Raw genomic sequence first — 56,398 nt, 5'->3', positions numbered from 1 at the left:
GCGGCCAGGCTCGCCCGCGGCGACGTGCTCGACCTGACCGACGTCAGCACCATGGGCGGCGCCGATGCTCACCGTTGACACCAGCCGCCCGGCCGGCCCCGCCGGCCGGATCAGCCGCGTCGAGACCCTCTCGCTGGGCACCGCCTGGCGCGACTTCTCCTACGTGCGCATCCACACCGACGAAGGGCTGAGCGGCATCGGCGAGATCACCCACCCCTACCGGGGCCGGGAGACCTGCTCGCTGACCGAGGCCATGGCCCAGCGCCACCTGATCGGTGCCGATCCCTTCGACGTCGAGGAGATCTGGCTGCGGATGTACCAGGGCGACTTCCTGCGCGGCGGCGACGTCGGCGGCATCGTCGTCTCCGGCGTCGACCAGGCGCTCCACGACATCATGGGCAAGGCGCTGGGCGTGCCCGTCTACCGGCTGACCGGTGGCGCCTGCCGCGACCGGGTGCGGGTCTACGCCAACGGCTGGTACACCGGCGAACGCGACCCGCAGGTGTTCGCGGCCAAGGCCAAGGAGGTCGCCGCCCGCGGCTACACCGGGCTGAAGTTCGACCCGTTCGGCGCCGGGCTGGGCGAGTTGTCCCGGGCCGAGCTGCGGCTCTCGGTGGACATCGTCGCGGCGGTCCGCGAGGCCGTGCCCGACCTCGACCTGTTCGTCGAGGGGCACGCCCGGTTCGCGATGCCGACCGCCGTCCGGCTCGTGCGCGAGCTGGAGCCGTTCGACCTCGGCTGGTTCGAGGAGCCGCTGCCGTGGACGCACATCGAGCGCTACGCCGAGCTGCGCGCCCGCGCCGCCATGCCCATCTCCGGCGGCGAGCACTTCCACAACCGCTACGAGTACGCCCGGCTGTTCGCCACCGGCGCGGTCGACATCATCCAGCCCGACCTGTCGATGGCCGGCGGGTTCACCGAGATCAGGAAGCTGGCCGCGCAGGCCGACGTGCACGCCATGCTCGTCGCCCCGCACAACTCCAACTCCCCGCTGTGCACCACGGCCTCCGTGCACGCCGTGCTCGGCATGCCGAACCTGCTGGTCCTGGAGACGTTCGACGGCATGCTGGAGCCGTACGTCTTCGACGCGCTGAAGGGCGTGCTGCCGGTGGTCGACGGGCACGTCGGCCTGCCGGAGCGGCCCGGCCTCGGCGTCGAGCTGGCCGACGAGGTCTTCGCCGAGCACCCGCCGTCCCACCGGTTCTGGAACATGTTCAAGGAGGGCTGGGAGAAGCGTGATCGTTGACGTCCACTCCCACCTGTTCAGCTGCCCGGACGACGTCGGCGACCCGTTCGCGGCCGAGTCCGCCCGCGCGCACGGCGGTCACGTCGACCTGACCGTGCGCTGGGCGGACTACGCCGCCACCTCGCCCGCCGGCACCCGTACCGTCGTGGTGGGCGGCAAGGCCAGGCGGTCGGGCCTGTGGGTGGACGACGCCGCCGTGGCCGCCTACGCCGGCGAGCACCCCGACCGGCTCATCGGCTACCTGTCGCTCGACCCCACCCAGCCCGGCTGGCGCGACGAGCTGGAACACGGCCACCGCGACCTGGGGCTGCGCGGCATCAAGCTCATGCCGATGTACGCCGGTTTCGACCCGGCCGCGCCCGAGCTGGACGACCTGTACGCCTACGCCGCCCGCCACGGCCTGCCGCTGCTGGTGCACACCGGGACCACGTTCGTCTCGGCCGCGCCCCTGCGCTACGCGCTGCCGGTGCACCTGGACGAGGTCGCCATCAGGCATCCCGAGCTGCGCATGGTCCTGGCCCACCTCGGCCACCCGTACGAGGGCGAGTGCATCGCGGTGATCCGCAAGCACCGCCACGTCTACGCCGACGTCTCCGCCCTGCACTACCGCCCCTTCCAGCTCTGGCACAGCCTGCGCCTGGCCCAGGACTACGGGGTGTGGGGCAAGCTGCTGTTCGGCAGCGACTACCCCTTCACCACGGTGGACGCCTCGGTGGCGGGGCTGCGCGCGGTGGGCGCGGTCCCCGGCATCCCCGGTCTGCCGCCCCTGGACCGGGAGGAGATCGAGAAGCTGATCCACCGCCCGTCGCTCGACCTGCTGGGGCTGTCATGACCGAACTGGCCGTGGTCACCGGGGCCGCCAGGGGCCTCGGCCAGGCCATCGCCGCGCGCCTGACGGCCGACGGCTACCGGGTGATCACCGTCGACCGGCCGGGCGCGGGCTGCGCCTACGACTTCGACCTGGCCGACACCGAGGGCCTGGCCGGGCTGGCCGACGCGGTCCGCCGCGACCACGGGCCGATCCACGTCCTGGTCAACAACGCCGGGGTGGCCCGGCTCGAACACTTCAACGAGATCACCGTGGCCGGCTGGCAGGCCGTCATGCGGGTCAACTGCGACGCGCCGTTCTTCCTGGCGCAGCGGGTGGCCGAGCACATGATCGCCGACGGCGTGCGGGGGCGGATCGTCAACGTCTCCTCCAAGAACGGCCTCATGGCCGAAGCCGGGCTGGCCCACTACAACGCCTCCAAGGGCGCCCTGGAGCTGATCACCCGCTCGCTCGCCGCCGAGCTGGGCGCCCATGGCATCACCGTCAACGCCGTGGCGCCCGGCATGATCGCCACCCCGATCGACGGCGACTTCCCCTTCGACCGCGCGGCCTTCGAGGCGGCGTGGGAGGAGCGCATCCCGCTGCGCGGCGGGTACGGCAGGCCGGACGACGTGGCCGGCGCGGTGGCGTACCTGGCCTCGGAGTCGGCCCGCTACGTCACCGGCTCCACCCTGGTCGTGGACGGCGGCGTGCTGGCCGACCAGATGCCGCGGACGCGGTTCATGACGCCGTACCGGAACTCGTTGCGGCCCGGTTCCTGACCTGCGGCGTCGCCGGGGCTCGGGTCAGCCGCCGGGACCGGGATCAGTCGCCGGGGCTCGGGTCAGCCGCCGTCCAGCGGGTTGGCGGCGATCCGCCCCGCGACGTCGTTGCGGACCGACGCCGCGGCGGCGCTGTCCGGCTTGCGCCTGGCCTGGTCCTCGAAGCAGGCCAGGAACTCGGGGCCGAAGCCCAGCCTGGGATAGCGGGCGAGCAGCTCCGCCCGCGCGTCCGGCGCGAACTCCTCGGGCCGCCGCCCGACCACGTCCCAGCTCGTGGCGACCTGCAGCAGGTGGGACTCCGGGTCGTCGGCGGCGGACACGTCGGCGCGCATGTGCAGCCTGATGATCTCGGCGGCCCGCTCGGCGCGCTCGGCCGGCCAGCCGGCCGCCGTGCCGAACACCCAGGCGAGCTGCCCGCCCGCCTCCTCGAACGGCAGCCGGTGGCTGTCGAAGGGCTCGGTCAGCCCCATGTCGTGGAGCAGCGCCGAGACGTAGTAGAGCTCGTCGTCGAAGGCGATGCCGTGGGCCGCGCCGTACATCGCTCCCCACAGGTAGGCGCGGACGCAGTGGTTGAGCAGCGCGGGCGAGCAGTGACGACCGGCCACCGACAGCGCCGCGGCGGCGGCGGGAGTCTCCGGGAACATGCCTTCAGCCTTTCACCCGGCCACCGGATCTCGTCGGCAGGGGCCGCCACTTGCCTTCTGGATACCATAGGGGGGTATAGTGTCTTCAACGGCAATGAGCCGAAGGAGGGCTGACATGGCTGGACACGGCAGTGGCAAGCAGGACCAAGGGATGCGGTTGCGCCGCATCGAGGGGCAGGTCCGCGGCCTGCAGCGGATGGTCGAGGACGACAAGTACTGCATCGACATCCTCACCCAGGTGTCGGCCGCGACCAGCGCCTTGAAGTCGTTCTCCCTGTCGTTGCTGGAGGACCACCTGGCCCACTGCGTCGCCGAGGCCACCGCGAAGGGCGGCCCGGAGGCCGAGGCCAAGGTCAAGGAAGCCTCCGACGCCATCGCCAGACTTGTTCGTTCCTGACCGGATTGAAGGAGAGACCGATATGAGCACCACCACCTACACCGTCAAGGGCATGACCTGCGGCCACTGCGTCAGTTCGGTCAAGGAGGAGGTCGGCGAGGTCGCCGGGGTGACCGGCGTCGAGGTCGATCTGGCCTCCGGCCTGCTGACCGTCGAGAGTGACAGCCCGATCGACGCGGCGAAGATCGTCGCCGCCGTCGAGGAGGCCGGGTACGAGGTGGCGAACCAGTCGTGAACACCGCAGCCAAGCTCGGCTCCTACGCCCTGGGGCTGGCCGTCGTCTTCGGCGGGGCCCTGGGCGCCGGCAAGGTCGTGGGCCCGGTCGGGGCCGCTCCCGCCGCCGACCACAGCGCCATGACGACCCCCGCGGAGACCGCGCAGAGCGCGGGCCACAACCAGCACACAGCCCAGCAGACGACGACGAAGAAGAACGATACCCCCGGGGGGCTCCAAGTGTCCGAGAACGGCTACACCCTCAACCCGCTCACCACGTCGCTCAAGCCCGGCGAGCCCGCGGACTTCCGTTTCTCCGTGACCGGCCCCGACGGCCGCCCAGTCACCGACTACCAGGTCCAGCACGACAAGAAGCTGCACTTCATCGTGGTCTCCCGCGACCTGGGCAGCTTCCAGCACGTCCATCCGGAGATGTCGGCCGACGGCATCTGGTCGGTCAAGGTCACCTTCCCCGAGGCGGGCGGCTACCGGGCCTTCGCCGACTTCGCGCCGACCGGCGGCGCGGCCCTGACGCTGGGCGCCGACCTGGCCGTGGCGGGCGACTACCAGCCCAAGCCGCTGCCGGAGACCGGCCGCGTCTCCAAGGTCGACGGCTACGAGGTCACCCTCGACGGCGACCTGACGCCCGGCCAGGCCGGCAAGCTCACCCTCAAGGTCAGCAAGGACGGCAAGCCGGTCACCGACCTGCAGCCCTACCTCGGCGCCTTCGGCCACCTGGTCGCCCTGCGCGGTCGTGACCTGGCCTACCTGCACGTCCACCCCGACGGCGAGCCGGGCGACGGCAAGACGCAGCCGGGCCCCGAGATCGTCTTCTACGCCGAGGTGCCGAGCGGCGGCGACTACCGCCTGTTCCTGGACTTCCAGCACGAGGGCGAGGTCCGTACCGCCGACTTCACGCTCGCGGCCGGGCCGCGGCCCGCCACTCCCGCCAGCCCCGACGCGTCGGCGACGCCCGCCGGGCACGGCAACCACAGCCACTGAGAAAAGCCACTGGGAAAGGGGAACGGTGATGACCTCTGTCACCGATGACCGGCAGAACGCGGTCGAACTCTCGATCGGCGGCATGACCTGCGCCTCGTGCGCCAACCGCATCGAGCGCAAGCTCAACAAGATGGACGGCGTGACCGCCACGGTCAACTACGCCACCGAGAAGGCGAAGGTCACCTTCCCCGAAGGCGTCGATCCGCAGCAGCTGATCGCCCAGGTGGAGGCGGCCGGCTACACCGCCGCGCTGCCCGCGCCGCCCCGGACCGAGGGCGAGCCGGGCGAGCGGGAGCCGGAGGACGAGCTGCGTCCGCTGCGCAGCCGGTTGATCACCTCGGTGGTGCTGGCGGTGCCGGTGATCGCGATGGCGATGATCCCGCCGTTGCAGTTCACGAACTGGCAGTGGATGTCGCTGGTGCTCACCGCGCCGGTCGTCGTCTACGCCGGCTGGCCGTTCCACAAGGCCGCCTGGACGAACCTGCGCCACGGCGCGGCCACGATGGACACGCTGATCTCGGTCGGCACCATCGCCGCGCTCGGCTGGTCGCTGTGGGCGCTGTTCTTCGGCACGGCCGGCACCCCGGGCATGACCCACCCCTTCGCGTTCACGATCGAGCGCACCGACGGGTCGGGCAACATCTACCTGGAGGCCGCGGCGGGGGTGACCGCGTTCATCCTGGCCGGCCGCTACTTCGAGGCCCGCTCCAAGCGCCGGGCGGGCGCCGCCCTGCGCGCCCTGCTGGAACTGGGCGCCAAGGACGTCGCGGTGCTGCGCGACGGCGTGGAGACCCGCATCCCCAGCGACCGGCTGGCCGTGGGCGACCGGTTCGTCGTGCGGCCCGGCGAGAAGATCGCGACCGACGGCGTGATCGAGGAGGGCACCTCGGCGGTCGACGCCTCGATGCTGACCGGTGAGTCGGTGCCCGTCGAGGTGCGTCCGGGCGACACGGTCACCGGCGCCACCGTGAACGCGGGCGGCCGGCTGGTCGTCCGCGCCACCCGGGTCGGGGCCGACACGCAGCTCGCCCAGATGGCCAAGCTGGTCGAGGACGCCCAGACGGGCAAGGCGCAGGTGCAGCGGCTGGCCGACCGCGTGTCGGGCATCTTCGTCCCGATCGTGATCGCGCTGGCTCTCGGCACGCTGGGCTTCTGGCTCGGCACCGGCGACGGCGTCGGCGCGGCCTTCACCGCCGCGGTGGCCGTGCTGATCATCGCCTGCCCGTGCGCGCTCGGCCTGGCCACCCCGACGGCGTTGCTGGTCGGCACCGGCCGGGGCGCGCAGCTCGGCATCCTGATCAAGGGCCCCGAAGTGCTGGAGTCCACCCGCCGCATCGACACGGTGGTGCTCGACAAGACGGGCACCGTCACCGAGGGCCGGATGACGCTCACCGGCGTGCACCTGGCCGACGGCGAGGACGAGGCCGAGGTGCTGCGCCTGGCGGGCGCTCTGGAGCACGCCTCCGAGCACCCGATCGCCCAGGCCATCGCCAAGGGCGCCGCCGCCCGCGTCGGCGACCTGCCCACCCCCGAGGACTTCGCGAACGTCGAGGGCCTCGGCGTTCAGGGCGTCGTCGAGGGGCACGCGGTCCTGGTGGGCCGGCCGAGGCTGCTGGAGGAGTGGTCCCAGCATCTGCCATCCGACCTGGAACGCGCTCTGCACGCCGCCCAGGCGGGCGGCCGGACCGCCGTCGCGGTCGGCTGGGACGGCAAGGCCCGCGCGGTGCTGGTGGTCGCCGACGTGATCAAGCCCACCAGCAAGGAGGCCATCCAGCAGCTCCGGGCGCTCGGTCTCACCCCGGTCCTGCTGACCGGCGACAACGAGGCCGTGGCGAGGACGGTGGCCGCCGAGGTCGGCATCGACGAGGTGATCGCCGAGGTGCTGCCCGCCGACAAGGTCGACGTCGTCAAGGAGCTCCAGGGCGAGGGCAAGGTCGTGGCGATGGTCGGCGACGGCGTCAACGACGCGGCCGCGCTCGCCCAGGCCGACCTGGGCCTGGCCATGGGCACCGGCACGGACGCCGCCATCGAGGCGTCCGACCTGACCCTGGTCCGCGGTGACCTGCGGGTGGCCGCCGACGCGATCAGGCTCTCCCGCCGGACGCTCGGCACCATCAAGGGCAACCTGTTCTGGGCCTTCGCCTACAACGTGGCCGCCCTGCCGCTGGCCGCGCTCGGCCTGCTCAACCCGATGATCGCGGGGGCCGCGATGGCCTTCTCCAGCGTGTTCGTGGTCAGCAACAGCCTCCGGCTGCGCCGCTTCAAGTGAGCAACGGCCTCAAGTGAAGAGGGCTCCGGGCACGACGCCCGGAGCCCCTTTCGCGTACCCGGCCCGTGCACAGCCGGAGCACACCCCTGCTCACCCCGCTCGCCGGGCCCGCCGCCGACGCGCTGACGGCGGCCGTCGCCGGTCAGGGGCGGACCGCGCCGAGCAGCCGGGTGCGCCAGTAGTCGTCGAGGTCGACCACCTTGACGACGTCACCGGTCTGGGGCGCGTGGACCATCTTCCCGTTGCCGGCGTACATGCCCATGTGGCCGAGCCCCTTGCTGAAGAGCAGGTCGCCGGGCTGCAACGCGTCGAGCGAGACGCGTCTGCTCGCGCCCCAGGCCCATTGCGTCCAGGTGGTGCGGGGCAGCTCGACGCCCGCGGTGCGCCAGGCGGCCTGGGTGAGGCCGGAGCAGTCGTAGGAGCTCGGGCCCTCGGCGCCGTACTGGTAGGGCTTGCCGACCTGGGCGAAGGCGAACTGCAACGCCAGGCGGGCGTTTCCGGAGGCCGAGCCGGTGTACCTGATGCCGGCGCTGTTCGGATCGCCCGCCCGGAAGGCGCCCAGCCTGCGCAGGAGCTTCGTCTGCGCCTTGACCAGCTTGTCGACCTTCGCCTTCTCCGCCCGCACCTTGTCGCGCGCCGCGTCGGCCTCGGCCAGGACGGTCCGGGCCTCGTCGCGCCGGGCGCGCAGGTCCTTGGTGGTCGCCTGGAACGCCGCCAGTTTCGCCGCTCTGGCCCGGGAGATCTGCTCCAGGGCGGCCATGCCGCTCAGCACCTCGTCGGGGGTGCCGTCGGCGACGAAGCGGCCCCAGGTCGTGAGCGGGCCCGACTGGTAGTCGCTGACCACCGCCGAGACGAGGTCTCTGCGTAACCCGTCCGCCTGGGCGTTCTTGCGCGCGACCTCGGCGTTGAGCGCGTCGTACTTCTGCTTGGCCTTCTTGTGCGCCTCGGTCGCCTGGTTGTACTGCTCGACCACCTCGTCGGCCCGCTCGTTCAGCTTCACCAGCCTGGCCTTGGCCTTGGCGGGCGACGGATCGGCCGAGGCGACGCCCGGGATGGAGACCGCCGCGACCGCCGCAAGTGTCACGGCCACTGCCGCTCGCCCCAGCCTCGTCGCCACGACCACTACGATGCCTCCTCGTACGCCTCCATGCCTGAGGCGGAATAGTACCGAAGGTCGCCCTGCTTGTTGGCATTTCGTCCGTACTATCCGGCGTAACAGGCCGTCATTCCGGCTCGTGGGGGGATACGCACGCCAGGTCCGGCGCGTTCACCGGAACGCCGAAACGCCCGGCTCCGATGGGAGCCGGGCGTCTCTCGGCGACCTCAGCGGGCCGCGCGGTGCTCGGCGGCGCGACGGGCGTCGGCCAGCGGCTTGGACGGGACGATCAGCGTGGGGCGCGCGGTGGCGTGCATGACATGGGTGGACGTGCTGCCCGACAGCAGCGCCCGCAGCCCCTGCCGGCCGCGCGAGCCCAGGACGATCAGCGAGGCGTCGACCTCCTCGGCGGCGTCGACGATGGCGGCGGCGACGACCTCCTCCGGGACCGAGGCGACCCGCGGCTCGGCCCGCAGCCCGAGGGAACGGGCGAGGTCGGCGCCCTCGGCGGCCAGCCGTTCCGAGGCGTCCATGGTCCTGGCGTCGATGTCCCGCAGGTCCTCCAGGGCGGGATGCCCTTCGAGGTGGGCGGCGAGGCTCTCCAGGGGCTGACGGGCGTACAGCACCACCGCGGACGCGCCGGGGAACAGCCGGGCGGCCTCCTCGACGGCGTGGCGGGCGTCGGGTGAACCGTCGTAGGCGATGAGGATGGACATGGGGATCTCCTTCGGAGCTGTGAGCGTCGAGGTCAGCCGCGGGTGGCGGCGGTGGTCTCGGCGGTGTCGGCGGCCTCGGCGGGCGCGGCGCCCCGCGAGCGGAGCGTCAGCGCGGCGATCAGGGCGCCGGCGACCGCGATCCCGGCGGCTCCCACGAAGGCCGAGGAGAAGCCGTCGGTCAGCGCGGGCAGGTTCCCGAGCTGGGCGGCGCCGTTGGCGGCGGCGACGGCCGTCATGGCGGCCAGCCCGAGGGCCGAGCCGACCTGGTAGCTGGTGTTGACGATGCCGGAGGCCAGGCCGCCCTCCTCGGGACGGGCTGAGGAGATGGCGGTGCCGAGCGAGGGGATGAAGGCCAGCGACATGCCGAGCGCGGCCACCAGGCTGGCGGGCAGGACGTCGACCGCGAAGCTGCCCTCGGGGCTGATCAGCGACAGCCAGCCCATCCCGACCGCGAGCAGGACCAGGCCCGCCACCGTGACGGCCTTGGGCCCGAACCGGTTGATGGCGCGCGGCGCCAGGACGATCATGCCGAGCATGATGAGGACGGTCATCGGCACCAGGGCCGCGCCGCTGGGGAAGGCGCTGTAGCCGAGGACCTGCTGCAGGTAGAGGTTGAGGAAGAACCACATCGGGATCCAGGCCCCGCCGAGCAGGAGCTGGGTCAGGTTGGCGGCGGCGAGGTTCGGCGTACGGAAGATCGACAGCCTCATCAGCGGCTCGCGGCGGCGGGCCTGGATGGCGAGGAAGGCGATGAGCAGCGCGATCGCGGCGGCCAGCACGCCCCAGGTCTGGGCGGAGCCCCAGCCGACCTCGGGCGCCCGGACGACGGCGTAGACGGCCGCGCCCAGCCCGGCGGTGACGGTCAGCGCGCCGAGGACGTCGATGGAGCCGCGCTGGGACTGGCCGGCGGGCATCAGCGGGCGGGTGGCGAAGAGCGCGACGAGCGCGATCGGGATGTTGATGTAGAAGACCCAGGGCCAGCTCAGGTACTCGGTGATGACGCCGCCGAGGAACACGCCCGCGGTGCCGCCCGCCGGGGCGGCCGCGCCGTACAGGGCGAGGGCCTTGGTGAGCTCCTTGGGGTCGTGGCCGAACAGCATCATCAGCAGGGTCAGCGCGGACGGGGCGATCAGGGCCGCGCCGACGCCCTGGACGGCACGTCCGGTGAGCTCGACCCACACCTCGGGGGCGATGCCGGCGACGAGCGAGCCGGCGAGCAGGATGAGCCAGCCGGCGCCGAACAGCTTGCGTGCGCCGAACAGGTCCGAGAGCCGGCCGCCGAGCAGCAGGAGCCCGCCGAAGGCGACGACGTAGGCGTTGAAGACCCACGACAGGTTCTCCTGCGAGAAGCCGAGGTCTTCCTGGATGCGGGGGAGGGCCACGCCGATGATCGACGTGTCCATGATGACGATGAACTGGGCCGTGGCGATCAGGGCCAGGGCGGTCCATCGCCGGGGGGATGGTGCGGACATGAGCATTCTCCAGCGCTACGCCGTACCCCGGTGGGGATGCGGGCGGGTCTTTGGGGTTCCTCGAAAATACCGGTAGGGGGTATCTGGCGATGAACATACATACACCGGGGGGGTATCTGTCAAGTCCGCACGCCGGAGACCGTCCGGGCGGCACTGCCTGACGGCGGGCCCACGTGCGCCGGCAATGCCTGAGGACGACCGTGCGACGACAGCATTCCCGCAGCTCCGACGGCCTATGGCGAGGCGTCGGGGGGTGACGCGTCACGGGGCAGGGACGCGCAAGTGACACATGCACGGGGCTGGGTGTGCGGGACGTGCCGGGGCGAGGGCGTGCGGGATGCGTCGGAGGGCGGTGGGATGGGGGTGGGCCGGGCGATGTGCCGGGCGGGGGTATGCGGCACGCGAGGGGGCCGGGTGCGCGGGCCGGGCCGCGCCTCCATGCCTCCCCCTCGCAGCCATATACCCCCCGCATTCCGGCCCCCGCATTCCGGCCCCCGCATTCCGGCCCCCGCATTCCGGCCCCCGCATTCCGGCCCCCGCATTCCGGCCCCCGCATTCCGGCCCCCGCACTCCGGCCCCCGCACTCCGGCCCCCGCACTCCGGCCCCCGCACTCCGGCCCCCGCACTCCGGCCCCCGCACTCCAGCCCACACATCGTGGCCCCCCGTATGCCAGGGGTATGCGGAGCGCGCCAGGGGCTTGGGGGTGCGGGGGCGGGGTATGCGGAACGGGTCGGCGGACCGGGGTGTGCAGAGGAGGGGTATGCGGGGTGCGCCAGGGGGCCGGGGGTATGCGGGACTGGGTATGCGGGCGCGTCAGGGGCAGGGGGTATGCGGGCTTGGCATGCCCGGGCAGATGGGTCTGCGGGTTGACGCGTCGCAGGTGGCGTCGCGTCGGGGGATCGCCACGCGCTTTTGGCGCGGTGTCGGGGGGAGCCAGTGGCGGCGCGGGAAATGCCCGCTCGTGGCTGTGAGGCGGGGTATGCCGGGGTTGCTGTGCCCTCCTGGATCGGCGGTGGATGGGTCCGCGATGGCGCCAGGGAAATGCCCGGTCGGGGCGGTGAGCCGGGCCTCATGTCGGGGTTGCCGCGATCTCCGGGGGCGGCGTCGAAGCTGGCCTGTGTGGGGCCGGCCTGTGCGGTCGGAGAGGGGCCGTCATGGGGGCGGGGCGGGTGTCTGTGAGCGGGCCCGCCTCTCGTCCGGGATCCGTCGGCGATCGCGGACGGCGGGCGGGTCGGCTCGTGTCGTGCCTGGGGTGGTGTCCTGTCAGTGGCCCTGGTGGCCCTGGTGGCCCTGGTGGCCGTGATGGCCCTCGTGTCCCTGATGGCCCCCGTGGTCGTCGTGACCTTGGTGGCCGCCGTGGCCCTGGTGGTACTGGTGGATCACGGCGTGACCCTTGCCGCGGGAGATCAGCCACTTGTTCACCGGCGTCGTCAGCAGGAACGCCACCAGCAGCGACCCGGCCAGCGCCACCCAGAACAGCCAGTTGCCCAGCCCGGCGTCCATGGCGCCCGGCACGGTCACCATCACGGTGTTGTCCAGCACCTCCATCACCGCGATCGAGATGGTGTCGGCCGCCAGTGCCACCTTCAGCGCCGACTTGAAGTCCACCCCGGCACGCAGGACGCCGCGCATGGTCAGCGCGTAGCCGAACACGAAGGCCAGCGCCACCGAGAGGATCACGGTGGCGAGGTTGGACAGGCCGAGCGCGGTGCCGATCACCATGCCGAGCACTTCGCCGATCGCGCATCCGGTCAGGCAGTGCAGGGTCGCCTGGGCGGCCATGGCCCACGTGGCGGCGGGCGGAGCGGCGTGCTGGTGCTCCGACGAGGAGGAGGGAGGGTGATGTCCACTATGGTCCATGGTGATACTCCTTAGGTGGGGTGACCGATTTTAGGGGTATGGGGTATGCCGGTAAAGAGGGAGGTAAGCCTCCTGTCAGCGGCATGGGGGCGAAGAGGCAGGTCCGGGACCAGCTCGGCTCGGATGGCTGGCCTACTATTCTGCATAGTAGACCCGAGCAGTCCGACGCCATCCGGACGCCTCGGGAACAGCCCGGCCGCCGCCCCCGTTCGGGCGGGCATGAGCAGGCGGGAGCACGGCGGCGCGGTGTGGCTGCGCCGGACCGTGCCCTGCCGCTCCACGGAGATCCGGCCCGGCCCCGCGCGCTGACCGCCGGGAACCCCTCCGTACCCGTGGAGCAGGTGATGTCGCTGTTCGTCCAGGCTTTCGTCACGCTGCTGGTCATCTTCGACCCGCTGGCGGCCATCCCGATCTTCCTCACCCCTTACCAGGAGCCAGGACCCGGCGGGCCGCCGCCGTACGGCCAGGGTCTCCGTGCTGGTGGCGGCCGGCATCAAGGACAACGGCATCAAGGACAACGGCATCAAGGACAACGGGCTCAACCTGGTCGCCCGGGGATGGGGCTGCTGGCCGCGGCCATGGCGGTGCAACTGGTCGCGGCGGCCGTGCGGCACTGGGCGCGCTGGGGCGTCGTCTGACCCCGTCCGGCCACCTGGCTACTAGGGGCAGTAGTACGTCAGAGCGACAGCAGCGAGTGGCAGTGGTGGGCCAGGAACGAGCCGACCCCCGGCGCCAGCGCCACCGCCGCCGGCCCGCCGAGCAGCGCGCTGACCGCCAGCAGCCCGGTCAGCCGTTCGCGGCGGCCGAGCGGCTGCTCGGGGCCGAGCAGCCGGCGTACGCGGCTGAGCGCCGTCTCCCCGCCCGCCCCGAGCGTGAACGCGGGCGCGCGCCCGGTGGCCAGGCTGACCAGCGCCGCGGCGATCTGGGCGCGCGGGTGGCGGCGGGCCGCGACGTCGTCGGCGAGCAGCTCGACCAGCCGCGCGATCTCGGTCCTGGCCCGCTCGAACAGCGGCACTCTGGGGAACGCCCGGACCAGGGCCTCGGCCCCGGCCAGCACCAGATGATGACGGCCGCGCAGGTGCGCCCGCTCGTGCGCCAGCACGGCGGCGATCTGCTCCGGCGTCAGGGCCCGCAGCGCGCTCGTGGTGATGACCGTCTGAGCGCGCCGGCCCGGCACGCAGTACGCCAGCCGCTCGTCGTAGTCGATCACCACCACGCCCAGCTCGGCGTCGCGCCGCCCGAGCAGCCGCAACATGGCGGCGTGCCGGCGACGTTCCACGGCGGCCCGCACCAGCACCGTCACGCCGCACCAGAGCACCCTGGACAGCACCGCGCCGGCCGCCAGCATGGCCGCGAACCCCATCCGGGACACACTGGAGCCGTCGCCGAGCATGTCGGCGCACGCCTCGAACAACCCCGCCAGCCCGTGGCCCACGATCTCGGCCGGCACGGCGAAGGCCAGCGCGGCGAGCACCGCCGAGGCGACCACGGACGCCGCCCCCGCCTGCCACAGCGCGATCGCCAGCCGCGGCGCCCGGTCGGACCACTTGGCGGCCCGCTGCCCCAGCACGGGCGGCCAGACGGCCGCCGCCACCGTGTAACAGGCCAGGACGACGGCGGCGATCATGCGGGACGGCCCCGGTGCGGGTAGACCTGAAGGGCCGCCTCCAGCGCCGCGGCCTCCTCGGGGGTGAGCCGTTCGAGGAAGTGCACGAGGGTGGCGGCCTGGTTGCCGCTGCCCGCGAGCGCGCGGCGCATCAGGTCGGCGGTGTACGCCTCCTTGGAGGCGACCGGTTCGTAGACGTAGGCGCGGCCGACGGCCTCGCGCCGGAGCATGCCCTTGGTGTGCAGCTTGTCCATCACGGTCATCACCGTGGTGTAGGCGATGGTCCGCCGCTGCTTGAGGTCTTCGAAGACGTCGCGGACCGAGGCGGGACGCCGCCTGGCCCACATCCAGTCCATGATCGTGGATTCGAGCTCGCCAAGGCCACGCATCATGCCGGTCATGCTACCCGCGGTCGTAGTCAGATCGCCTCGCCCGCGGCGATGGACCGCTTGAGCCTGATCAGGTCCTTCGGCGCGTTGACGGCGACCGCGCCGACCAGCACGCCGTCGCGGGCGAAGGCCACGGCGAAGCGGTCCTCCTCCGGGTCGCCGGCGACGACGCGCGCCTCGTCGGCCAGGTGGGGCAGGCCGGCCGTCTGGATGCGGGCGCCGTGCACGTGGGTGGCGAAGTTGGGCACGTCCGCGAACGGCTGCGCGTCGTCGGGCCCGGCCAGCAGGTTGCGGGCGGCCACCGCGCCCTGCTCGTTGGCGTTGGACCAGTGCTCGACGCGGATCAGGGCGTCGCCGTACAGGCGGTGCGGCCAGCGGGCCACGTCGCCCGCCGCGACGACGTTCACCGAGCCGGTGGCGTACAGCGTCGGCTCGCACAGCACGCCGTCGTCCACGGCCAGGCCGCTGCCGTCCAGCCATTCGGTGTTGGGCGTCACGCCCATGCCGCCCACGACCAGGTCGGCGGACAGCACGCGGCCGTCGCCGAGCCGCACCTGGCCGCCGGTCACCTCGGTGACGCGCACACCGGTGACGAGTTCGACGCCGTTGCGCTCGTGGTGCCCGGCCAGCCAGCGCGCCGCCTGCGCGCCGAGGCCCGCGTGCATGGGGTGCGGGCCGGAGTCGACCAGGGTGACCTTGCGGCCGAGCTGCCTGGCCGTGGTCGCCACCTCGCCGCCGATGAACCCGCCGCCGATGACCAGCACGTGCTCGTGGCCGGAGTCCAGCTCGGCGCGTAGGGCCAGGGCGTCCTCAAGGGTGCGCAGGGTGTGCACGCCGTCGAGCCGCCTGGGACGGGCGCCGCTCGCGACGACCAGGCCGTCGTAGCCGAGCTCGGCGCCGTCGTCGAGGACGACCGTGCGGTTGCCGGCGTCCAGGCGCACCGCCTGCCTGCCGCGCAGCCAGTCGTCGCCGAGCTCTTCGGCGCCGGGGAGCGTGACGTCCTCGTCGCCGCGCAGGACGCTCTTGGACAGCGGCGGCCGGTTGTACGGCAGGTGCGCCTCGGCACCGACCAGCGTGAGCTCGCCGTCGAAGCCCTCCCGGCGCAGGGTCTGGACGGCGCGCAGCCCCGCCAGCGAGGCGCCGACCACGACGATCTTGTCAAGGGTTCTCATGCGAGGCAACGATACCGGGAGGGGGTATAGGTGAGGCAATGTGACGCGCGTCTCACATACCCCTCCGGTGTATGGCTTGCCTTTACGCAAGATCGGGCGTACGTTCTCTTCCGACATACCCGGCCGGGGTATAACGAGAGGAGCGAGGCGATGAGCACGAAGACCTACACGGTGTCCGGAATGACCTGCGGCGGCTGCGCGGGCACCGTCAAGACCGAGATCGGCAAGGTCGCCGGGGTCTCCTCGGTCGACGTCGAGCTGGCCACGGGGCAGGTGACCGTCACCTCGACCGACGCCCTCGACGACACGAAGATCAGGGACGTCGTCGAAGAGGCGGGCTACGAGCTGGTGGCCGGCTGAGCCGTCGAGACCACCGAAGCGGCGCCGGGCCGACCCCGGCGCCGCTTCGGCATGCCCGGCGCTGATCCCGCCGCCGGTTCGGGCTTGGTCGGCGGGAGCGGCGCCGGGCCGGTTCAGGGCCGTTCAGTGCCGATTCAGGGCTCCTGGGTCAGCGCCTGGTTCAGGCCACGGCAGGCGCGGGTGAGCGCGGTCGAGCCGCGTCTGCCCGCGTGGGCCGCCACCTCCGGGATCTCGCCGCGCGCCCCGGCCCACATGGCGACGTCCGTGGCCAGCACGACGGCGTCGGTGTGCGCACGCCGGGCCCGCTCGCCCCCGCGCGGGAGGAAGACGGCCAGGAAGTGGCGCAGGATCGTCCACACCTCGGTGTGCGCGCCCTGCCGGGCGGCCAGCTCCAGTGACGGCAGGGCGAGGTCGGGCCCCACGCCGCCGCGGCGGCTCAGCATGCCCAGCGCACGGCCCGTCTCGGCGGCGGGCAGCGCGCCCTTGGCCGCCAGTTCGAGCAGCGGGGGCACCGCGTCGTCGCCCTCCGCGGTGAGCACGAAGGCCAGGACCAGGGCCGTGGCCGGACCGGACTCCCCTCCGGCCAGCGCCAGGCCGCGCAGGTCGTCGACGCCGGGCGGGACCGAGTAGTCGAGCAGGCAGAGCGCCAGATGAGCCGCCGCGAGCTCCCGGTGGTGGGGCGTCATGCCCGTCCAGAAGTCACGTGACCCGCGCCGGGAGAAGCCTCTCCCGGCGGGCGCGGCCAGCAGGGCGTCGACGCGGGCGAGGCCGGTGGGCTCGGCAGGCGGCCAGCTCACGGCGGCGATCCCGCGCCGGTCGGGGACCTGCTCGTGGGGCGCCGAGCCGAGGTCGGGGGTCCAGGTCACCTCGACCCGCGGCGGCGGGGGCGCGCCGCGCCCGAGCCGGCGGGCCACCGCGGCGGCCGCCTCCGAGCCGATGCCCCGCGCCCGTTCGGCCAGTTCGGGGGCCGGATCGGGCGGCAGCCGCAGCAGGGCCTGTGCCAGGTCGAACGGCAGCGGTTCGCGGCCGGAGCGCGCCCACCCGGCCAGGCGGGTGAGCAGGGTCTCGGGGTCGAGGTGGCCGTCGGCGCGGGTGGGCGTGGCCAGCAGGATCGGGGGCAGGGCTCCGGCCTTCGCGGCGCGCAGCAGCTCGTCGAGGCGGGACAGCAGGAAGGCATAGAGGCCGGCGCGTCCCTCCGGGCGGGGGAGGCGGCACCACTCGGCGGGCGCCGGTCGGGCGCCGGGGTCGTAGAGATCGGTCTCGACGTCGTCCGTCCGCAGCAGCTCCTCCTGCACGTCGTCGGGCAGGTCGTGCAGCGGGAGCATCGTGCGCAGGCCGGGGAGCAGCCGGAAGGCCGTGGCCGCGAGGTTCACCATGCCGTCGTACAGGGCCTGCCCGACGTCGCCGGGCGTGCTCCGGTACGGCGGCCACTCCCGCGGCGGACGCGAGCCGGGCGGCCCCGGATCCTCGCCCGGGTTGACCAGCTCCCTGGCCAGCGCGGTGCACCAGTCGCGCGGCGACTCCCACACCGGCATGTCGTAGAGCACCGGCCGCAGCTCCTCGCCGAACCGCCGGGCCAGCGTCTCGCGCAGGGGGCCGGGATCCGCGTGGGCCTCCCGCACGACCGCCGCCAGCCACGCCTCGACGGCGATCCAGCCTGCCTCCGCCGGCGGGCCGGCCTCCGGGCCGCGGACCGGGAACGGGCCGGGCACGGTGGCCTCGGGCAGCCGGCCGGGGGTGAAGTCGCCGGTCCGGCCCTCGCCGAAGCGCTCGTGGAGCCGCCGCGCCGAGGCCGGGGGCAGCAGTTCGGCCCCCTCCAGGAGCGCTGTGGGGTCGGTGACGTGCCCGGCGTACTTGAGGGTGAGGGCCACCGCGCGATCGCGCACCTCGTGGGAGGCGTGCCCGTACGCGTGGGTCAGCGCCCTGACGTGGTCGTTCACCCGTTCCGGGTGAGGGCCGAGGTCACGGTCGAGCCAGGTCAGGCCCTTCACCGCGAGCCCGGCCTCCGGGCGGAAGGTCATCGACTCGACGGCCTCGGCGACGTCCGCCGGGTCGAGCCGGGCCGCGCGCGCCTGCCGCCAGGCCAGCTCGGCCACCGGGCCCGGCGCGGTGGCCAGCAGCCGCAGGTAGTCGCGCAGCCGTCCGGCCGACTCCGCCGGCGTGGGCGCCACCAGCGTGTGCAGCCGGACGAAGAAGCGCAGGTCACGCGCGTCGCCGCCGAGCAGGAAACGGCGCACGCAGCCCGCGATGACCTGCTCGCGCGGCAGCGCGCGGCCGGTCAGGGCCAGCCAGTGGGACGGCTCGGGGGTGAGCTGCTCGTCGGCCAGCGCCCGGCCCGCGCCGGCCGCCTCGAAGATCCGCGGAAGCAGGTGGGGCGTCAGCGGGTCGTCGGCCACGGTCGCCGCCGACAACCAGGCCGCCACCAGCGGCTCGTGGTCGGGCGGGGGAACCGGGCCGTCGCGCAGCAGCGCCAGCGCCAGCGGCACGACCCGGTCGTCGGGACGGCGGACGCGGCGCGCGAGCCGGACCGCCAGATCGGCCCGCCAGGCCGCCGGGCGGCCGGAGACCGCCCTGACCAGCCGGTGCGGGCTCGGCGCGCCGGACGTTCCCGGGTCGAGGTCGCGCTTCATCAGCCAGGTGGCCGCGCCGGCCGGGCCGGGAACGGTCGCCGCGCCTACCATCATCAGCGCCTCGGAGTGACTGGTGAGCTGGTCGAAGGCGTTCCAGCGGGCGGCCAGCAGTCGCGGGCGCAGCTCGTCGAGCAGGCCCGGCAGCTCGGCGGCGACGGCGGCCCGCTCGGCGCCGGTGAGGTCCGGCAACCGTGCGGCCAGCCGCTCGGTGTCGCGGGCGAGCACGAGGCGCCTGATCTCGGCGCGGACGTCATCGGCGGTCATGACGTGGCTCCGGTGAGCTGGGCGTGCAGGCGGCGGCAGGCGTGGACGAAGCGGGTCGTCCGGCGGCCGCCCGCGAACTCGGCGACGACCGGGATCTCCCCGCGCGCGCCGGTCCAGAGGGCCACGTCGGTGGCGAGGGCGACGAGCCGGGTGTGGCTCACGGTGACGCGCCGCCCCTCGCCGGGCGACATCACGGGCAGCAGGGCCCGCATGACGCGCCACACCTCGTGGTGGCCGCCGGCCTCGGCCAGCCGGGTCAGGGCCGCGACGGCGGAGGTGGTCTCCTGCCAGGTGCGGCGCAGCACCAGCGCGAGCTGACGGCCCATCTCCTCGGCGGGCAGTTCGCCCCTGGCGGCCATGCGCAGGACCAGCGGGATCATGCCGGGCACGCCGCCGGCCAGGAGGAAGGCGAGGATCAGCGACGTGGACTCACCCATCGGCCCCTGGGCGAGCTCCAGGCCGATGATCTCCGCCGGAGCCCGCCAGACGCCCCAGTGGCCCTGCAACAGGTAGGGCAGGAAGTTGACGGCCACGACCTCGCGGTGGGAGGGCAGAACGGCGGGCCACGCCCCCAGAGTGTGGCCGGACTCGCTGCCCGCCCGGTCGGACGGCTCCCGCAGCACCACCTCGTCGATCAGCCGATGGCCGGTCGGGGCCGTCACCCGCAGCACGGGCCGCAGCCTGACCTCGGTGAAGTGCTCCGGGTCGCCGTCGCCGAACTCGACCATGGACGCGTGGACCATGTGCCGCCACCCGTGGCCGCACTCGGGGTCGGCCATGCCGTCACCGGCGAGCCAGCGGGCGGCCGACCGCGCCGCCTCCGACTCGACCTTGGCGGCCCGCTCGGCCGCCGCCGGATGGCGGCCCCGCGGCAGCCGCAGCAGCGCCTGCGCCAGGTCGGCGGGGAGCGGTTCCACCCCGGCGGCGGCGCACGTCTCCAGCCGGCCGACCAGCACGTCGGGGTCGAGGTGGCCGCTCGTCCAGGTCGGGGTGGCCAGCAGCACCGGCGGGAGGGCGTCCGCGCGGAGGGCCGCGGCGAGCTCGGCGTAGCGGTGCAGCAGGAAGTCGTGGAGCGGGGCGACCCGACCGGTGCGGGGCAGGCGGTTGCGCCGCCGCCACTCGTCCTGCTCGGACAGCGCCTCGGGCAGGTACGAACGCCGCCGCGGCGGGACGAACACGACGGTCACCCGCGCGAGCGGCTCGTCCGGGCCCGGCGGGGGCACCGGTTCCCCCAGTCGCATCGCCGCGATCCGGGCCGGGTCCACGCCGAGCGCGGTCATCTCGTCGTAGGCGCGGTCGAGGAGGTGGTACGGCATGGCCTCCACGGAGTCGTCGTACAGGACGCCGGGCCTCTTGCGCACCGGGCGATCATCGGGTTCGTTCAGCCGGATCCGGCCGCCGGCGAAGGGGATCTCCTGGTCGCCCTCGCGGACCAGCGCCTTGGCGGGACCTTCGTCGCTGGTCCAGGTGATGGAGAAGGCCCGCAGCGGGGCGTCGTCGTCGAGGAAGCGGCCGGGCCGGCGGCCGCCGCCCACCATGATCGGCCCGGTCGGCGGCTCCTGGCCGGGCTCCTGCCCGCGGGGGATGACGCGCACTCCCACGGAGTGGGCGGCGCGCTCCCAGAACCTCTCCGGCTGGATCGGCGGGAGCTCCGGCACGCTGCCGGGCGTGACGAGCTCCGCGGCCAGCGCCGCCCGCCATTCGCCGGGATCGAGGCACACGTCCTTGAGCCTCCGGCGGCCGTGTGCCTGCTCGACGTGGGCCTGCGCGACGTGGACCTCCTCGACGTGGACCTGCTCGACGTGTGCCTGCTCGACGTGGGGGGCGAGCCTGCGGCGCAGCTCCGCCCGGTCGTCGGCGACGCCGGTGACGAAGGCCGCCAGCCAGCGCTCCTCGTCGATCCAGGGCTCGTGCCCGCCGGGGAAGATCGACGGCTCGGGGAAGGGCAGCGCCTGCGCGGGCTCGGGCAGCGGCGGGAACTCCTTGGGCTCCAGCAGCTCCTCGACCGGGGTCTTCCCGCCGAACCGCCCGGCCAGCTTCGCGCCCAGGTCGGCGGGCAGGTCGCGGACGGCGTCGAGGATCGCCTCGGCGTGGTCGGTGAGCAGGCCGGCGTGTTTGAGGGTCAGCTCGACCGCGCGGTTGCGCACCTCGAAGGACGTGTGCGCGTACGCCGTGGTCAGCGCGGCGACGAAGTCGGCGGCGGTCTCCGGCGTGGCCCGGATCGCCTGGTCGAGCCAGCGCAGCCCGGTGGCGGCGAGCTTGGCCTCGGCCCGGAAGGTGAGCGCGTCGACCGCCTCGACCAGGTCGGCGTGGTCGAGCGGCATCGCGGCGCGCACCCGCGCGGCGGCCGACTCGGCGACCATGCCCGGCGCGGACGGCAACAACCGCAGGTAGTCGCGCAGGCGGGCAGCCGACTCCGCCGGCGTGGGGTCGAGCAGCGTGTGCAGCCGGACGAAGAACCGCAGGTCCTGCTGCTCGCCGCCGCGCAGGAACCGGCTCACGCAACCGTCGAGGGCCTGCTCCCTGGGGATCTCGCGGGCGACGGCGGCCAGCCAGCGGGAGGGCCGGGGCTGCAGCGACTCCTCCCGCAGGACGCGGCCGGCGCCGTCGGCGTCGAAGATCCGGGGCAGCAGCACGGGGGCCAGCGGGTCGTCGGGCACGGTCGGCTGGAACAGCCAGGCGGCCACCAGCGGGTCGTGGTCGGGCGGCACCGCGCCGGACTGGCGCAGCAGCTCCAGGGCCAGCGGCGCGATGCGGTCGGCGGGACGGCGCACCCGCCGGGCCAGCCGGACCGCGACGTCCCGGCGCCATTCCGGCGGACGGGCGGCCGCCACCCGGCACACCTGGTCGACCCTGATGGACGGCCCCCAGCGGCGGTTGACGGCGCGGCCGGTCATCCACGTCACAGCGGCGGCCGGGCCGGTGATGAGCCCGACGCCGGCCACCAGCAGCGCCCTGGCGATGCCGGTGAACAGCTTCTCGACCTCCCAGGAGGCCATCCCCCCGAAGTCGTCGGGGTACTCGGCGCGCACCTGCTCGGTGCGGACCCGGCGCAGCTCCTTGACCAGGCCGGGCAGCTGCCCGGCCAGCTCGGCGCGCTCCTGCTCGGTCAGCGTGACCAGCCGGTCGGCCAGGCGGCCGGACTCGTTGCGGACGACGAGGTCGCGGATCTCCGTCCAGGTGGTCATCGGGAGACCTCCACGGCGGCGCGGGCGACGATCCGGGCGGCCAGCACGTGCTTGCACGGGCCGCGGGAGCCGCGGTGGTCCCACCACCACTCGCACGTGCAGGAGCCGTCGGCCAGCGAGACCTGACGCGTGCCGCCCGCGGTGCGGACGGTGGCCGACTCGCCGTCGAGCCGCACGGCGCCCGCCTCGACGAGGCTGCGCGCCTTGGCCAGCCGCGGGTTGAGCACGGTCACGTTGTCCTTGTCGTAGGGCAGCTCGCGGTGGAAGTGGGCGGCCTCGGCCAGGTCGTAGCCGACCCGGCCGGCGACGCCGAGCTGCGTCAGCGCGGCCCGCACCCGGTCGGCGGAGATGCCCGCGCGGTCGGCCAGCAGGCCGATCTCGACCTCGGGCTCGAAGTTGAGCAGCATGCCGACCACGTCGGCGTCGTTCTCGGCCTCGTCGGTGGCCAGGTCGTCGAGCACCGCGCCCTCGCCGGAGAAGCCGCGCCAGCGCTCGGGCGACAGGGTGAGCGTGTAGCGCATGCCCGGCAGCTCCAGCTCCCAGGCGCTGGAGGCGGCGTCGGACGGGCCGTACACCCGCAGGGCCTTGGCGAAGCGGAGCAGCGGCAGCAGGGTGGCGAGCCGGTTGGGGCCGGCGAGCTGGACGGATCCGGCGGCCGGGCGGTCGGAGACCTTCAGGTCGCGCCCCACCTGGGCCACCCACACCGTGCCCTTCCTGGGCAGCCCGCGCAGGAAGCGCACCGCCGCCATGCCGGCCAGCTCGCCGCGCTGGTCCATGCCCGAGGCGATGACCTGCACCTCGGCGAACCCGCGCAGCCAGCGCTCGGGCAGCGGCACCTTCTTCTCCACCACCGCGCCGTCCGTCGTGGTCACGACCAGCTCGTCGAGGCCCACTCCCAGGTGCAGCGGGTCGCGCGCGCCGATGCGCGCCAGCGCCTCCCGCAGCGGGGCGTTCACGTCGACGTTGGTGGTGCCCCGGTCGAAGACCTCGCCGTCGAGCGCGCCCTGCAGCAGGTCGAGCCGGGCGTACACGCCGCCGCAGGCGGAGAACGACTCGAAGCGCAGGCGGTCGCCGTTGCACGTCACCACCGGGTCGCGCACCCAGCCGGGTCGCTCCTGCGGTTGGTGGTAGCGGGCCAGCGCCACGTCGGCGACGCCGAGCAGGGCCGCCGCGGCGGGGGCGGCCTGGGTCACCACGCCGCTGAAGAAGCGGGGGGCCACGGCGGGGCCGGACAGGGCACGGCCGCCGGAGGTCGCGAGCCCGAGGCGACCGTCGATGAGCGAGGAGGGCGCGGCGTACGTGTACGCCTGCGTCGCTGAAGTCATGGCCGGGACGATAGATCGCGCCACCGACAAGATCTCCGTGCCGCCTTCCGCCGATCCTGAGGCCAGATCATCTTTAATTCCGGATGGTCTACTCATTTCGGACAAGCCGGTTTATGCTCTGGGCATCCTGAAATGGATCACCCCCCTGGGAGGCGCCCATGAAGAAGATGACCATCCGCCGCAAGAGCACGCAGCGCCTGATGGCCGGGGCCCGCCGGCTCTGGATCGAGTGGTGCTGGTAGGTGCCGAGACGGCGGGCGCTCTCGGGTGCCCGCCCCTGCGGTTCCCGGTGCGGCCGTGAACCGCTACGACTGCCATCGCGGCCACGGGCCCTACGCCGGGGTAGCCGGATTCCTCGCCACGATCGCCGCCGACCGTCCTCGCCTGGCCGCCCGCCATCGGGTCGAGCTGTACGCGATCGCCCCCTGGCTCGACCGCACGGCGCGGCCGGCCGCCGAGGAGGAGCCGATCAGGTTCCACCCCGCCCGCCGCACCGCCTGCCTGGCGTACGGCGCCGCCGAGTTCGCCGCCGCCTGGGCCGGCGCCCTCCGCCGCCCGGTCACCGTCACCTTCGACCACGTCGCGAACGCCGACGAGACCACCGCCGAGCTGCTGGACGTCCTGGTCCCGCGGACCGCCGCCACCCCGCTGCGCCTGGACCCGCGTCCCGACGGTCCCGCTGAGCCGCCGCCGCTCCCCACGGCCCCGGACGCCGTCCGCGCCGCCCTCGGCGACGGCCTGGCCCGCGGCTTCTACCACCACGCGGCCCGCGTCGCCGCCCACGGACGCGCCCTCGTCACCCCGGACGGCGACCTGCGGCAATGGTGGGCCTGCACCACCGGCCTGGCCACCGCGCTGGCGGCGCTGGAGCGCGCCGAGGAGGCGCTCGATCTCTACGACGAGGCCCGCGCCGCCACCGGCGACCCGAAGATCAACATGTCCGCCGCGTACGCCACCGCCATGTTGTACGCCCGCCACCTCCCGGCCGCCCGCCAGGACCCCGCGCAGGCCCGGCACTGGCTGGAACAGGCGCTCGACCTGGCGCAGAGCCTGGACGACCCGCGTCACCAGGTGATCTCCACCGTCTTCTACGAGCAGGGCCTGGCGTTGCTGGACGCCAAGGCGGGCGCGCCCGACCGGGCGCTGCGGCTGGTCGACGACGGGCTGGCCAGGCTGACCGCGGTGCTCGCGCCGGGCGAGCACCCGCAGCACCTGGCCCGCCTGCGGCACAACCGCGCCCAGGTGCACCTGGCGCTCGGCGACCCGGAGCGGGCCCTGGCCGACCTGGACAGCGTGATCGCCCACGACCCGGACAACAGCGAGTACTACGTGGACCGGGCCGCCCTGCACCGGGTGGCCGGTCGCGTGCAAGCCGCGATCAAGGACTACGGCACCGCCATCAGCCTGGGACCGCACCTGCCCGAGGCCTACTACAACCGCGCCGTGCTGCACCTGGAACGCGGCCGCGACGACCGGGCCCGCGAGGACCTGGAGCACGCGCTCGCCATCGACCCCGGCCACCTGGACGCCCGGATCGCCCTGGTCAACGCCCACCTGGAGCGCGGCGCGCTCGACGCCGCCGAACGGGACGCGCTGGCCGGCCTCGAACTGGCCCCCAAGGACCCCGCGCTGCTGTGCACGCTCGGCCTGATCCGCTCCGAGCGCGGCGAACCGGCCGAGGACCTGTTCACCCAGGCTCTGGAGGGCGACGAGACGCTGGTCGAGGCGTGGACCAATCGCGCCGCCGTCCGCTTCGAACGCGGTGAGGTGACCGCCGCCGTGGCCGACCTGGACCGGGCGGTGGCCCTGTCGCCCGCGCCCGAGCCGCGCTACAACCGGGGCACCGCGCTGGCCCGGCTCGGCCGCTGGGAGGAGGCGGCCCGCGACTTCACCGACGCGCTCGCCCAGCCGGGCCTGGACCGGGCGCTCCGCCGCGACCTGCGCGCCGAGCTGGACCGCTGCCGGCGCGCCCGCTCCGGCTGACCTCCGGCGGGGTCAGCCCGCCGATCGATCCGCGGCCGGGTTCATCCCCGGCCGGTCCCGTCGCAGGTGGTGTCCTCGGCGGGCAGGACGCCGTCCACCAGGTACCGGTTGACGGTGGCGTTCACGCAGGCGTCGCCCGCGGCGAGGTAGGCGCCGTGGCGGTAGGCGCCGCGCAGGGTGATCATGCGCGAGCCGGTCAGCGCCCGGTGCATGGACCGCTGGCCGGGGAAGGGGGTGACGGGGTCGCCCTCGGCCCCGACGACCAGCAGCGGGACGTCGTTGCCGAGCGCGGTGGGCGCCTCCACCGGCGCGGCCGGCCAGAAGGAGCAGGGGCCGAGGTTGCGGGTCATCGGCCCGAACAGCGGCTCGTCCGCGCGGTGGGCCTGGATGTCGCGGTAGTAGGACTCCAGGTCGCGGGAGGCGGCCCGGTCCGCGCAGAGGATCGGGGTGCCCGCCCGGTCCTCGGCCGACCCCGACCCGGTGAACAGGCCGTCGAGCGTCTCCTTCAACGACGCCGGGACGGTGACCGCGTCGCCGCGGGCGGCGCGGGCCAGCGTCCGCACCTCCGCGGCGAAGCTCGCGTACGCCTCGGCGCTGTCGTCGTAGAGGCGGATGAACAGCAGGTAGGGGACGTGGTGGGCATCGATCCGGTACCCGCCGACGCGCAGCGGACGACGGGCCGCGGCCCGGTTCACCCGCTCCACGGTGGCCAGGACGTCGGCCTCGGTGGCGCCCAGGCCGTACTCGGAGTCGCGGGCGGCGGCCCAGGAGGCCCAGTGCCTCAGCGCGGCGTCGATCGCCGGGCCGGTCGCGGAGAGCAGGTCGGGGCCGTAGACGTCCGGGTCCACCGCGCTGTCCAGCACGAACCGGTCGGCGCGGCCGCCGAACAGCTGCGCGTAGACGGCGCCCAGGTAGGTGCCGTAGGAGTAGCCGAGGTAGGACAATCTGGGCTCGCCGAGCGCGGCGCGGATGACGTCCATGTCGCGGGCGGTGTTGCGGGTGGAGGCGTGCGGCAGCAGGTCACGGTTGCCCTGGACGCATCCGGCGGCCAGCTCCTTCATGAGGGTGGCGCTCTCGGCGAACGTGCGGCGGGTCGGGCCGGCCGATCGGGTGGGGGTGTCGGTCGTCCACCGGCAGCGGATCGGCGTGCTGCGGCCGACGAAGCGCGGATCCATCCCGATCAGGTCGTAACGGGCCGCGACGGCGGGCATGAGCCTGCCGAGCAGCGGCTGTCGCAGCCCGCTCCCGCCCGGACCGCCGGGATTGATCAGCAGGACGCCTCGGCGCGCGCCGGGATCGGCCGCCTTGATCCGTGAGATCGCCACCGACACGGTCCGCCCCCGGGGCCTGCGGTAGTCCAGCGGAACGGTCACCTCGGCGCATTGGGCGCCCGCCGCGTCCAGAGCCGCGCCGGCGTCGTCGGCCGGACCGGTCGAGCAGCGGTGCCAGGCGAGCGCCTGGCGGTGGAACCTCGCCAGGGCGTCGGTCCCGCTGTCCCGCCTGACGTCCGCCGACGCCTGGCCGGTGACCGCCATCCCCGCCATCCCCGCCATCAGGGTCGCGCTCGCGGCGACGGCTGTGACGATCTTTCGTGCACGCACAGAAAGCCCCCATTTCTGATGATGTCGGCACCGACGCTAGGGGGCCGTGCGATTGACCTTGATCGGCCGAACGGCCGACCTTGATCGGCCGTACGGCCATTCAGACGTCCTGATCCGGACGGCCTGACCCGCAGCAGGTACGCCCCCGACCTACGCGGACATGAGCGGCCGGGGCCTGTTCAGTGGCCGTCGCAGCAGGCGGTGCGGGCTTCGGCGAGATGGGCGGGGTCGTTCCACCAGTGGCCCGCCGTGCTCGGATGGACGGGGACGCGGGCCTTGACCCGCCCGGCGGGCGCGGCCGCCCCCTGGTCGGTGGCGGCGGTGGTGGTGGCGGACGGGTAAGGAGCGAGAAGCTGCTCGACGGTGTGGTGCCTGCCGCCGACGACGACGGCGGTGACGTTGGCCGCGTCCTCGATGCGGGACAGCGGGTCGCCGTCGACGATGGCCAGGTCGGCGTACATGCCCGGGGCGATCCGGCCCAGCGGGAGGCCCAGGTAGGCCCCGGACGTGCTGGTCGCGGCGGTGAGCGTCTCGCGCGGGGTCAGGCCGTACCGGACCATGGCCCGCAGGTTCATGTGCAGGCTGAGCCCGAGGTGGTCGATCGGCGCGTCGGTGCCGGCGGTGACCACCCCGCCGCCGCGGATCATCGCCGTGAGCTGCGCGACCTGGTTGGCGAGGTTCGTCCGGACCACCTGGACCGCCGCCGGGTCGGCCGTCTGCGCCGCGGTGACCGTCGCCCGGAGCGCGGCCGTCCGCCAGTTCGGGTAGAGCCGGCGCACCCGTTCGTCGGTGACCAGCGAGGTGTCCTCCCGGTACAGGGTCGAGGAGGTGAACAGGGTGGGGGTCCTGGCCATCTTCGAGGCGTTGAACATGGAGATGACGTCGGAGTAGGCCGAGCCGACGTTCGTGACGGTGCGCGAGTAGCCGAACCGGTTGGTGGCGCCGACGTGCTCGGTCTGGTCGCCGCCCATGGCGATCGCCGGGTAGTGGTAGTGCGAGCTGACCGGCTTGCCCTGGCGGTGGGCCCAGTCGATGACCTCCCGGTGCCAGACGACCGGCAGCCGCACGTAGCACTTCAGCAGGTCGTAGTCGAGGGCGGCGGCCCGTCGCAGTTCGAGCCGCAGTTGCTCGTGCGAGTACGTCGGGCGCATGAAGTTGTAGTAGACGCGCGCCCCGTCGATGGCCTCGCCGGTGCCCAGGTAGCGCGGCGCGAGCCGGGCGCCGGACTGCACCGACTCCCGTTCCTCGACCATGTGGTACGCGGGCGAGCCCGGCGAGCGGGTGGTGGTGACGCCCAGCGCCAGCCACAGCGGACCCTGCCGCGAGCCGTAGGCGTAGCCCTGCATCTCGCGGTGGTGGTGGATGTCGATCAGGCCGGGCATGACGAACCTGTCGCGGGCGTCGATCAGGTCGCCGGGCCGTCCGTCCCGGTGCGGCTCGATCGCGGCGATGCGCTGGCCCCGTACGACGATGTCGACGTCACGGACGACGCGGCCGGAGACGCCGTCCCACATGCGGCCAGCGTGAATGACGACCTGGTCGGGGCCGGGGTCGTTGCGCCAGGTCAGCCGCACCGGCACCGGCCGGGCGGGCCTCCCGTCGAGGCTCGCCCGCTTGAGACGTCCCTCGTTGAGGTAGAGGAGGGTGGCCGAGTCGCCGGCCCAGACGGGGGCGTCGGAGACCTCGCGGGTGACCTGACGGGCCGCGCCGGTGGGCCGGCCGCTCCGGTCGACGGGCAGCACCCACAGGAGCGACTCCATGGCGAAGGCGAGCATCGTGCCGTCGGGCGACCAGACGGGGCCGTCGTCGCCGCGGGTCTGCAGGGACCGGTGGGGCGCGGGGTCGACGTACGTGCCGGCGCCGGTGGCCCGGTCCACGAGCAGGATCTTGGACAGCCCCTCCCGGTAGCGCCGCGAGTACGGCACCACCGCGGCCAGCGCCAGCGTCCTGCCGTCGGGGGACCAGGTCGGGCGGCCCGGCTCGAAGGTCGCGTCGTAGATCTTCTGGCGGTCGCCGGTGGAGACCTCCACGACCCACAGGGCGCCGTCCTGGTCCAGGTAGGCGATCTCGCTGCCGTCCGGCGACCAGCGGACCGACAGGGCGGCGGAGTCGGTCAGCCGGGTCACCTGCCGGTCGGCGCCGGTGTCCAGCTCGCGGACCCAGACGTTGAGCGTGCCGGTGCGGTCGGTGACGAATGCCAGCCGCCGCCCGTCGGGGGAGAAATCCGGGTCGGCTTTCCACCAGCGGTCCCGGAAAAGCGGTTCCGGGGTGCCGCCGGCGCGCATGAGATAGATGTCGTTGAGCGCGCGGAAGGCGATGAGGGAGCCGTCCGGCGAAACGGCCGGGCTGCCGATTCCGACGACCGGGAATGAGCCCGGCTGGTCGAATACCCGGACCTTTTTCCGGTACTTCGGAGTGGTCGTCGTCAGCGCGGCGGTGAAGCCGACCGTGCCGGCGGTGGGAGAGCCGAGGCGGCGGACCTTGATGGTGCCGGCGGAGGTGTAGTAATAGCGTCCGTCCGGGGCGAACCGGGCGCGGAACGGGAACACCTCCTCGCCGGTGACGAGCGCGCCCGCGGTGCCGGCCAGGTCGTTGGCGCCCGAGTGGAAGTGGTGGTAGGCGAGGTCGGCGCCGTTCGGCAGCCAGGACGGCTGGTGGACGACCTGCCCGGCGGGCACCGTGACCGCGGTGGCGCGCGTGCCGGTGGCGACCTCGACGACGTCGATCCTGGTGTCGGCGACGACGAAGGCGATCTTGCTTCCGTCGGGCGACCAGGCCGGCTCGTACTCCTCGGCGGAGCCGTCGGTCAGGACGCGGCTCGCTCCGGTGGCGACGTCGAGCAGGTGGATGCCGTAGCTGCCGCCCGCGTCGGAGGAGTAGGCGATGGTGCGGCCGTCGGGGCTGTAGCGGGGCTCGCGGTGGTCGTACGGGCCGGTGGTCAGCTTCCTGATCGCGGATCCGTCGGGCCGGATCGTCCACAGGTCGAAGACGCCGTCGCGGTACGACTGGAACACGATCGTCCTGCCGTCGGGGGACCAGTCGGGCTGGGCGATGTCGTACAGGTCGCTGGTGAGCCTGCGGGCGGCGCCGCCGGAGGCCGAGCAGACCCACAGGACGCCGAGCAGGTCGAGGGCGAGCAGGCGGCCGTCGGGCGAGGGCGCGACGGCGAAGTCGGTGCCGGAGGTGACGGCCGTCCGGCCGGCGTCCCGCGCCACACGGGCCCGCGCCGGTGCGGCCGGGGCCAGCGCGGCGGCGAGCGCGGCGCCGCCACCGGCCAGGACGGCCCGCCGGGACGGCCCTGACATCGATCCGGACGGGGCGGCGGAGACGTCGGAGGGAACCGGTGCGTGAGACATCGCGAATTTCCATTCCACTGTTCAGATGGTCGGCGAAAGGCTGAACACGACGACGCGCGATTCATGGTCCCAGACGAATTGCCTAATCGCCTCGGAGTTCATCTGATCGGCCAATGTTGCGTGGCTGGAAAATGCCTTCAGGAAAGTAGATATGTCGGTCAAAAGAATAAGTCAAGAGGGGCGGGCGGGACGGGATCGCCGGCAGAAGTGGGGCCAGCCCCACCCACCCGTACGGCCAACCCCATGTTCCGGCCCGGCGGGTGCTTCCTAAGCTCGCTGCCACAACGACACGGAGGAGACAGATCATGACGAACACCGGCGACATCCCGACCGCGACGACGGCCCTCGGCGACGCCCGTGCCCAGGAGGCCCTCGCCATGGTGAAGAAGTGCGTCACGCTCTTCGGAGCCGTCGGTGTCATCGTCCTCGGCGTGGTCGCGGTGATGGCGTTCACCGGCGGCGAGGCGTCCGGTTTCATGTGGGTCCGGGGGATCGTGCTGGTCGCGATGGCCGCGCTGATCCACCGGATGACCGTCCGCGCCGCGGAGGGGTCGTACAAGGCGTTCGACCGGGTGCGCACCCTGTCCACCGTCATGCCGATCGCGATCATCGGCGTGGACCTGATCCCCGGCCTCTGCCCGGCCTGGTACGCCGTGCTCCAGGGCCTGTCGGCGCTCGCCCTGGCCGGCGTCGCCGTCATCACCCGCGGCGCCGCGCTGCGCGCCGCCTTCCCCGGCCGGAAGTGAGGTGCGGGCCCCGCGGGTCAGGCGGGCGGCTGGAGCATGGGCACCAGGAAACGCCTGGCCACCTCGGCGAGTTGCCCGTCGTCGTCGAGGTCGATGACGGCGCTGGGGATCGCCAGGAAGGAGGTGGAGATGCGCACCATCATCTCCGCCACGAGATCGGCGTCGAGGCCGTCGGACACGTTGCCCGCGCGTTGCTCCCGGCGGAGCTGGCCGGCGACGAACTGCCGCACCGTGGCGAGGGTCTGGCCGCCGTCGGTCATCAGGGACGGCACGAGCAGATCGGGCTCGGTGGCGATGAGGCCGCCGATCAGCGGGTTGCCGCGGATGGCCCGCAACGAGCTGACGAAGCCGAGGACCACCCGGTCGGCCGGGGTGTGCGCCTGCTCGATGTCGATGAGGAACCGGTCGAAGTAGCGGCGGAACTCCCGGCGCACCACGTGCTCGACCAGCGTGTCCTTGGTGTCGAAGCGCCGGTAGACGGTGATGCGTGACACCTTGGCCAGGCGTGCGACGTCCTCCATGGTGGAGCGCCTGATGCCCATCCGGCAGAACTGCTCGTAGGCCGCGTCGAGGATGCGCGTCCGCAGCTCGTCGGGGTCGCCGACGCGTTCGACGGCGTCGACGAAGGCGCGCTCCAGCAACGACTCCGAGCCTGACGGCGCCATGAAGCCGGACAGCACGGATTCCACGATCACCTCCTGGATCGATTCTGCCTCAGGGGCGGGTCTTGTGATGTCCATCACAACGTGCTCTCATGATGATACACAGACTCATGGTTTGTTTCTCAGTATCACCCACTTCTCGGCCCCGGGCGAGAAGGAGGAAGCGGCGTGGGAGAACTCAGCAGGCGTGATTCCGGCGACGGCGCCGACACGCGCTCCCTGTTCGGTGGATCTCCGGCGAACCGATCGAGACTGCCCTGAGCGGGACCCCCCCATCTCGAAGGAGTGCAGAGCATGGCAGAGCTGAGCAGGCGCGAGATACTGATCTCGGGCACCGCCCTGGGAGCCCTCGGCGCGCTGGGGATCACCTCCCCGGCCCAGGCCAAGGCCCTCGCCGACGGCTGGGAGTGGCCGGCCGCCGGCTCGGTCGCGGGCTCCGGCACCGGCGCCGACCCTCGCTGGGTGTGGGACGACGTCGCCGACCCGCTCCTCGCCTCGCTGTTCGACCGCGGGGTCATCCCCGAGGTCAACCGGCTGCTCCACGACTGGAACCGCAACGACCAGCCGCTGCCCGCCGGGCTGCCGGCCGACCTGCGGGCCTTCATCGAGCAGGCGCGTCAGCTCCCGCCCTGGGCCGACCAGGGCAAGCTGGAGGCCGCGTCGCGGTTCCACGCGCTCAAGGGCAACTACATCGTCGTGCTCACCATCGTCGGGGCCGGCATGCTGGCCACCGCCATCCCCAAGGAGGCCCGCGCGGTCTACTACTCCGCGGGCGGCGCCGACCTGAAGGACCGGGTCGCCAAGACGAACGTCCTGGCGTACGCGGTCAGGCCCCAGAACGCCTGGGGGCCCGGCGGGACGGCCGTGGTCGAGGCCGTCAAGACCCGGCTGGTGCACGCGGCCGTGCGGCACCTGCTCAAGTCGTCCCCCCACTGGCCGGGGCCCATCCCGATCAGCCAGGAGGACATGCTGGTCACGTGGCACACCCTGGCGACCTACTCCATGCGCGGGATGCGCGAGTGGAAGGTGCGCATCTCCGCCGCCGAGTCCGCGGCGTACCTGCACTCGTTGCAGCTGCTGGCGCACATGCTCGGCATCAGGGACGAGTTCATCCCCGCCACCTGGGACACCTCCTACGCCCAGTCGGACATCGTCCTGCCCAGGAACATGGGGCCGACGCCGGAGGGTGTGGAGCTGAACGACATCCTGCGTGACATGCTCGCGGAGCTGACCAGCCCGGGGAGCATCGACAAGCCGCTGGTCAACGCGTTCTCCAGGTACCTCACCGGCAACCAGGCGGCCGACTGGAACGGCATCCCGCGCGAGCCGCTGTGGGACCCGGTCGTCAAGACCGCCTGGCCGCTGCTGGTGGCGTTCAGGGAAGGGGTGATCGGGCTGCCGCTGGTGCCGGCCGCGGCCTGGCTGCTCGACGAGATGATCAAGAAGTGGACCACGTTCTACCTGACCAAGGGCGCGCAGACCAAGATCGTGATCCCGACCGGCAACCGCCCCGGCTGACCCGGCGGCTCCGCCCCGGGAACGCGTACCGGACGCGGGCGACACCCGTGGGGCAGGCGCGACCTGCCCCACGGGCCCACTGGGTTCGAGCAGGCTTCGGGCGGCTGCACCTCCCACGGGCGTGCCGGGTTCGATCGGGCTTCGGGTGCTGAACGGGGTCGCGGCCTCGCGCCGGGCGGCGGGCCTTCGATAATCGGGTCGACACGCGGGCTCGCGGTGCACTGTGATGGTCCGGCCGCCCGCCGCAGGCAGCGGGCCCGTCGCTGGAGTCGTCCTTGGCCGTCCCGGGAACCGCGCCCGCCCGCCCCACGATCGACGCCGCCCTGGTCAGGAGGCTGGTCGACACGCAGTTCCCGCAGTGGGCCACGTTGCCGCTGCGGCTGGTCGACCCGGCGGGCTCCGACCACGTGATCTACCGGCTGGGCGACGAATTGTCCGTCCGGCTGCCCCGCCACGCCGACGCCGTCGGGCAGGCCGACAAGGAACACGAGTGGCTGCCCAGGCTCGCGCCATGGCTGCCGCTGGCCGTACCGGTGCCGGTGGAAGTGGGGGAGCCCGGCTTCGGCTACCCGTGGCGGTGGGCGGTGTCCCGCTGGCTGGCGGGCGAGCCGGCCACCGTCGAGGCGCTGGCCGGCTCGTCCGTGGCCGCCGAGGGGCTGGCGGAGTTCCTGGTCGCGCTGCAGCGGTTCGCGCCCGAGTCCGTCCCGTCCCTGAAGACCCGTCCCGACCTCGCGCAGCAGCCGCTGGCGGGCCGGGATCGCGCGACGCGGGCCGCCATCGCGGCGCTCGGCGGCGTGTTCGACCGCGCCGCCATGACCGGGCTGTGGGACGCGGCCATGAGCGCCCCCGGCTGGGACCGCGCGCCGGTCTGGTTCCACGGCGACTTCCACACCGGCAACGTGCTGACCGTCGGCGGCCGCGTCAGCGCGGTCATCGACTTCGGCGGGCTCGGCATCGGCGATCCGGCCGCCGACCTGATGATCGCCTTCACCCTGATGTCGGCCGGCAGCCGGGCCGCCTTCCGCGCCGCGCTCGGCGTGGACGAGGCCACCTGGACCCGGGGCCGCGGCTGGGCCCTGGCCACCGGCCTGAACGCGTACGCCGCCTACGCCGCCGTCAGCCCGAGGGTCGCCGCGCAGACCACCCGGCAGATCACCCAAGCCCTCGCCGGCTAGCCCGGTTCGCCGGAAATACGAACCGGGATGTAAGAAAACCGTCCTTCGGACCACATGTTCTACGAACGACTCATCCGCGACCGAAGGACACGGTTTTGCCCGACCCACCCGAGCGCTTCACGGTGCTCTACGACACCTACCGGCCGCGGGTGTACGCCTACGCGGCCGGCCGCGCCGGGCATCAGCTCGCGGAGGAAGTGGTCAGCGAGACCTCCCTGGTGGTCCGGCGGCGGCTGGACGACATTCCGGCCCACGCCGAGCTGCCGTGGCTCTTCCGCGTCGCCCGCAACGTCCTGCGCGACGACTTCCGGCAGACCGTACGGCGTCAGGCCCTGGAGGCCGAACTGCGGACCTGGGGCGAGGAGGCCGCCCTCGACGCGGGCGAACAGGCCACCGAGCGGGTCGCCGTCCTGCGGGCGCCGGCCTCCTTGTCCGAGGCCGACAAGGAACTGCTGACCCTGACCACCTGGCACGGCCTGTCCACCGCGGAGGCGGCCGAGGTGCTCGGCTGCACCAAGGCCGTCTTCTTCGTCCGGCTGCACCGGGCGCGTCGCCGGCTGCGGTCGGCGATGGAGGCGGGCGGCTCCGCCACGTTCCCGCAGCCCGTCACCGTTCCAGGTCTGGGCCGGGCCGGTCGTCGGATTCGGCGGGATCAGCGGGAAGGGGGCGTCAGCGGTGGGGGCGGAAGGTGCGGCGGAGGTCTGCGACCCACTCGTCGGGGATCTCCCACGGGATGAAGTGCCCGCCGCGATCGTGGCAGGTGATGCCGGCGTGGTTGTACCAGGCGGCCCGGTCGCCGTCGAGGAAGCCGCGGATCCGCTGGTCGCCGGTCGTGACGCCGGGCGGGTTCTCGAAGTCGACGAACGTGATGCCCGTGGGCGCCTCGACGACCGGCCACCGGTCGTGCGACGGCGTCCAGGGGTAGCGGTTGTTGTTGGCGTAGGTGCGGATCGAGCTGTCGATCGTGTTGCCCGCCCAGAAGATCGTCGCGTGGGTGAGCAGGTCGTCCTTGGTGAAGACGTTCTCGACGTCGCCATGGTTGTCGGACCACTTCGTCCAGCGTTCCAGGATCCAGGCCAGCATGCCGGCGGGGGAGTCGGCCAGGCCGTGGCCGAGCGTGGACGGCGCGAGCATGTGCGCCGCCAGATGCACCGCGAACCGCCGGTCCAGCTCGACGAACCGGGCGTGCACGTCGGCGGGCAGGCCGTCCGGGATGGGCATGCCGCCGCTCAGGTCCCAGGCGCGGTCGCCGTTGAAGAAGGTGAGCTTCTGCCCCGAGCCGATGTGGATGGCGTACAGCTCGTCGGCGTACTTGTGGCCGAGCTGCCCGGTGACCAGCGCCCCGACGTCGCATCCGGCGGCGGCGTACCGGTCATGGCCGAGGACGCCGGTCATCAGCTCGTGCCACACGTCGGCGATCTTCCAGAAGTTCATGTCCGGCCGGCCGTCCAGCGGGGCCGAGAACCCGAAACCCGGCAGTGAGGGCACGATCACGTCGAACGCCTCCGCCGGATCCCCGCCATGGGCGCCGGGGTCGGCGAGCGGGTCGATGACCTTCGACCAGTGCCAGAACGTCCAGGGCCAGCCGTGGCTGAGGATCAGCGGCACGGGGGCGGGGCCGACGCCGGGCTTACGCATGAAGTGCACCGGCACGCCGCCGACGTCCACCCGGTAGTGCTCGTAGGCGTTGATCGCCCGTTCCGCCGCCCGCCAGTCGAAGCCGTCGGCCCAGTAGGCGACCAGCTCGCGCAGGTACGCGCCGCGCACGCCGTAGAAGCCGTCGTCGTTCCCGGCGGACGGCGCCCATCGGGTCATGGTGAGCCTGCGGCGCAGGTCGTCGAGCACCTCGTCCGGTACGTGCAGCGGCTCGGGGCGCAACGGGAAGGGAGTCGAGCGAGTCAAGGGAACCGTCCTCCTAGTCTTCGACACGCGCGGCGATCTCGGTCAGGCGGCCGAGGACGCCCGCGTACCGGGCCAGCTCCGCGCGCTCGTCCTCGCTCAGGCGCGCCACCAGGCGGGCGACCCGCGCCACCCGGTCGGCGCGCCGGGAGCGGACGATGTCCCTGCCCTCCTCGGTGAGGCTCAGCAGGACGGCGCGGCCGTCGCGCGGGTCGGGGCGGCGCGAGACCAGCCCGTCCCGTTCGAGCCTGGCGACCAGGCTGGTGAGCGCGGGCTGCTTGAGCTGTTCCGTCGCCGTCAGGTCGGTGAGCCGCATCGGACCCTTGCCCGCCAGCGTGTGCAGCACGGACAGGGTCGAGAAGCTGAGCCGCCTCACCGAGGGCAGCCGGATGAAGTACGCGTTGAAGTCCTCGATCGCGCCGACGAGCGCGTCGAGGTCGAGGGCGGGGCCGGGGTCCGCCGGAGAGGATGCCACGCGCCCATTTATATCGAAGTTCGATGCAAATGAGCTACATTCGGTGAGCTACACCATTAATGACGACGGAGGCGCCGCGACCGACAGGTCGATCTCCGGGTCGAAGAGCACCTTGGCCAGATGCTCGACGCCGTGGCACACGGCCCCGATGGCCACGCACTCGTCGCCGAGCACGGAGGCCCGCAGCTCGGGCGTGCGCAGGCACATCGTCTCCAGCTCGATCCGCAGCGGCTCCATGAGCACGTCGGCCGAGCGCGAGAACCCCCCGCCGAGCACCACCAGGTCGGGATCCACGGTGAGGGCCATCGCGGTGGTGGCCAGCGCGAGCACCTTGACGTAGCGCAGGACGGCCCGGCGCGCCTCCACGTCACCCTGCCTGGCGGCCTCGAACACCGCCCCCGCGACCGCCTCCGGCGGCGTGCCGGGCTCGACCGACGGGACGGCCTGCAGCAGCTCGCCCACGTGACCGAGGTTGAACAGCGGATGCACGCCGATCTCCCCGGCGGCGCCGCCGCTGCCGCGCAGGGGGACCCCGTCGAGCACGACGGCGGCGCCGGCCCGGCGTCCGACGTGCAGGAAGATCAGGTTCCGCGCGTCGCGGGCGATGCCCCTGCGGCACTCGGCCAGCGCGGCGAGCCTGCTGTCGTTCTCCACCAGGACGGGGCAGCGCAGCCGGTCGCCGAGATGGTCGGCCAGCGGCACGTCCGACCAGTCCTGGATGGCCCGCGAGAGCACGACGCGCCCCTGCAGGTCGACGTAGCCCGTGCTGCCCGCGACCGCGAGCCAGACGTCGGCGGCGGCGGTGCCCGAGCCGGTCAGGCAGCCGTCGATGGCCCGGTCGACGGCGGCCAGCCGCTCGCCGCGCGGCTGCTCGGGAGTGACCGGCTCGCGGGTGGTGTGCAGGACGTTGCCGTCGAGGTCGGCCACGACCGCGAGCACCTTGTGCGCCCCTATGTCGAGGCCGAGCACCCGGCCCGTCTCCGCGTGGAACCGGTAGCGGCGCGCGGGCCTGCCCTTCTCGCCGCCGCTCGGATCCATCTGGACCACCCAGCCCAGCTCCATCAGGTCCTTGACCACCACCTTGATGGTGGCCCTGGCCAGGTCGGCGCGCTCGGCGAGCTGGGTCAGCGTCGCCGGCCCGCCGGCGCGCAGGGCCGAGAGCGCGGCGAGCGCGTTGAGCCGCCGGAGCCGCTGGAGATCGCCGCCGGTCACGGAGAGCGTCACTGATGACCCTTCTTGACGAATCTTAATGGTGAGCTCCATCATAAATCCTGATCGAGGCGCTCACCCAGAAAAAAGAGGCCAGATCACGGGCATGGCCGCGGGCGGCTCGCGGCGACCGGAAGCCGAGCGCCATGCTACGACCCGCCGCCCGCCCTGTCACCGACCGACGATCCCGCCCCCGAACCCCCCAGGGACCTGTCTTGCTGCTGCCACGACCCGTCCATGTGACCCCAGACGGCGGGGAACCCTTCGCCCTCACCGCGACCACAGTGATCGCCGCCCCTCCCGGCCTGTCGCGGGTGGAGGGCTGGCTGCGGGCCGCGTTGTCGCCCGCGACCGGCCTGCCGCTGCCCGCCGGAGCGCCGGGTCCGGGGGCGATCGAGCTCGCCCTGGCCGCCGGGCTCGGCCCGGAGGGTTACCGCCTGACCGTACGTCCCGACGGGGTGCGCGTCGAGGCGGGCGACGCGGCCGGGGCGTTCTACGGCGCGCAGACCCTGCGCCAGCTCCTCCCGCCCGCGGCCTTCCGCCGGGGCGCGGTCGGCGAGCAGGACTGGCTGCTCGCCCCGGTCACCGTCGCCGACCGGCCGCGCTTCCGGTGGCGCGGCTGCCTGATCGACGTGGCCAGGCACTTCCTGCCGAAGCCCGACCTGCTGCGGTACATCGACCTGCTGGCCGCCCACAAGCTCAACGTGCTGCATCTGCACCTCACCGACGACCAGGGCTGGCGGCTGGAGGTCAAGGGGTATCCGAAGCTCACCGAGGTCGGCGCCTGGCGCAGGGAGAGCCCGCTCGGCGACCGCCGGCACGGCGTGTTCGACGGCCGCCCGCACGGCGGCTTCTACACCCAGGACGACCTGCGCGAGATCGTCTCGTACGCGGCCGACCGGTTCGTCACCGTGGTGCCGGAGATCGAGCTGCCCGGCCACTCGCAGGCGGCCATCGCGGCCTATCCGGAGCTGGGCAACCTCGACGAACGGCTGGAGGTCGCCACCGGGTGGGGCGTCTCGCCCAACGTGCTCAACGTCGAGGACGCCACGCTCGCCTTCTACCGGGACGTGCTCGACCAGGTCATGGAGATCTTCCCCGGCGAGTACGTCTGCGTGGGCGGCGACGAGTGCCCCAAGGAGCAGTGGCGGCAGAGCCCGTCGGCCCAGCGCCGCATCGCCGAGCTCGGCCTGCGCGACGAGGAGGAGCTGCAGAGCTGGTTCATCGGCCAGTTCTCCGACCACCTGGCGGCGCGCGGCCGTCGCCTGCTCGGCTGGGACGAGATCATCGAGGGCGGCCTGCCGCCCGGGGCGACCGTGGCGTCCTGGCGCGGGACGTACGGCGCGGTCGCGGCGGCGCGGGCCGGGCACGACGTGGTCACCTGCCCCTTCACCGAGCTCTACCTGGACTTCCGGCAGTCCGACCGGCCCGACGAGCCGGTCCCGATCGGCAACGTGATCTCGCTGCGCGACGTCCACGGCTTCGAGCCGGTGCCGCCGGAGCTGACCGAGGCCGAGGCCGCCCGGGTCCTCGGCGCGCAGGCCAACCTCTGGACCGAGCACATCGACTCGCCCCGCGGGCTCGACTACATGGCCTTCCCGCGACTGTCGGCCTTCGCCGAGGTCGTGTGGAGCCCCGCCGGAGGCGACTTCGACGACTTCCTGGCGCGGCTGCGCCACCACGAGCGCCGGCTCGCCGCGCTGGGCGTGGAGTACCGCAAGGAGACCGGCCCCGAGCCGTGGCAGACCCGGCCGGACGTCCGCGGCCGGCCCAAGGAGCGGGCGGAGACCGAGGCCGAGGTGGCGGCCTGGACCCGCGGCCTGCGGCGGAACCTCAGCGAAGGGAAGCGAGCATGATCAAGCGTCTGTCCGTCGTCCTCGTCGGCCTGTTCTGCTTACTCGGCCTGGTCACCCCGGCCCAGGCGGCGGCCCCGGAGCTGTCGGCGTACTTCAGCAGGCCGAGCGTGGACGGCACGCTCGCCGGCCCCCTGCCCGCGAAGGTGCTGGAGCTGATCGGGCTGGCCGCCCCGGACTCCACGCTGCGCGTGGCGACCTTCGTGCTGGAGATCAAGGCCGTCAAGGACGCCCTGGTGGCGCCGCACGACCGGCGGGTCGACGTACGGGTGGTGTCCGAGGGATCGGGGCACAACGCGCTCCTGGACGAGCTGGCCGCGGCCGGCGTGCCCGTCACGCTCTGCGACAGGGGCTGCAACGGGCCGGACACCGACATCAGCCACCACAAGTTCCTCGTCTTCAGCCGGCTCACGGACGGCAGGACCGATGTGGTCGTGCAGAGCTCGCAGAACCTCGCCCCCGACACCGGCCTGCACCAGAACATGCTGATCAGCTCGGGCGACGCCGCGCTGGCCGACGGCTACCGGCAGGTGTTCGACACGCTGGCCTCCCAGGTGCGCACCTCCTGGCGGGCGCCGTTCACCGCCACCAGCGGCAAGGTCACGGTCTGGATGGAGCCCCGCGACACCGCCTACGACCAGAGCGCCTACGGCAGCGCCGACCTGGTCGCGGCCATGATCCGGGACGTGGGCTGCCCCGGCTCGATCCGCGTGGTGCAGTCGCAGTTCGCCACGGACCGGCCGCTGGTCATCGCCGAGCTCAAGGCCAAGAAGCAGCAGGGCTGCGACGTCCAGGTGCTCGTGGCCGAGGGCAACCAGACGACCGCGACCGCCGCCGAGCTCGCCAAGGGCGGGATCGTGGTGCACACCTTCCGGCCCGGCGGCTGCCACTACCCGATCGGCGACACCTGCGCGCAGGACAGCATCCACTCCAAGATCATCCTGGTGGACGGGCCGTCGGCGGCGGCGGGCGGCGCGCGGCGCAGCTACGTCTACACCGGCTCCCACAACCTCAACGGCGGCTCCCTGACCGCCTCGGACGACTCCTTCGTCCGCGTCGACGACCCGGCCGTCTACGCGGCGTACGACGCCGACTTCGCCGCCATGAAGGACGAGGTCGTCAAGATCGTCCCCAGGGCCTTCCCCGGGGCCGGACTCCAGATGACCGCCAACGGCCCCGACGACCAGCGCGCGCCCAGGGCCGCCGCCATGCGTTCCGGCTACACGGCCGTGGCCTGGGAGGACGACCGCGACCGCGCCTCGGTGGAGGGCGCCGAGGTCTACGCGCGCATCTACCGCGACGGGCAGCCGGTGACCGGCCCCGTCAAGGTCTCGATGGGCGGCGTCGGCTGCGCCACCGGCTGGAACCACGTGCAGCCGTCGGCCGGCGTCGACGACGCGGGCAACGCCTACGTCGCCTGGGCCGAGGACGGCGACTGCCGGGGCGAGCACAACATCGCGGTGCGCAGGCTGTCGCCGTCGGGCACGCTGAGCGCGACGATCTGGGCCAACGACCCGCAGTGGAGCGGCGACCAGACCCGGCCGAGGATCGCGGTCCGCGGCGCCGGCGGGTTCACGGTGGCCTGGGAGGACGGGCCGACCGGGACCGTCCGCGCGGCCGGCTACGCCTCGCTGACCGTCCGTACCTTCGCGCCGCTCCAGGTGGGCACGGGCGACCGGCCCGATGTGGCCGTCGACGGCGCGGGCACCGCGACCGTGGTCTGGCAGCAGGCGCCCGACGTGTACGGCAGGCGGATCTCGGCGACCGGCGCGACCGTCGCCGCCGCCACCCGGATCAACACCAACGCCGCGACCCAGCACCTGGCCCCCGCCGTGGCGACGACCCCCGGCGGCGACAGCGTCGTGGCCTGGAGCGACAACGTGGCGGTCACCGGCGGCGACGTGACGACCGTCTGGCGGGTGCGGACGCGCGGCCTGACGCCCACCCTGGGGCAGAGGTTCGCGGAGATCCCCGTCGCGTTCGGCAGGTACGCGCCGAACACGCCCTCCGACGGCGGCAAGGAGTACCCGCCGCTCTGCGGAAAGACGGACCAGACCTACCGGTGCGCCGTCCAGGGGTCGCCGTCCGTGGCCGTCGACGACACCGGGCGGTTCGTGGTCGGCTGGACCGAGTCCGACCTGTGGAACGCCGGCCGCTCCCACGAGGTGTACGCCCGCGGGTTCAACGCCGACGGGACGACGACCGGCCGCTTCCCCTGCGAGCGCATGAACCCGAACACCGCCGGCGACCAGTCGGGCACCGCCGTCGCCGCCGACGGCAGCGGGTTCCACCTCTTCTACGTCGAGGACTTCGACGCCAACGGATACGGCGACGTCGTGGCCAGGACCGGCTTCACCAACACCGGACTCTGAGCCCGCCGCCCGCCGCGATCGAGACCCTGATCACCATCCCCCGACGCCTTCTAGAGAAAAGGAACTGCCCGTGCGCCTGCGTATGGCACTCGCCGCCGCCCTGGCGATGACACTGGCCGGTTGTGGCTCCGGCTCCGACACCGCCGCCACCAAGCCAGGAAAAGTCACGATCAGCTACGCGATCTGGGAGAAGAACGACCAGCCCAGCACCCAGAAGATCATCGACGCCTTCCAGAAGCAGCACCCCGACGTCACCGTCAAGCTTGAGATCACCCCGTGGGACCAGTACTGGACCAAGCTCCAGACCGCGGCCACCGGCGGCGCGGCCCCCGACGTCTTCTGGATGAACAGCCTCAACGTGCGCATGTACGCCAAGGGCGGCGTCATCGCCCCCTTCGAGAACGCCGACGTCAGCGCCTTCCCGCAGGCCATCGTGGACGGCTACCGCTACGACGGCAAGCTGTACGGCATGCCGCGCGACGTCGGCGTCCCCGTGCTCTGGTACGACAAGGAGCTGTTCGACAAGGGCGGCGTCGCGTACCCGACCGCCGACTGGACCTGGGACGACCTCAAGGCCGCCGCCAAGAAGCTGACCGACCCGGCCAAGAAGCAGTACGGCCTGCTGGCCCCCCTGTGGGACCAGGGCGGCTTCTACCCCACGATGATCCAGGCCGGCGGCCACGTCATCTCCGCCGACGGCAAGAAGTCGGGCTTCGACGAGCCCGGCTCCATCCAGGGCCTGGAGTTCTGGACCGACATGATCAACAAGGACAAGGTGGCCCCGCCCGCCCAGGCGACCACCGACACCAGCCCCGTGCAGCTGTTCATGACCGGCAAGTACGCCATGTACTACGGCGGCTCGTGGCTGGCCAGCACGTTCAAGACCAACACCGAGCGCGGCGGCAAGGTCGACGTGGCGCCCCTGCCCAAGGGGCCGGCGCAGGAGGCCGTCATCCTGCTCGGCCTGGCCAACTCCGTCTCGGCCAAGAGCGAGCACCCGGCCGAGGCCGCGCAGTTCGCCACGTTCCTGTCCTCCGACGAGGCCGAGAAGATCCTCAGTGACTCCGGCGGCGCCTCGGTCTCCTCCCGGGCCGGCACCCAGGACGGCTGGTTCGCCGCCTTCCCGGACTACCACCTGAAGGAGACCTTCGACGCCTCGATCCCGAACGGCGTGCCGTACCCCGTCTCGCTCAACACCGCCAAGTGGCAGGACGTGCAGAACAAGCTCCTGGCCGAGGCGTGGGCGGGCAAGCGGCCGACCGCGGAGGCAGCCAAGGAGATCGCCGCGCAGATGAACGAGATCCTGGCCAAGGAGTAGCCGATGGTGCTGACCGAGGAACGGGCCGCCGCCGTCAAGGCGGCGGCCCCGCCGGGGCGGCGGTCGCGACGCGACTGGCTGTGGGGTTACGGGCTGATCGCGCCCATGACCCTCGGGCTGGCCGTGTTCTACCTGTGGCCGATCGTCCAGACGCTCTACCTCAGCTTCACCGAGTCGGGCGTGTTCGGCGGGCAGACGTGGGTGGGCCTGGACAACTTCATCGCCCTCCTCGGCGACGAGGAGATGGCCGGCGCGCTGCGCAACACGCTGCTCTACTCCGTGCTCGTGCTGGTCGGGGTGCCGCTGTCGATCGTGATCGCGGCGCTGCTGAACGTGCCGGGGCTGCGTGGGCTGGGCTTCTACCGCACGCTGTACTTCCTGCCGGTGGTCACCATGCCCGCGGCCGTCGGCCTGACCTGGCGCTACCTGTACAACGGCGACTTCGGACCGATCAACTACCTGCTCGGCCTGGTCGGGATCGACGGGCCGTACTGGGTGTCCGACCCCGAGTTCGCGATCTACGCGGTCGCGGTGGTCGGGATCTGGACCTCGCTCGGGTACAACGCGGTGTTGTTCCTGGCCGGGTTGCAGGGCATCCCCAAGCACTACTACGAGGCCGCCTCGATCGACGGCGCGGGCCGGGTGCGGCAGTTCTTCCGCATCACGCTGCCGCTGCTCACGCCCACCACGTTCTTCGTCGTGGTGATCACGCTGATCAACACGCTGCAGGTCTTCGACCTGGTCTACCTCATGATCGACACCAAGAGCCCGGCGCTGGCGGGCAGCCGCACGATCGTCTACCTCTTCTACGAGCAGGGCTTCGTGCAGAACAGCCGCGGCTACGCCGCCGCGATCGCGGTCGTGCTGCTGGCGCTGATCCTCATGCTGACCGCCGTCCAGTTCCGGCTGCAGAGGCGGTGGGTCCACTATGAGTAGGCGCTGGATCGTGCACGCGGTCCTGCTCATCGGCGGTCTGATCATGGTCATGCCGTTCGTCTGGCAGCTCGTGGTCTCGCTGCAGACCATGACCGAGTCGATGCGGGTGCCGCCCACGGCGGTCCCCTCCTGGCAGTGGCACAACTTCGCCGACGTGTTCCGGACCGTGCCGCTCGGGCGGCAGTTCCTCAACACGGTGGTCGTGACGGCCGCGGTGACGGCCGGGCAGCTGCTGCTGTGCTCGCTGGCGGCCTTCGCCTTCGCGCGGCTGGACTTCCCCGGGCGCGGGCCGGTCTTCATGTTGTTCCTGGCCGTGCTGATGGTGCCGGGGGAGCTGTTCCTGCTGCCCCGGTACGAGATCATGCAGGGCCTCGGCTGGCTCAACACCCTCCAGGCGCTCATCGCCCCCGGCGTCTTCGGCGCCTTCGGCACGTTCCTGCTGCGGCAGTTCTTCAAGACCCTGCCCAGGGAGCTGGACGAGGCGGCGCGGCTGGACGGCGCCAACCCGCTGCAGATCTACTGGTGGATCATGTTGCCGCTGGTCCGGCCCGGCCTGCTGGCGCTCGGGCTGCTGACCGTCATGTGGTCCTGGAGCAGCCTGCTGTGGCCGCTGGTGGTCAACACCGACCCGGAGATGATGACGCTCTCCGCCGGGCTGGCCTCGCTGCGCGGCCAGTACCTGACGAACTACCCCATCCTCTTCGCCGGGTCCGTCGTGGCCTCGCTGCCGGTGATCGTTCTCTTCGTGGTCATGCAACGGCAGCTGATCGCCGGGATCGCGTTCACCGGCTCGAAGGGCTGATCCGCAAGTCTTTTCTCCCGCTATATCCCCTTGTTTAGGAGTCTGCGTGTCTTCGTTCCGTAAGTGGATCATTGTCGCCTTAGGCGTCACTCTGGCCTCGTCCGCCTCACCGGCACTGGCCGCGCCCAAGCCTGTGGACGTGCAGTTGCTGTCGCTCACCGACTTCCACGGCTACATCACCCCGCAGAGCAACGCCGCCGACGGCACGATCAAGGATCCGCAGGGGAACACGCTGGTGGTGGGCGGCGCGCCGTACCTGGCCGCGCATCTCGACCGGCTCCGGCAGGGGCACGAGAACACGGTCACCTTCTCCAGCGGCGACAACTTCAGCGGCTGGCCCACCGAGGTGTCCTACCACGCCGACGAGCCCACGATCGAGTTCCTGGACAAGATCAAGGTGGAGTTCACCACGGTCGGGAACCACGAGCTGGACCGGTCCCTGGAGTTCCTGCGCGACCACATGGGCAAGGGGGAGTGCTTCGGCGAGGTCGGGCTCGACAGCTGCTTCACCGACTCCGACGGGCAGCCCTTCCAGGGCGCCGACTTCGACATCTCCACGGCCAACATCACCATGAAGGGCGACACCCGCCCGGTGCTCCCGCCGTACGTGATCAAGCGGTTCCAGGGCATCCCCGTCGGGTTCATCAACCTGACCACGCCCACCACCGTGGACGGCTCCACCTCCTACCAGCCGTCGCTGGACAACCTGCCGCTGGTGGAGACGGCCAACAAGTACGCCGAGATCCTCAAGCGCCGCGGCGTCAAGGCCATCGTCGCCAACGTGCACGAGGGCGGCAAGGCCGGCGAGGACTACAGCGGCTGCGGGGACCAGAAGGCCGGCCCCATCTGGGACTTCGCCAAGAACGCCTCGCCCGACATCGACGCCATCGTCACGGGCCACTGGCACTGGTACTTCAACTGCTCGATCCCCGACCTCGCGGGCAACCCCCGCCCGGTCGTCGAGGCCGCCAACCACGGCCGCCTCATCAGCGAGATCAACCTCAAGCTCGACCGCCGCACCCGCGACGTCATCAGGACCGCGACCACCGCGGCCAACCACCCGGTGACCCGCGACATCACGCCCGACCCCGCCATGGTGAAGCTGGTCGACCACTGGAACGCCATGCAGAAGGAGACCTACGCCAAGCCGTACGGGACCATCACCGGCGACCTCACCAGGACCCGCGACGTGACCGGGCAGAGCACGCTCGGCAACACCGTGGCCGACGTGGAGTACTTCGACTCCCAGCAGACCGAGGGCGGCAAGGCCGACCTGGCCATGGTGGCCGTGGCGCCGACCAAGGGCTCGAACTCGCTGCGCGGCGACCTGAGGTTCGCCAAGGGCGCCAACGCCGCCGACGCCGACGGCAAGGTGCTCATGGGCGAGTCGTGGGCCGCCTGGGGCTACGCCAACCCGGTGGTCACGGTGTCGGTCAAGGGCTCGCAGCTTGAGCAGGCCCTGGAGCAGCAGTGGCAGACGCAGGCCGACGGCACCGTGAAGTTCGCCCCGCTGGCCGTGTCGAAGAACGTGCGCTTCTCCTACTCCCCGAACCGGCCCGTGGGCGACCGGATCAACCCCGCCGACGTGGTCATCAACGGCCAGCCGCTCGACACCGGCCGGACCTACCGGCTCGCGGCGCCGGCGTACACGCTGCTCGGCGCCGACGGCTACACCGCCTTCGCCGGGTACACCGACGCGGTGCGCGGCAGCCGCGACTACGAGGCCATGCGGGCCTACCTGCGACAGGGCCCGCTGACCCCGCCCGCCTTGGACCGCGCGGTGGCCCTGCCGTAGTGCTCCGGGCGCGGGGGGCCACGGGGCCCTCCGCGCCCCGGAGTCGCGTCATGCTCCGATCATCGGTATATATCGTCGGCATGACTTCCAGGGCGATGCAGGAGCCGAGCACCGCGCCCTGCACGAGGAGGAGATGGCCGTGGTGGCCGCGGGGCCGGCGCTGCGGTCGCCGGTCGGGCGCCGCGCGCTGGTGGTGGTGCTGGGCGTGACGGCCTGGATGGCCAGGGTCGCCGGAAAAGCCCCGACGCCGTCTCGCGTGGGACAAACCGGTCAGTGAATGACTGGTAACGTCTGCGCGATGACGATTTCTCATGACGTGGCAGGCGACGGACCGGCCCTGCTCCTCCTGCACGCGGGGGTCTGCGACCGGCGCATGTGGGACCCCCAGTGGGAGGCCCTGATCGCCGCCGGCTTCCGGGTGGTCCGGTGCGACCTGCGCGGCTTCGGGCAGAGCCCGCTGCCCACCGAGCCGTACAGCAACTCCGGCGACGTGCTGAGCCTCCTCGACAGCCTGGGCATCGACCGGTTCTTCCTGGTCGGCTGCTCCTACGGCGGGAAGGTGGCGCTGGAGGTCGCCGCGAGCAGCCCCGAGCGGGTGGAGGCGCTGATCCTGCTCTCCGCCGCCCTGCCGTGGCGGGAGCCGAGCGCCGAGCTGCGCGCGGTCGGCGAGCGCGAGGACGCGCTGGTCGAGGCCGGCGACCTGGCGGGCGCCGCGCAGCTGATGGTCGACCGCTGGCTGGGCCCCGACGCCGACGAGAAGGCCGGGCGGGCCGTGCACGAGATGCAGCTGCGCGCCTACGAGCTCCAGCTCGCCGAGGGGGTCGTCGGCCCGGTCAAGGTCCAGGTGGACCCGGCGGCCGTGACGATGCCGTGCCTGGCCGTGTCGGGCGCGCACGACGTCGCCGACTTCCGGCACACCGAGACCGACCTGCCCGCCGCCCGCAACGTCGAGCTGCCCTGGGCGGCCCACCTGGCGAGCATGGAACGGCCGGCCGAGGTCACCGAGCTGATCGTCGGGTTCCTGCGCGAGCAGACCCGCGCCTGACGCGCCAGGTCACGAGGAGGAGCAGTGAGCCCGCACGTCGACCGCGAACTCGTCCAGGCCGCCACGGAGGTCGCCCGCACTCGGTGCCGGGGTGACAACCACACCATGGCGGCCGCCGCACGCGCCCGCGACGGCCGGATCGTCACGGCGGTGAACGCCTACCACTTCACCGGCGGGCCCTGCGCCGAGCTGGTCCTCATCGGCACGGCGGCCGCCCAGGGCGCGTACGAGCTGGACACGATCGTCGCGGTGGGGGACCGGGAGCGCGGGGTCGTCCCGCCGTGCGGCCGTTGCCGTCAGGTGCTGCTGGACTACTTCCCGGCCCTCCAGGTCATCGTGGGCGACGGCGACCGTCTCCGTATGGTCCCCGTCACCGACCTGCTGCCCGAGACCTACGTCTGGGCCGACCACCAGCTGCCTCCCGGCGCCCCTGCCTGACCTCTCGCGCATGCCGCGCCGGGAGGGCAGGCGGGGGCGGAAGGGCAGGCCGGGGTGCCGGCGCGGTCAGATGAGGCCCAGCGCGAGCATGGCGTCGGCGACCCGGCGGAAGCCGTCGATGTTGGCGCCGGCCACGTAGTTGCCCGGCATGCCGTACTCGTCGGCGGTCTGCAGGCAGCGGCCGTGGATGTCCTGCATGATCTCCTGGAGGCGGCGCTCGGAGAACTCGAACGTCCAGGAGTCGCGGCTGGCGTTCTGCTGCATCTCCAGCGCGCTGGTGGCCACCCCGCCCGCGTTGGCGGCCTTGCCCGGCCCGAACGCGACGCCCGCCTCCAGGAACACCTTGATGCCCTCCGGCGTGGTCGGCATGTTGGCCCCCTCGCCGACCGCGACCAAGCCGTTGTCCACCAGGAACGCGGCGTCCCGGCCGGTGATCTCGTTCTGCGTGGCGGACGGCATCGCCACCTCGCAGGGCACCTCCCACACGCTGCGGTCCGGGACGAAGACGGCCTGCTCGCCCCGGCGCTCGGCGTACGTCTCCAGACGGCCCCGCTCGACCTGCTTGACCTGCTTGAGCAGGTCGAGGTCGATGCCCTTCTCGTCGAGCACGTAGCCGGAGGAGTCGGAGCAGGCCACCACGACGCCGCCGAGCTGCTCGATCTTCTCGATCGTGTAGACGGCCACGTTGCCGGAGCCCGACACGACGACCCGCTTGCCGTCGAACGACGTGCCGCGAGCCTTGAGCATCTCCTCGACGAAGAACGTGCAGCCGTAGCCGGTGGCCTCGGTGCGTACCTGGGCGCCGCCGTAGACCAGGCCCTTGCCGGTGATCACGCCGGATTCGTAGCGGTTGGTGATGCGCTTGTACTGGCCGAACAGGTAGCCGATCTCGCGCCCGCCGACGCCGATGTCACCGGCCGGGACGTCGGTGTACTCGCCGATGTGCCGGTAGAGCTCGGTCATGAAGCTCTGGCAGAAGTTCATCACCTCGCGGTCGGAGCGGCCCTTGGGGTCGAAGTCCGAGCCGCCCTTGCCGCCGCCGATGGGCAGGCCGGTCAGGCCGTTCTTGAAGATCTGCTCGAACCCGAGGAACTTCACGATGCCCAGGTAGACCGACGGGTGGAAGCGCAGCCCGCCCTTGTACGGCCCGAGCGCGCTGTTGAACTCCACCCGGAAGCCGCGGTTGATCTGCACCTCGCCCCGGTCGTCCAGCCACGGCACGCGAAAGATGATCTGCCGCTCGGGCTCGCAGATCCGCTCGATGATCTTCGATTCGGCGTACTCGGGATGCTTGCCGAGAACTGGGCCGATACTTTCGAGCACCTCGCGCACGGCCTGGTGGAACTCGACCTCGCCGGGGTTCCGGCGCAGGACGTTGTCGTAGGTCGACGACAGTTTCTCGTGCAACAAGGGCTCCCTACATCACTGGTGCGATCCTGCTCACTTTACGATTCGGCCACGCGTGAGCAGCAGCCGCCCCGCCCCGAGGACGCCGTCGCCGGACCCGGGACGGCGCCGGTAAAGGAAGGTTTGCCCGCCTGACCGAGTGCGGGAGGGCGGTGGGGTAGCGCGGATCCTATGACCGGCAAGCGCAAGGACGATCCGTCCGTGGGTGACGAGGTCTCCTGGAAGAGCCACGGATCCACGGCCCGCGGCAAGGTGGAGAAGAAGATCACCAAGAGGACGAAGGAGGCCGGCCGTACGGTGGCGGCCTCGCCCGACGACCCGCAGTACGTCGTGCGCAGCGACAAGAGCGGGCACGAGGCCGTGCACAAGCCGTCCGCCCTGCGCAAGGACAAGGGCAAGGGCGCGAAGTGAGCGATGACCGGGACGTGGCGGCCGAGTTCGGCCAGGCCGTCAACATGACCGCGCACGAGCTGGAACGCTGGCTGGACACCGAGGAGTCGAAGGAGGTCGGCCAGAAGCAGGACGGCGGCGGCGAGTCGACCGGCCACGCCTCCGGCCGCGAGATCGTCCGGCTCCTGCGCAAGGGCAGGTCCGCCTGGACCGGCCACGACTACGAGCACATGACCAAGGTGATCGGCTACATCCACCGGCACCTGGCGCAACGCCCGTCCGGTGACGTCCGGGAGACCCGGTGGCGCCACTCGCTGATGAACTGGGGGCACGACCCGCTCAAGTGAGACGGACGAGCGGCGTGCGGCGCTCGCTGCTCAGTCGTCGTGGGCGATGAGCATGAGCTGCCGCCACAGCAGCACCACGAACACCGCCGAACCGGCGAAGGCGAACCAGAAGGGCGCCGCGACGCCGAACCGGGTGGCCAGCACGCCGCCGATCAGCGAGCCGACCACCAGGCCGGCGTAGACGCAGACGGTGTTGACGCTGCCCACCCGTCCCTGCAGCTCCTGCGGGACCGCGCGCTGGCGGACGGTGCCCGAGGTGGTGCCCCAGATGAAGGCGTGCGCGCCGAAGACCAGGAAGATGGCTCCGGCGACCCACGGCGAACGGGTCAGGGCCAGGCCCAGGTGGGTGAACGTCTCGATGATGAGCCCGATGCGCATCAGGGCGCCGAGGCTGACCCTGCGGGTGATGGTCCCGTACAGGCCGGTGCCGATCAGGCCGCCGATCCCGCCGATGGTGGTCATCAGGCCGAACCCCATCGCGCCGAGGCCGAGCTGCTCCTGGGTGTAGAGGACGAGCACCGACCAGGCCGCGCCGAAGGTGAAGTTGAAGATCAGGATGGTGAGCGCCAGCGTGCGGACCGCCGGGTGCCGCACGGTCCAGCTGAACCCGGCGACGAGCTCACGCACGGTGTTCGGACGCGGCGCGTCGTCCGGCCGGACCCGCGCCGGCAGCGCGATGCGGGAGACCAGGACCATCCCCGCCAGCACCAGGAGCAGCTGGCTCGCGAACGGCCAGGTCAGGCCCAGTCCGAACAGCGCCGCGCCGATCGGCGGTCCGGCGAGCTGGTTGAGCGTGATGAACCCGGTGCCGAGGCGGGCGTTGGCGACGATCAGGTCGTCCCTGGAGACCATCATCGGCGTCAGCGTGGACGTCGCGTTGTCGGCGAACACCTCGGCGATGGACCGGAGCGTGAGCGCCGCCAGCGCCGTCGCCACGGTCACGGTGCCGGTCGCCATGAGCACGACGAGCGCCGCCAGCACCACGGCGCGCACGGCGTTCGCGACCAGCACGATCCTGCGGCGGTCGTACCGGTCGGACAGGACGCCGGCGTACAGGCCGAACGCCAGCGGCGGCGCCCAGCTCACCAGGGCGGACAGCGAGATCATCAGGGGGTCGCGGGTCAGCGTCGCGATCAGCAGCGGGCCGGCGGCGGCCGCGATCCCGTCACCGAGATTCGTCAGCCAGCTCGACGCCAGCAACCATCGGAACCCTGTCCCCAACCGGGCCGGCAGGACCCGTTCCACGACTGTGACCACGAGCGCAAAACCATACGTTTCACCGAGCGTCCAGGGCAACGCGTTTTCCACCAGGACCGCATCGCCCACCCGGGGCCGCCCCGAGAGCCCCTGGCCGTCCGGACCGTCCCGAGCCGTTACGGTCTCTCCCGGGGGTGTCAGGGGGTGCGGAAGCCTCGGAAGGTCACGGTTCGGCGGGTTCGGAAGCCGAGTCGCTCGTAGAGGGCGATCGCGCCGGTGTTGGCCTCGGCCACGTGCAGGAACGGGCGCTCGCCGCGGGCCACGATCCGCGAGACGAGCGCGCCGACCAGGCGGCCCGCGTGGCCTCGGCCGCGCGCCTCGGGTGCGGTGCACACGGCGCTGATCTCGGTCCAGCCCGGCGGCCGCAGCCGCTCGCCCGCCATCGCGACCAGCTTCCCGCCGTCGAAGACGCCGAGGTAGGCGCCCATTTCGCGGGTACGCGCCCAGAACGGCCCCGGTCGCGTCCTGGCGACGAGGTCGAGCATGTGCGGGACGTCGTCCGCGCCCAGCTCGGTGACGTCGCCGGGCGCGGCGGGGACGCGGTCGCCGCCGTCCCAGATCAGCTGGCGGCCGTCGAGGGCGAACACCGGCTCCCAGCCGGGTGGCGGGGTCGCCGGGGAGCTGAACAGGTCGGCGAGCTCGCCCGGCCCGAGCAGCCGGGCCAGGTCGGCCCACGCCCGCTCGTCCGGCTCGGCAGGGACCGAGGAGAAGGTCGCCACCTCCGCCTGGTACGTGACCGCCGCGCCCAGCCGCCGGGCGAGGTGCGCGTGACGGCCGCGCAGTGACGCGCCTACCGGGTCGTCGAGCGGGGTGGCGTCGCGGTCCGCCATCGTGGTGTGCGCCTCTCGGGTGGTACGGGGGAGCCGGCTGGAGGGACGGGGGGTCATCCGGCGCCGGTCATCCTAATGACCTGGCCACGGTGCCCCTGTGGCCGGGCCTTGTGCCGACTCCCATGCCCCGCCTCTGTGCCGGGCCCCCTTGTGCTGGGCCCCTTGTGCTGGGCCCCGTGCCGGGCGCGGCACGGGGTTCTGAGGCAGCTCCCGTGCCGGGCCTTTGTGGCGGCGCAGCGGCGGGTCGCGGTGGGGCGGCGGCGGTCGGTGGCGCGGGGGTTAGTGGCGGGACGTGGTTTCGATCGTCTGTTTCATCTCCGCCGCGCCGTACTGCATCCGCAGGCCGACCTCGGCGGCTCGCGCGTCGGGCAGCACGTCGGTGATCCAGATCAGCCGGCCGGCCCCCTCGCCCTCCGGACGGACCTCGAAGGAGGCGTGATGGTGGGCCAGCGGCGGCCTCGCGCCCTCCACGACCGCGTAGGCCAGACGGCGGGCGTCGTCGTCGATCGCCACGATCAGCTCGCGGATCACGTGCCCGTCGGGGAACGTCAGGAACCGCTGGTCGCCGTCCAGCCTGGTGTTCTCGACGCGGCCCGGGAGCAGCCGTTCGTGCACGGCTCCGACGTCACGCAGGACGTCCCAGATGTGGTCGGGGGAGGCGTCGATGACGACTTCGTGCCGGATGGAGGCCATGGGGATCCTTTGTTTACGTACTTCATTATGAAGTACTTCGCTATATTAGCGAACGTCCCAGTCCTCCTTTCGTGGCGGGTAGGCGAAGGTCTGGTGGTGGGCCCAGTCGCCGCGCACGACGCGGTAGTCGTGCGCCGCCTCGCTGGCGGGGTGGTCGGGGCCCACGTCGACCCGGTCGGCGACCGACCAGACGCCGTTGATCCGGTGCTCCACGGTGTAGAGGAACTCGTTGAACCCCGTCTCGGACACGCACGTGTTGACGACGGTGAGCGCCCGCCGGCCCGCCGTCAGCCTCGGCGGAAGATCGACGATCTGGTTCCGCCACTTGTGGACGGCGTCCTCCAGCAGCGGCCGCCACCTCGCCGCGGGCACGCCGTCCACGGTGATGGTCGCGTCCTGCAGGCCGACGCCGGCGTCGAGCCGGCGGATCAGCCGTACGCCGGTGTTGGCCGGGCTGACGCTCACGGTGAACCGGCTCGACCCGCCGCGGGGGAACGCGCGGCCGTCGTCGGTGACGATCTGGCCGGGGTCCACGGCCTGCCCGGACGCGCCTTCGGGCCGCGGCTCTGGCCGTCCCGACAGCCGCAGGGCGACGACGACGGCCAGGACCAGCGCGGCGGCCACCGGCACGGCGATCCCGGCGAACAGGACGGCCCGCCGCAGCCCGCCACCGCCCACGTCCGACACCGCCCCGCCCGGCAGCACCGGCCCCGCCGAGCCGACCGCGGCCGACAGCATGCCACCGGACGCCTGCGAGCTGCCAGCCGTCTGCGGGCTGCCGGCTGTCTGCGAGCTGCCAGCCGTCTGCGGGCTGTCGGCTGTCTGCGGGCCGTCGGACGTCCGCGGGCTGCCGAACGTATGCGGGCCGTCGGACGCCGGCGAGCCGCGGTCGTCCCAGGACCCGGCGGGCAGCCGGCTGATCCGCACCCGGTCCCAGGCCCGCTCCCACGCGGGCAACTGGTGCTCGGGCACGCGGCACCCCCGCAGGAACGCCACCATGACCGCCTTCTTGGGAAAGCGCCGACCGGCCAGCATGTCCGCGCACGTGCTGCGCGGCAACCGGGCGCCGCCCGACCTGTCGGCCCGCGCCTGCAACTCCCGCAGCGACACGTCGGCCCGGGCGAACTGCTCGGCCAGCAGCCTCACCAGGTCCTCGTGACAGGTCACCGACTCCGGCCCGGCGGCCTCCGCGGCGCCCGGCGGCGGCCCGCCGCCGTGGACCTCGCTCATCGCTCCCCACCCCGCCCTCTCTTGACCGGGCCGTAAGGCCCCGCAGACCAGCGACAGAAAGTGTACGGACGGTCGCGCCGCGTGTCCGGGTTCTCGCAGCCCAGCCGTTGCCACGCTCCTGTGCCGTGCGGGAGCCGTTGCTACGCTCGTGTGTCGTGCGGGAGACGCGGCTCGACACTGCTCGGATCCGGGCGGCACGCCCGATGATCGACCCCATGTTCCTCGACACGCCGCTGTTCCCCTGCCCGGCGCTGGAGCCCCACCTCGGGTGCGCGGTGAGCGTCAAGCTGGAGACGGCGAACCCGGTGCGCAGCTTCAAGGCCCGCGGCACGGAGCTGGTCGCGAGCCTGCTCGCCGATGGCGGCGCGCGGGCCGTGGTGTGCGCCAGCGCGGGCAACCTCGGCCAGGCTCTCGCCTGGTCCGGCCGCCGGCGGGGCCTCGACGTCACCGTCGTGGCCCCCCGCTCCGCGCCCGCCGCCAAGCTCGACCGCATCCGCGCCCTGGACGCCGGGCTGGAGCTCGTGGACGGCGACTTCGACCTGGCCCGGGAGCGGGCGGCGGCCATGGCCCGGCACCACGGCATCCGGCTGGTCGAGGACAGCCTCGACATCGAGACCTGCGAGGGCGCCGCGACCATCGGCCTGGAACTGGCCGGAGCCCTGCCGCGGCACGACGCCGTGCCGCCGTACGACGCCGTGTTGATCGCCCTCGGCGGCGGGGCGCTGGCCACCGGCGTGGGGCACGTGCTGAAGGAGCTCGCGCCCGGCGTCGAGGTGATCTGCGTCCAGCCGCTGGGCGCGCCCGCGATGACCCTCTCGTGGCGACGGCGGCGCGTCGTCCCCACCGGCCCGACCCGCACCATCGCCGACGGCGTCGCGGGCCGGCGTCCGATCCCGGCCGTCCTGGACGACCTCCTCGTGGTCGCCGACGACGCCGTCCTGGTGCGGGAGGAGTCGATCGTGGCCGGCATGCGGCTGCTCCTCGACCACGCCGGCCTGGTGGTGGAGCCGTCGGCCGCGCTGGGCGTCGCGGCGATCCTCGAAGACCGCGACCGCTTCGCCGGCCGGCACGTGGTCACCATCGTCTGCGGCGCCAACGTCGACATGGACGCCTACCGCCGCTGGATCGGGGCACCCCCGCCGTAGACCACGACCGCTCAGCGTTTCTCCTGGGGTTCGCCGGCCAGCCAGTCCCAGCTGGTGATGGTGGTGCGCATCAGGCGGGCGGCGGTGGACAGGTGGCTGTCGGCGCCCCAGAACAGGGTGAGCGTGCGGCGGCAGTCGGGGTCGTCGACGTCCACCCAGGCCAGCGGGGCGCGGGTGGTGGAGCGGCGGGCGAGGGACGGGACGAGCCCGATGCCGAGCCCCGTGCTGATCAGGTCGGCGATGGCGCTGGACTCGTCGCCCTCGCAGACGATCCGCGGCGTGCGGCCCCTGGCGGCGAAGAGCCGGTCGAGCAGCCGGCGCTGCCAGTGTCCCTTGCGGGCGGTGACGAAGGGCTGGTCGGCGAGGTCGTCGATGGTCACCGACGTACGGCCGGCCAGCGGGTGGTCGAGCGCGGTGGCCAGCCCGACCGGCTCGTCCAGCAGCTCGGCCGCCTCCAGCCCGTCGGCGTGGATCGG

Annotated in this window: 50 protein-coding genes (2 of these 50 cut by a window edge); 27 read left to right on the top strand and 23 right to left on the bottom strand. The window is 72.9% G+C overall.

The window, feature by feature from the left end; genetic code table 11:
* The 4 genes in view from ACIBQ6_RS06330 to ACIBQ6_RS06315 are tightly spaced (each overlapping or abutting the next) and all read left to right on the top strand, a layout consistent with a single transcriptional unit that may run on beyond the window.
* On the top strand, positions 1-78 hold the final stretch of the coding sequence (locus ACIBQ6_RS06330) for an aspartate aminotransferase family protein (protein WP_397210498.1). Its footprint begins 1,260 nt before the window's first position; only the last 78 of its 1,338 coding nucleotides appear in the window; its start codon lies off the left edge, out of view; its stop codon occupies positions 76-78.
* On the top strand, positions 65-1,246 hold the full coding sequence (locus ACIBQ6_RS06325; protein ID WP_352356031.1) for a mandelate racemase/muconate lactonizing enzyme family protein: 1,182 nt from the start codon (positions 65-67) through the stop codon (positions 1,244-1,246). The genes ACIBQ6_RS06330 and ACIBQ6_RS06325 overlap by 14 nt, the downstream gene beginning before the upstream one ends.
* Positions 1,236-2,078, top strand: coding sequence for an amidohydrolase family protein (locus tag ACIBQ6_RS06320; protein WP_352356029.1), 843 nt, complete (start codon positions 1,236-1,238; stop codon positions 2,076-2,078). Before ACIBQ6_RS06325 ends, ACIBQ6_RS06320 begins: the two co-directional genes overlap by 11 nt.
* Positions 2,075-2,836: an SDR family oxidoreductase gene (locus ACIBQ6_RS06315; RefSeq protein WP_358301143.1), complete on the top strand. Its 762-nt coding sequence runs from the start codon at positions 2,075-2,077 to the stop codon at positions 2,834-2,836. Before ACIBQ6_RS06320 ends, ACIBQ6_RS06315 begins: the two co-directional genes overlap by 4 nt.
* 62 nt (positions 2,837-2,898) lie before the next feature.
* Here ACIBQ6_RS06315 and ACIBQ6_RS06310 read toward each other — a convergent pair whose 3' ends face one another.
* Positions 2,899-3,480, bottom strand: coding sequence for an HD domain-containing protein (locus ACIBQ6_RS06310; protein WP_397210497.1), 582 nt, complete (start codon positions 3,478-3,480; stop codon positions 2,899-2,901).
* A gap of 115 nt (positions 3,481-3,595) precedes the next feature.
* Here ACIBQ6_RS06310 and ACIBQ6_RS06305 point away from each other — a divergent pair, with 115 nt between their 5' ends.
* Genes ACIBQ6_RS06305 through ACIBQ6_RS06290 form a run of 4 tightly spaced genes read left to right on the top strand, consistent with a single transcriptional unit; the run spans position 3,596 to position 7,361 of the window.
* Positions 3,596-3,877: a metal-sensitive transcriptional regulator gene (locus ACIBQ6_RS06305; protein WP_352356023.1), complete on the top strand. Its 282-nt coding sequence runs from the start codon at positions 3,596-3,598 to the stop codon at positions 3,875-3,877.
* A 22-nt stretch (positions 3,878-3,899) separates the two neighbouring features.
* The gene (locus ACIBQ6_RS06300; protein WP_358301136.1) at positions 3,900-4,112 is read left to right on the top strand and encodes a copper ion binding protein; all 213 of its coding nucleotides are present in this window, start codon (positions 3,900-3,902) and stop codon (positions 4,110-4,112) included.
* Positions 4,109-5,092 carry a hypothetical protein gene (locus ACIBQ6_RS06295; RefSeq protein ID WP_397210496.1) on the top strand — a complete coding sequence of 328 codons (984 nt, stop codon included), beginning with the start codon at positions 4,109-4,111 and terminating at the stop codon, positions 5,090-5,092. Before ACIBQ6_RS06300 ends, ACIBQ6_RS06295 begins: the two co-directional genes overlap by 4 nt.
* A 28-nt stretch (positions 5,093-5,120) precedes the next feature.
* Positions 5,121-7,361, top strand: a complete 2,241-nt coding sequence (locus ACIBQ6_RS06290) for a heavy metal translocating P-type ATPase (RefSeq protein WP_397210495.1) — start codon at positions 5,121-5,123, stop codon at positions 7,359-7,361.
* A 142-nt stretch (positions 7,362-7,503) separates the two neighbouring features.
* On the opposite strand, the gene ACIBQ6_RS06285 is transcribed toward ACIBQ6_RS06290, so the two are convergent.
* From ACIBQ6_RS06285 to ACIBQ6_RS06270, 4 genes are all read right to left on the bottom strand, one after another.
* The gene (locus ACIBQ6_RS06285) at positions 7,504-8,451 is read right to left on the bottom strand and encodes an NlpC/P60 family protein (RefSeq protein ID WP_397210494.1); all 948 of its coding nucleotides are present in this window, start codon (positions 8,449-8,451) and stop codon (positions 7,504-7,506) included.
* A 233-nt stretch (positions 8,452-8,684) separates the two neighbouring features.
* Positions 8,685-9,173 carry a universal stress protein gene (locus ACIBQ6_RS06280; protein WP_352356013.1) on the bottom strand — a complete coding sequence of 163 codons (489 nt, stop codon included), beginning with the start codon at positions 9,171-9,173 and terminating at the stop codon, positions 8,685-8,687.
* A 32-nt stretch (positions 9,174-9,205) separates the two neighbouring features.
* Complete coding sequence (locus ACIBQ6_RS06275; protein WP_397210493.1) at positions 9,206-10,645, bottom strand: MFS transporter; 1,440 nt, start codon at positions 10,643-10,645, stop codon at positions 9,206-9,208.
* A gap of 1,264 nt (positions 10,646-11,909) precedes the next feature.
* Entirely contained in the window at positions 11,910-12,506 is a 597-nt protein-coding gene (locus ACIBQ6_RS06270; protein WP_397210492.1) for a DUF4396 domain-containing protein, read from the bottom strand.
* Between the two features lie 344 nt (positions 12,507-12,850).
* Here ACIBQ6_RS06270 and ACIBQ6_RS06265 point away from each other — a divergent pair, with 344 nt between their 5' ends.
* Entirely contained in the window at positions 12,851-13,144 is a 294-nt protein-coding gene (locus ACIBQ6_RS06265) for a hypothetical protein (RefSeq protein WP_397210491.1), read from the top strand.
* A gap of 38 nt (positions 13,145-13,182) precedes the next feature.
* Here the strand turns inward: ACIBQ6_RS06265 and ACIBQ6_RS06260 are convergent, their stop codons facing one another.
* Genes ACIBQ6_RS06260 through ACIBQ6_RS06250 form a run of 3 tightly spaced genes read right to left on the bottom strand, consistent with a single transcriptional unit; the run spans position 13,183 to position 15,673 of the window.
* Positions 13,183-14,133 (bottom strand): M56 family metallopeptidase, encoded by a 951-nt coding sequence (locus ACIBQ6_RS06260; RefSeq protein ID WP_397210490.1) that lies wholly within the window; start codon positions 14,131-14,133, stop codon positions 13,183-13,185.
* Positions 14,130-14,504, bottom strand: coding sequence for a BlaI/MecI/CopY family transcriptional regulator (locus ACIBQ6_RS06255; protein ID WP_357972372.1), 375 nt, complete (start codon positions 14,502-14,504; stop codon positions 14,130-14,132). Before ACIBQ6_RS06255 ends, ACIBQ6_RS06260 begins: the two co-directional genes overlap by 4 nt.
* Positions 14,505-14,530: 26 nt before the next feature.
* Positions 14,531-15,673 carry an NAD(P)/FAD-dependent oxidoreductase gene (locus ACIBQ6_RS06250; protein ID WP_397210489.1) on the bottom strand — a complete coding sequence of 381 codons (1,143 nt, stop codon included), beginning with the start codon at positions 15,671-15,673 and terminating at the stop codon, positions 14,531-14,533.
* A 150-nt stretch (positions 15,674-15,823) separates the two neighbouring features.
* Between ACIBQ6_RS06250 and ACIBQ6_RS06245 the strand changes: the two genes are divergently transcribed.
* Complete coding sequence (locus ACIBQ6_RS06245; protein WP_358301112.1) at positions 15,824-16,033, top strand: heavy-metal-associated domain-containing protein; 210 nt, start codon at positions 15,824-15,826, stop codon at positions 16,031-16,033.
* A gap of 134 nt (positions 16,034-16,167) precedes the next feature.
* On the opposite strand, the gene ACIBQ6_RS06240 is transcribed toward ACIBQ6_RS06245, so the two are convergent.
* Genes ACIBQ6_RS06240 through ACIBQ6_RS06230 form a run of 3 tightly spaced genes read right to left on the bottom strand, consistent with a single transcriptional unit; the run spans position 16,168 to position 23,440 of the window.
* Positions 16,168-18,927, bottom strand: a complete 2,760-nt coding sequence (locus tag ACIBQ6_RS06240) for a hypothetical protein (RefSeq protein WP_397210488.1) — start codon at positions 18,925-18,927, stop codon at positions 16,168-16,170.
* The gene (locus tag ACIBQ6_RS06235) at positions 18,924-22,115 is read right to left on the bottom strand and encodes a hypothetical protein (protein ID WP_397210487.1); all 3,192 of its coding nucleotides are present in this window, start codon (positions 22,113-22,115) and stop codon (positions 18,924-18,926) included. Before ACIBQ6_RS06235 ends, ACIBQ6_RS06240 begins: the two co-directional genes overlap by 4 nt.
* Positions 22,112-23,440, bottom strand: coding sequence for an SWIM zinc finger family protein (locus ACIBQ6_RS06230; protein WP_397210486.1), 1,329 nt, complete (start codon positions 23,438-23,440; stop codon positions 22,112-22,114). The genes ACIBQ6_RS06235 and ACIBQ6_RS06230 overlap by 4 nt, the downstream gene beginning before the upstream one ends.
* Positions 23,441-23,737: 297 nt before the next feature.
* Here ACIBQ6_RS06230 and ACIBQ6_RS06225 point away from each other — a divergent pair, with 297 nt between their 5' ends.
* Positions 23,738-25,423 (top strand): tetratricopeptide repeat protein, encoded by a 1,686-nt coding sequence (locus ACIBQ6_RS06225; protein ID WP_397210485.1) that lies wholly within the window; start codon positions 23,738-23,740, stop codon positions 25,421-25,423.
* 41 nt (positions 25,424-25,464) lie between these two features.
* Here the strand turns inward: ACIBQ6_RS06225 and ACIBQ6_RS06220 are convergent, their stop codons facing one another.
* Both ACIBQ6_RS06220 and ACIBQ6_RS06215 read right to left on the bottom strand, forming a co-directional pair.
* Positions 25,465-27,024: an alpha/beta hydrolase gene (locus ACIBQ6_RS06220; protein WP_397210484.1), complete on the bottom strand. Its 1,560-nt coding sequence runs from the start codon at positions 27,022-27,024 to the stop codon at positions 25,465-25,467.
* 179 nt (positions 27,025-27,203) lie between these two features.
* Positions 27,204-30,380 (bottom strand): amidohydrolase family protein, encoded by a 3,177-nt coding sequence (locus ACIBQ6_RS06215; RefSeq protein ID WP_397210483.1) that lies wholly within the window; start codon positions 30,378-30,380, stop codon positions 27,204-27,206.
* A 305-nt stretch (positions 30,381-30,685) separates the two neighbouring features.
* On the opposite strand from ACIBQ6_RS06215, the gene ACIBQ6_RS06210 reads away from it, so the two are divergent.
* Positions 30,686-31,126, top strand: a complete 441-nt coding sequence (locus ACIBQ6_RS06210; RefSeq protein WP_397210482.1) for a hypothetical protein — start codon at positions 30,686-30,688, stop codon at positions 31,124-31,126.
* Between the two features lie 17 nt (positions 31,127-31,143).
* Here ACIBQ6_RS06210 and ACIBQ6_RS06205 read toward each other — a convergent pair whose 3' ends face one another.
* Complete coding sequence (locus tag ACIBQ6_RS06205) at positions 31,144-31,815, bottom strand: TetR/AcrR family transcriptional regulator (RefSeq protein WP_387678590.1); 672 nt, start codon at positions 31,813-31,815, stop codon at positions 31,144-31,146.
* Between the two features lie 267 nt (positions 31,816-32,082).
* Between ACIBQ6_RS06205 and ACIBQ6_RS06200 the strand changes: the two genes are divergently transcribed.
* The 3 genes from ACIBQ6_RS06200 (at position 32,083) to ACIBQ6_RS06190 (ending at position 35,218) form a co-directional block, all read left to right on the top strand.
* Positions 32,083-33,306 carry an oxygenase MpaB family protein gene (locus ACIBQ6_RS06200; RefSeq protein WP_397210481.1) on the top strand — a complete coding sequence of 408 codons (1,224 nt, stop codon included), beginning with the start codon at positions 32,083-32,085 and terminating at the stop codon, positions 33,304-33,306.
* Positions 33,307-33,581: 275 nt separating this feature from the next.
* Positions 33,582-34,481 carry an aminoglycoside phosphotransferase family protein gene (locus tag ACIBQ6_RS06195; RefSeq protein WP_397210480.1) on the top strand — a complete coding sequence of 300 codons (900 nt, stop codon included), beginning with the start codon at positions 33,582-33,584 and terminating at the stop codon, positions 34,479-34,481.
* Positions 34,482-34,576: 95 nt separating this feature from the next.
* Entirely contained in the window at positions 34,577-35,218 is a 642-nt protein-coding gene (locus tag ACIBQ6_RS06190; protein ID WP_397210479.1) for an RNA polymerase sigma factor, read from the top strand.
* Here the strand turns inward: ACIBQ6_RS06190 and ACIBQ6_RS06185 are convergent.
* From ACIBQ6_RS06185 to ACIBQ6_RS06175, 3 genes are read right to left on the bottom strand one after another with little or no spacing between them, the layout of a single operon-like run.
* Positions 35,151-36,383 carry an epoxide hydrolase family protein gene (locus ACIBQ6_RS06185; RefSeq protein ID WP_397210478.1) on the bottom strand — a complete coding sequence of 411 codons (1,233 nt, stop codon included), beginning with the start codon at positions 36,381-36,383 and terminating at the stop codon, positions 35,151-35,153. The genes ACIBQ6_RS06190 and ACIBQ6_RS06185 overlap by 68 nt on opposite strands.
* Positions 36,384-36,396: 13 nt before the next feature.
* Entirely contained in the window at positions 36,397-36,855 is a 459-nt protein-coding gene (locus tag ACIBQ6_RS06180) for a MarR family winged helix-turn-helix transcriptional regulator (RefSeq protein ID WP_397210477.1), read from the bottom strand.
* 48 nt (positions 36,856-36,903) lie between these two features.
* Positions 36,904-38,079 (bottom strand): ROK family protein, encoded by a 1,176-nt coding sequence (locus ACIBQ6_RS06175; RefSeq protein WP_358295041.1) that lies wholly within the window; start codon positions 38,077-38,079, stop codon positions 36,904-36,906.
* 131 nt (positions 38,080-38,210) lie between these two features.
* Here ACIBQ6_RS06175 and ACIBQ6_RS06170 point away from each other — a divergent pair, with 131 nt between their 5' ends.
* The 9 genes from ACIBQ6_RS06170 to ACIBQ6_RS06130 all read left to right on the top strand — a co-directional run bounded on the left by ACIBQ6_RS06170 (position 38,211) and on the right by ACIBQ6_RS06130 (position 48,623).
* Positions 38,211-39,920, top strand: coding sequence for a beta-N-acetylhexosaminidase (locus ACIBQ6_RS06170; protein ID WP_397210476.1), 1,710 nt, complete (start codon positions 38,211-38,213; stop codon positions 39,918-39,920).
* A complete protein-coding gene (locus tag ACIBQ6_RS06165) occupies positions 39,917-42,289 on the top strand; it encodes a phosphatidylserine/phosphatidylglycerophosphate/cardiolipin synthase family protein (RefSeq protein WP_397210475.1) in 2,373 nt (790 codons plus the stop codon). The genes ACIBQ6_RS06170 and ACIBQ6_RS06165 overlap by 4 nt, the downstream gene beginning before the upstream one ends.
* 70 nt (positions 42,290-42,359) lie before the next feature.
* A complete protein-coding gene (locus tag ACIBQ6_RS06160) occupies positions 42,360-43,607 on the top strand; it encodes a sugar ABC transporter substrate-binding protein (RefSeq protein WP_358295036.1) in 1,248 nt (415 codons plus the stop codon).
* Between the two features lie 3 nt (positions 43,608-43,610).
* Positions 43,611-44,543, top strand: coding sequence for a carbohydrate ABC transporter permease (locus ACIBQ6_RS06155; RefSeq protein WP_397210474.1), 933 nt, complete (start codon positions 43,611-43,613; stop codon positions 44,541-44,543).
* Positions 44,536-45,345 carry a carbohydrate ABC transporter permease gene (locus ACIBQ6_RS06150; RefSeq protein ID WP_397161872.1) on the top strand — a complete coding sequence of 270 codons (810 nt, stop codon included), beginning with the start codon at positions 44,536-44,538 and terminating at the stop codon, positions 45,343-45,345. The genes ACIBQ6_RS06155 and ACIBQ6_RS06150 overlap by 8 nt, the downstream gene beginning before the upstream one ends.
* 46 nt (positions 45,346-45,391) lie before the next feature.
* Positions 45,392-47,140 (top strand): bifunctional metallophosphatase/5'-nucleotidase, encoded by a 1,749-nt coding sequence (locus ACIBQ6_RS06145; protein ID WP_397210473.1) that lies wholly within the window; start codon positions 45,392-45,394, stop codon positions 47,138-47,140.
* Between the two features lie 133 nt (positions 47,141-47,273).
* Positions 47,274-47,417 carry a hypothetical protein gene (locus ACIBQ6_RS06140; RefSeq protein WP_397210472.1) on the top strand — a complete coding sequence of 48 codons (144 nt, stop codon included), beginning with the start codon at positions 47,274-47,276 and terminating at the stop codon, positions 47,415-47,417.
* A 21-nt stretch (positions 47,418-47,438) separates the two neighbouring features.
* Complete coding sequence (locus ACIBQ6_RS06135; RefSeq protein ID WP_397210471.1) at positions 47,439-48,185, top strand: alpha/beta fold hydrolase; 747 nt, start codon at positions 47,439-47,441, stop codon at positions 48,183-48,185.
* Between the two features lie 24 nt (positions 48,186-48,209).
* On the top strand, positions 48,210-48,623 hold the full coding sequence (locus ACIBQ6_RS06130) for a hypothetical protein (protein WP_397210470.1): 414 nt from the start codon (positions 48,210-48,212) through the stop codon (positions 48,621-48,623).
* 66 nt (positions 48,624-48,689) lie between these two features.
* Here the strand turns inward: ACIBQ6_RS06130 and gdhA are convergent, their stop codons facing one another.
* Positions 48,690-50,033: an NADP-specific glutamate dehydrogenase gene (gene gdhA, locus ACIBQ6_RS06125; protein WP_358295022.1), complete on the bottom strand. Its 1,344-nt coding sequence runs from the start codon at positions 50,031-50,033 to the stop codon at positions 48,690-48,692.
* A 168-nt stretch (positions 50,034-50,201) separates the two neighbouring features.
* Between gdhA and ACIBQ6_RS06120 the strand changes: the two genes are divergently transcribed.
* Together ACIBQ6_RS06120 and ACIBQ6_RS06115 are read left to right on the top strand one after the other, a co-directional pair.
* Complete coding sequence (locus ACIBQ6_RS06120; RefSeq protein ID WP_397210469.1) at positions 50,202-50,441, top strand: DUF2945 domain-containing protein; 240 nt, start codon at positions 50,202-50,204, stop codon at positions 50,439-50,441.
* Positions 50,438-50,767 (top strand): DUF3140 domain-containing protein, encoded by a 330-nt coding sequence (locus ACIBQ6_RS06115; protein ID WP_397210468.1) that lies wholly within the window; start codon positions 50,438-50,440, stop codon positions 50,765-50,767. The genes ACIBQ6_RS06120 and ACIBQ6_RS06115 overlap by 4 nt, the downstream gene beginning before the upstream one ends.
* A 30-nt stretch (positions 50,768-50,797) precedes the next feature.
* Here ACIBQ6_RS06115 and ACIBQ6_RS06110 read toward each other — a convergent pair whose 3' ends face one another.
* The 4 genes from ACIBQ6_RS06110 to ACIBQ6_RS06095 all read right to left on the bottom strand — a co-directional run bounded on the left by ACIBQ6_RS06110 (position 50,798) and on the right by ACIBQ6_RS06095 (position 54,777).
* On the bottom strand, positions 50,798-51,967 hold the full coding sequence (locus tag ACIBQ6_RS06110) for an MFS transporter (protein ID WP_397210467.1): 1,170 nt from the start codon (positions 51,965-51,967) through the stop codon (positions 50,798-50,800).
* A 194-nt stretch (positions 51,968-52,161) separates the two neighbouring features.
* Positions 52,162-52,911: a GNAT family N-acetyltransferase gene (locus tag ACIBQ6_RS06105; RefSeq protein ID WP_397210466.1), complete on the bottom strand. Its 750-nt coding sequence runs from the start codon at positions 52,909-52,911 to the stop codon at positions 52,162-52,164.
* Positions 52,912-53,133: 222 nt separating this feature from the next.
* Positions 53,134-53,547 (bottom strand): SRPBCC family protein, encoded by a 414-nt coding sequence (locus tag ACIBQ6_RS06100; protein ID WP_397210465.1) that lies wholly within the window; start codon positions 53,545-53,547, stop codon positions 53,134-53,136.
* A 45-nt stretch (positions 53,548-53,592) separates the two neighbouring features.
* A complete protein-coding gene (locus ACIBQ6_RS06095) occupies positions 53,593-54,777 on the bottom strand; it encodes a hypothetical protein (RefSeq protein WP_397210464.1) in 1,185 nt (394 codons plus the stop codon).
* Positions 54,778-54,932: 155 nt separating this feature from the next.
* On the opposite strand from ACIBQ6_RS06095, the gene ACIBQ6_RS06090 reads away from it, so the two are divergent.
* Positions 54,933-55,922 carry a threonine/serine dehydratase gene (locus tag ACIBQ6_RS06090; protein WP_397210463.1) on the top strand — a complete coding sequence of 330 codons (990 nt, stop codon included), beginning with the start codon at positions 54,933-54,935 and terminating at the stop codon, positions 55,920-55,922.
* Positions 55,923-55,933: 11 nt separating this feature from the next.
* Here ACIBQ6_RS06090 and ACIBQ6_RS06085 read toward each other — a convergent pair whose 3' ends face one another.
* Positions 55,934-56,398, bottom strand: partial view of a LysR family transcriptional regulator gene (locus ACIBQ6_RS06085; protein WP_397210462.1) — the 3' portion only. It continues 432 nt past the right edge of the window; only the last 465 of its 897 coding nucleotides appear in the window; its start codon lies off the right edge, out of view — the gene reads right to left on this strand; the stop codon is at positions 55,934-55,936.

This window comes from Nonomuraea sp. NPDC049655 (assembly GCF_044465465.1).
GTDB lineage: Bacteria > Actinomycetota > Actinomycetes > Streptosporangiales > Streptosporangiaceae > Nonomuraea.
Note: the sequence above shows the minus strand (reverse complement) of the source record. Positions and strands in the feature narration are given on the sequence as shown.

Coding starts and splice junctions, on each gene's coding strand:
- ACIBQ6_RS06270 (WP_397210492.1), bottom strand. CDS start 12,506: ATGGACCATAGTGGACATCACCCTCCCTCCTCCTCGTCGGAGCACCAG.
- ACIBQ6_RS06120 (WP_397210469.1), top strand. CDS start 50,202: ATGACCGGCAAGCGCAAGGACGATCCGTCCGTGGGTGACGAGGTCTCC.
- ACIBQ6_RS06315 (WP_358301143.1), top strand. CDS start 2,075: ATGACCGAACTGGCCGTGGTCACCGGGGCCGCCAGGGGCCTCGGCCAG.
- ACIBQ6_RS06265 (WP_397210491.1), top strand. CDS start 12,851: ATGTCGCTGTTCGTCCAGGCTTTCGTCACGCTGCTGGTCATCTTCGAC.
- ACIBQ6_RS06260 (WP_397210490.1), bottom strand. CDS start 14,133: ATGATCGCCGCCGTCGTCCTGGCCTGTTACACGGTGGCGGCGGCCGTC.
- ACIBQ6_RS06240 (WP_397210488.1), bottom strand. CDS start 18,927: ATGACCGCCGATGACGTCCGCGCCGAGATCAGGCGCCTCGTGCTCGCC.
- ACIBQ6_RS06135 (WP_397210471.1), top strand. CDS start 47,439: ATGACGATTTCTCATGACGTGGCAGGCGACGGACCGGCCCTGCTCCTC.
- ACIBQ6_RS06200 (WP_397210481.1), top strand. CDS start 32,083: ATGGCAGAGCTGAGCAGGCGCGAGATACTGATCTCGGGCACCGCCCTG.
- ACIBQ6_RS06140 (WP_397210472.1), top strand. CDS start 47,274: ATGGCCGTGGTGGCCGCGGGGCCGGCGCTGCGGTCGCCGGTCGGGCGC.
- ACIBQ6_RS06100 (WP_397210465.1), bottom strand. CDS start 53,547: ATGGCCTCCATCCGGCACGAAGTCGTCATCGACGCCTCCCCCGACCAC.
- ACIBQ6_RS06105 (WP_397210466.1), bottom strand. CDS start 52,911: ATGACCCCCCGTCCCTCCAGCCGGCTCCCCCGTACCACCCGAGAGGCG.
- ACIBQ6_RS06325 (WP_352356031.1), top strand. CDS start 65: ATGCTCACCGTTGACACCAGCCGCCCGGCCGGCCCCGCCGGCCGGATC.
- ACIBQ6_RS06170 (WP_397210476.1), top strand. CDS start 38,211: ATGCTACGACCCGCCGCCCGCCCTGTCACCGACCGACGATCCCGCCCC.
- ACIBQ6_RS06165 (WP_397210475.1), top strand. CDS start 39,917: ATGATCAAGCGTCTGTCCGTCGTCCTCGTCGGCCTGTTCTGCTTACTC.
- ACIBQ6_RS06245 (WP_358301112.1), top strand. CDS start 15,824: ATGAGCACGAAGACCTACACGGTGTCCGGAATGACCTGCGGCGGCTGC.
- ACIBQ6_RS06235 (WP_397210487.1), bottom strand. CDS start 22,115: ATGACCACCTGGACGGAGATCCGCGACCTCGTCGTCCGCAACGAGTCC.
- ACIBQ6_RS06095 (WP_397210464.1), bottom strand. CDS start 54,777: ATGAGCGAGGTCCACGGCGGCGGGCCGCCGCCGGGCGCCGCGGAGGCC.
- ACIBQ6_RS06215 (WP_397210483.1), bottom strand. CDS start 30,380: ATGTCTCACGCACCGGTTCCCTCCGACGTCTCCGCCGCCCCGTCCGGA.
- ACIBQ6_RS06250 (WP_397210489.1), bottom strand. CDS start 15,673: ATGAGAACCCTTGACAAGATCGTCGTGGTCGGCGCCTCGCTGGCGGGG.
- ACIBQ6_RS06230 (WP_397210486.1), bottom strand. CDS start 23,440: ATGACTTCAGCGACGCAGGCGTACACGTACGCCGCGCCCTCCTCGCTC.
- ACIBQ6_RS06290 (WP_397210495.1), top strand. CDS start 5,121: ATGACCTCTGTCACCGATGACCGGCAGAACGCGGTCGAACTCTCGATC.
- ACIBQ6_RS06305 (WP_352356023.1), top strand. CDS start 3,596: ATGGCTGGACACGGCAGTGGCAAGCAGGACCAAGGGATGCGGTTGCGC.
- ACIBQ6_RS06255 (WP_357972372.1), bottom strand. CDS start 14,504: ATGATGCGTGGCCTTGGCGAGCTCGAATCCACGATCATGGACTGGATG.
- ACIBQ6_RS06155 (WP_397210474.1), top strand. CDS start 43,611: ATGGTGCTGACCGAGGAACGGGCCGCCGCCGTCAAGGCGGCGGCCCCG.
- ACIBQ6_RS06300 (WP_358301136.1), top strand. CDS start 3,900: ATGAGCACCACCACCTACACCGTCAAGGGCATGACCTGCGGCCACTGC.
- ACIBQ6_RS06280 (WP_352356013.1), bottom strand. CDS start 9,173: ATGTCCATCCTCATCGCCTACGACGGTTCACCCGACGCCCGCCACGCC.
- ACIBQ6_RS06275 (WP_397210493.1), bottom strand. CDS start 10,645: ATGTCCGCACCATCCCCCCGGCGATGGACCGCCCTGGCCCTGATCGCC.
- ACIBQ6_RS06310 (WP_397210497.1), bottom strand. CDS start 3,480: ATGTTCCCGGAGACTCCCGCCGCCGCCGCGGCGCTGTCGGTGGCCGGT.
- ACIBQ6_RS06210 (WP_397210482.1), top strand. CDS start 30,686: ATGACGAACACCGGCGACATCCCGACCGCGACGACGGCCCTCGGCGAC.
- ACIBQ6_RS06150 (WP_397161872.1), top strand. CDS start 44,536: ATGAGTAGGCGCTGGATCGTGCACGCGGTCCTGCTCATCGGCGGTCTG.